Below are 57,671 nucleotides of genomic sequence, written 5' to 3'. Positions count from 1 at the left end.
GCGCTTGCCCGCAGGTGCAGTAACACCGGCGATGTAGGAAACGACAGGCTTGGTGACGTGGGCCTTGATGTAGGCCGCAGCTTCTTCTTCAGCCGAACCGCCGATCTCACCGATCATCACGATCGCTTCGGTCTTCGGGTCTTCCTGGAACAGCTTCAGGATGTCGATGAAGTTGGAGCCCGGGATCGGGTCACCGCCGATGCCGACGCAGGTCGACTGGCCGAAGCCGGCGTCGGTGGTCTGCTTCACAGCTTCGTAGGTCAGGGTGCCGGAACGCGAAACGATACCGACCTTGCCTGGCAAGTGGATGTGGCCTGGCATGATGCCGATCTTGCACTCGCCCGGGGTGATGACACCTGGGCAGTTAGGGCCGATCAGGGTCACGCCCAGCTCGTCGCACTTGACCTTGGCATCCAGCATGTCCAGGGTAGGAATGCCTTCGGTGATGCAGACGATCAGCTTGATGCCGCCAAAGGCAGCTTCCAGGATCGAGTCTTTGCAGAACGGAGCCGGTACGTAGATGACCGAAGCGTCAGCGCCGGTAGCTTCCACGGCTTCCTTGACGGTGTTGAACACCGGCAGGCCCAGGTGGGTGGTGCCACCCTTGCCTGGGGTTACGCCGCCGACCATCTTGGTGCCGTAGGCAATGGCCTGTTCGGAGTGGAAAGTACCCTGCGAGCCGGTGAAGCCCTGGCAGATGACTTTGGTATCTTTATTGATCAGGACGCTCATTACTTGCCCTCCGCAGCTTTGACAACTTGTTGAGCAGCGTCGGTCAGGCTGGTTGCCGCAATGATGTTCAAACCGCTTTCTGCCAGTACTTTAGCGCCCAGTTCGGCGTTGTTGCCTTCGAGGCGAACGACGACCGGAACTTTTACGCCGACTTCTTTCACCGCACCGATGATGCCTTCGGCAATCATGTCGCAGCGAACGATGCCGCCGAAGATGTTGACCAGAACGGCCGCGACATTGCTGTCGGACAGAATGATCTTGAACGCTTCGGTAACGCGCTCTTTGGTAGCACCGCCGCCAACGTCGAGGAAGTTGGCCGGCTTGCCGCCGTGCAGGTTGACGATGTCCATGGTACCCATGGCCAGGCCGGCACCGTTGACCATGCAGCCGATGTTGCCTTCAAGGGCAACGTAGTTCAGTTCGAACTTGGCAGCGTGGGCTTCACGGGCGTCGTCCTGCGACGGGTCGTGGAAGGTTTTCAGCTTCGGCTGACGGTACATGGCGTTGGCGTCGATGTTGATCTTGGCATCGAGGCAGTGCAGGTCGCCATCGGCCTTGATCACCAGCGGGTTCACTTCCAGCAGCGCCAGGTCATGATCCTTGAACAGCTTGGCCAGGCCAACGAAGATCTTGGCAAACTGTTGAACTTGCTTGCCTTCCAAGCCCAGCTGGAAAGCCAGCTCGCGACCCTGGAACGGCTGAGCGCCGACCAGTGGGTCGATGGTGGCCTTGAGGATTTTCTCAGGCGTTTCGTGAGCGACTTTCTCGATGTCCACGCCACCTTCGGTGGAAGCCATGAACACGATACGGCGGCTCGAACGATCGACTACAGCGCCCAGGTACAGCTCTTTGGCGATGTCAGTGCAGGATTCGACCAGAATCTTGGAGACGGGTTGACCGTTGGCATCGGTCTGGTAGGTGACCAGATTCTTGCCCAACCACTGTGCAGCGAACGCCTTGGCGTCTTCCTTGCTGCGAACCAGCTTTACGCCGCCCGCTTTACCGCGACCACCCGCGTGAACCTGGGCTTTTACAACCCACTCGTTCCCGCCGATCTTGTCGCAGGCTTCTGCAGCTTGCTCAGGGGTATCGACTGCGAAACCCTTGGAAACTGGCAGGCCGTACTCAGCGAACAGCTGCTTACCCTGATACTCGTGAAGATTCATGCTTTTTACCGTCTTCGTTAGGTACTGCGCTTCGGCGCTGCGCCATCAGTGGCGCCGCACCACCTGTGACCGTTGACCCCGGGTTTCCCGTGTGATCCGGTCCGGCGGACTTTCCGCGGTGAGTCATGCACGCAAGACTCACGACGGGCAGCCCGCCGTGGTTTCTTATAATTAACGCTTCTTACGGTTGGCCACGTGAATGGCGCCGCCATTCACCGCCAGCGCTGCTTCATGCAACGCTTCGGACAGGGTTGGATGGCTGAAGACCATCATGCCCAGATCCTCGGCACTGGTGCCGAATTCCATTGCGATTGCGCCCTGCTGCACCAGTTCGGCAGCCGATGGGCCAATCACGTGAACACCCAGAACGCGGTCGGTCTTGGCATCGGCGATGACCTTGACGAAACCACCGGTGTCGTTGGCAGCCATCGCACGGCCGCTGGCCGCGAACGGGAAGGTGCCCACGTTAACCTCAACGCCCTCGGCCTTCAAGGCCTGTTCGGTCTTGCCGACCCACGCGATTTCCGGGTGGGTGTAGATGACCGAAGGGATCAGGTCGTAGTTCATCTGGGCCTTGTGGCCCTTGATGCGCTCGACGACCATGATGCCCTCTTCCGAAGCCTTGTGGGCCAGCATCATGCCGCGTACCACGTCACCAATGGCGTACACGCCCGGAACGCTGGTGGCGCAGTAATCGTCGACGAAGATGTAGCCACGCTCGTCGATGGTCACGCCGCTGTCGGAAGCCAGCAGATCGGTAGTCACCGGGCGACGGCCGACTGCAACAATCAGCTTGTCGAAGGTGATCTTCTGCTCGCCTTCGGCGTTGGTGTAGGTCACTTCGACTTCATTGCCGTTGACTTTCGAGCCGGTGACGCGAGCGCCCAGCTTGATGTCCAGGCCTTGCTTGGTCAGGGTCTTCTGGGCTTCTTTCGACACGGCGGTGTCGGCAGCCATCAGGAAGGTGTCCAGGGCTTCAAGGACGGTCACTTCAGCACCCAGGCGAGCCCATACCGAGCCCAGCTCCAGGCCGATCACGCCTGCACCGATAACGCCCAGGCGCTTCGGTACGGCCTGGAATTCCAGGGCGCCGGTGGAGTCGACGATGACGTTCTGGTCGACCGGGGCCGGCGGAATGTCGATCGGGCGCGAGCCGGAAGCCAGGATCACGTTCTCGGCTTCGATGACTTCGGTGGTGCCGTCAGCCTTGGTGACTTCGACTTTCTTGCCGGCCAGCAGCTTGCCGTGGCCCTGGATCGAAGTGACGCCGTTGGCCTTGAACAGGGTGGCAACGCCACCGGTCAGGTTCTTGACGATACCGGCCTTGCGGCCAACCATCGCGGCGACGTCCATCTTCACTTCGCCAGTGGAGATACCGTGGACGTTGAAGCTCTCTTTGGCTTCCTTGTACTTCCAGGAGCTGTCCAACAGCGCCTTGGAAGGAATGCAACCTACGTTCAGGCAGGTGCCGCCCAGGGCCAGTTTGCCCTCGGCGTCGGTGTACTTCTCGATACAGGCAGTCTTCAGACCAAGTTGGGCAGCCTTGATGGCAGCCACATAGCCGCCTGGGCCTGCACCGATTACCACTACGTCGAATTTCTGGGTCATAAAAGATTCCTTATCAGCTACAAGCTACAAGCCGCGAACCGCGCGGCCTGGCTTCTTGCGAAGCCAGGCCCGGCACGGTACGCAGCCAGAGGGTTAGATGTCCAGCAGCAGGCGGGACGGATCTTCCAGCAGGTTCTTGATAGTGACCAGGAAGGTTACCGCTTCCTTGCCGTCGATCAGGCGGTGATCGTACGACAGCGCCAGGTACATCATCGGGCGAATCACCACCTGGCCATTGATGGCCATCGGGCGCTGGATGATGTTGTGCATGCCGAGAATGGCGGCCTGCGGCGGGTTGACGATCGGGGTCGACATCATCGAACCGAAGGTGCCACCGTTGGTGATGGTGAAGGTACCACCGGTCATCTCTTCGATGGACAGTTTGCCGTCACGGGCCTTCTTGCCGAAGGTAGCGATGCCGTTCTCGATTTCAGCCAGGCTCATCGACTCGGCGTTACGCAGCACCGGCACCACCAGGCCACGGTCGCTGGACACGGCAACACCGACGTCGGCGAAGCCGTGGTAGACGATGTCGTTGCCGTCGATCGAGGCGTTGACAGCCGGGAAGCGTTTCAGCGCTTCGGTAGCAGCCTTGACGAAGAACGACATGAAGCCCAGGCGCACGCCATTGTGGGTCTTCTCGAACAGGTCCTTGTACTTCGAACGCAGGGCCATGACTTCGGTCATGTCCACTTCGTTGAAGGTGGTCAGCATCGCCATGTTCGACTGGGCTTCGACCAGGCGCTCGGCGATCTTGGCACGCAGGCGGGTCATCGGCACACGCTTCTCGGTACGGTCGCCAGCGGAGACGACAACCGGGGCAGCGGCAGCAGCGGCAGGCTTGGCAGCCGGGGCAGCGGCTGGTGCCGACTTCTTGTTGGCAACAGCAGCAACCACGTCTTCCTTGGTGACGCGACCGCCTTTACCGGTGCCTGCCACAGTAGCCAGGTCGATGCCGTTTTCTTCAGCCAGCTTGCGTGCGGCCGGGGCAGCGATCGGGTCTTCTTCGCCGGCGTCAGCGCTAGCAGCGGCCGGAGCAGCTGCAGGCGCGGCGGCCGCGGCAGGCGCAGCGGCAGCACCGCCCTCAACGATCGAACCCAGCAATTCGTCGGACAGGACCGTGTCGCCCTCGCCCTTGACGATGTCGCCCAGCACGCCATCGGCAGTAGCCAGTACTTCCAGGACAACCTTGTCAGTCTCGATGTCGACGATCAGCTCGTCACGCTTGACGGCTTCGCCCGGCTTCTTGTGCCAGGTGGCAACGGTGCCATCGGCAACCGATTCCGGGAAGGTTGGGGCTTTGATCTCGATAGCCATTATCTGTGTTTCCTTAAATTCGGTTTCAGGTGCGCGAAGGCGTTAGACAGTGAAGGCGTCTTGCAGCAGTTTTTCCTGCTGTTCGGCGTGCTTCGAAGCGTAACCACAGGCTGGCGCGGCAGAAGCATCGCGACCGGCGTATTCCAGGACCAGTGCCTTGTTGTGGCGGCCCAGGATACGGCGCATGTGGTGCTGGCTGCTGTACCAGGCGCCCTGGTTCATCGGCTCTTCCTGACACCAGACCGCATGCTTGAGGTTGGTGTAAGGGGCGAGGATTTCGACCAGATCGTCCTCAGGGAACGGATACAGCTGCTCGATACGCAGGATGGCAATGTCTTCGCGGCCTTCGGCACGGCGTTTTTCCAGCAGGTCGTAGTAGACCTTGCCGCTGCACAGCACCAGACGCTCGACCTTGGCCGGATCGATTGCGTCGATTTCCGGGATCACGGTCTGGAACGAGCCTTCTGCCAGGTCTTCCAGGGTCGAAATGGCCAGCTTGTGGCGCAGCAGCGACTTCGGCGTCAGGACGACCAGCGGCTTGCGCAGCGGGCGAATGACCTGGCGACGCAGCAGGTGGTAAATCTGTGCCGGCGTCGTCGGTACGCAGACCTGGATGTTGTGCTCGGCGCACAGCTGCAGGTAACGCTCCAGACGCGCGGAGGAGTGCTCCGGCCCCTGCCCTTCATAGCCGTGTGGCAGCAGCATGGTCAGGCCACACAGACGGCCCCACTTGTGCTCACCACTGGTGATGAACTGGTCGATCACCACTTGCGCACCGTTGGCGAAGTCGCCGAACTGGGCTTCCCAGATCACCAGCGCGTTCGGCATGGTGGTGGAGTAGCCGTATTCGAAGGCCAGTACCGCCTCCTCGGACAGGAACGAATCGTACAGATCGAAACGTGGCTGGCCTGGGAACAGGTTCTGCAACGGAATGTAGGTGCTGGCGTCCTTCTGGTTGTGCAGCACCGCGTGACGGTGCGAGAAGGTGCCACGGCCGATGTCCTGGCCGGTCATGCGGATCGGGTGACCTTCGAACTGCAGGGTGGCGTAAGCCATGGTCTCTGCATAACCCCAGTTGATCGGCAAGCCACCGGCCTGCATCTTCTGACGGTCTTCGTAGATCTTCGACACCTGACGCTGGACCACGAAACCTTCCGGCAGCTCGAGCAGCTTGGCCGACAGATCCTGCAGGGTCTTGAGGTCGAAGCGGGTGTCGTGACGCGCGGTCCAGGCATGGCCCAGGTAGGGACGCCAGTCGACGAACAGCTCGCGGTTCGGCTCCTTGACCAGGCTCTTCACCACGTGCAGGCCATTGTCCAGCGCATTGCGGTACTCGTCGATCTTGGCCTGAGCGCGCTCGGCGTCGATGCGACCGGCCTGGATCAGCTGCTCGGCATACAGCTCACGGGTAGTGCGCTGCTTGCTGATTTGCTGGTACATCAGCGGCTGGGTGCCGTTAGGCTCGTCAGCCTCGTTGTGGCCACGGCGACGGTAGCAGACCAGGTCGATGACCACGTCACGCTTGAACTGCATGCGGTAGTCGATGGCCAGCTGGGTGACGAACAGCACGGCTTCCGGGTCATCGCCGTTCACGTGCAGGATCGGTGCCTGGATCATCTTGGCAACGTCGGTCGCGTACTCGGTGGAGCGCGCATCCAGCGGGTTGCTGATGGTGAAACCAACCTGGTTGTTGATCACGATGTGCACGGTACCGCCGGTCTTGAAACCGCGGGTCTGCGACATCTGGAAGGTTTCCATGACCACGCCCTGGCCAGCGAACGCAGCGTCGCCGTGGATCGAGATCGGCACCACCTTGTCGCCAACGGTGTCGTTGCGGCGGTCCTGACGGGCGCGCACCGAACCCTCGACCACCGGCGAAACGATTTCCAGGTGGGACGGGTTGAACGCCATGGCCAGGTGCACTTCGCCACCCGGGGTCATCACGTTCGAGGAGAAGCCCTGGTGATACTTCACGTCACCGGAGCCCAGCTCGTTCATCTTCTTGCCTTCGAACTCGTCGAACAGCTCGCGCGGGTTCTTGCCGAAGGTGTTCACCAGCACGTTCAGGCGGCCACGGTGGGCCATGCCGATCACGACCTCCTTGGCGCCGTAAGAGCCGGAACGCTGGATCATTTCATCCAGCATCGGAATCAGGCTCTCGCCGCCTTCAAGGCCGAAACGCTTGGTGCCCGGGTACTTGGTGCCCAGGTACTTTTCCAGGCCCTCACCGGCGGTTACGCGCTCGAGCAGGTGGGCCTGCACGTCAGCGGAATACTCCGGACGGCCGCGCACGCTTTCCAGCCGCTGCTGGAACCAGCTGCGCTGCTCGGAATCGACGATGTGGGTGAATTCGGCGCCAATGGTGCGACAATATGTCTTCTGGAGTGCATCGAAGATGTCGCGTAGGCTCGCCTCCTCTTTGCCGATGAACAGGTCGCCGGCACGGAAGGTCGTATCAAGATCGGCATTGGTCAAGCCGTAGTGATTGATCGACAGGTCTACGGGCGCAGGGCGCTGCCACAACCCCAACGGGTCGAGCTTGGCAGCCTGATGGCCGCGCATACGATAGGCCTGGATCAGTCGCAGAACTTCAACCTGCTTCTTCTCGTGTTCACTGCTCACGCTCCCGGCGGAAACCGGTTGGGCGCGGCGCTGGTTCTTTGCCAGCAGTACGAAATGGTCGCGGATTGTCGAGTGCGATACATCAGTAGCGGTGCTGCCGTCGGCTGGCAACTTCTGGAAGTAAGTGCGCCACTCTTCTGGCACAGCGTTAGGGTCGTGCAGGTAGAGCTCGTAGAGCTCTTCCACATATGCAGCGTTACCACCTGAAAGGTGGGCGCTATCCCACATGCGCTGCATCACGCTTTCTTGCATGCTTGGTCACCCTCGATTAGGGGACTGATCGGCGAGAGCCACAGCAAACCTGGAAAAGTCCGAAAACAGCGACTGAACCACGCCACCTGGATCCTGCTGATTTTCCGGGTACCAGCCCGGAAAGCCCCTGCTGGTCTCATATCTTCATAGGTAATGAACGCGGGCTTTGTGGGCCCTTGTTCGGGTTTTACCTCAGTGCGGGCTCACCACCCGCACCTCGGCTTACTGCAGGTACAACGCTTTGTATCAGGTGCCGCTTTGCAGCAGCATGTTACGTACGTGACCGATTGCCTTGGTCGGGTTCAGACCTTTCGGGCAAACGTTTACGCAGTTCATGATCCCGCGGCAGCGGAATACGCTGAACGGGTCATCCAGGGACGCCAGGCGCTCCTGAGTCTTGGTATCGCGGCTGTCGGCAAGGAAGCGGTAGGCTTGCAGTAAGGCTGCCGGGCCCAGGAACTTGTCCGGGTTCCACCAGAACGACGGGCAGGAAGTCGAGCAGCAAGCGCACAGGATGCACTCGTACAGGCCGTCCAGCTTGTCACGGTCTTCCGGCGACTGCAGGCGCTCGATGGCCGGGGCCGGAGTGTCGTTCTGCAGGAACGGCTTCACCTTCTCGTACTGCTTGTAGAAGATGCTCATATCGACCACCAGGTCACGAATGACCGGCAGGCCTGGCAGAGGACGCAGAACCAGCTTGCCGCCCTTCACCACCGCCGACAGCGGGGTGATGCAGGCCAGGCCGTTCTTGCCGTTCATGTTCATGCCATCGGAACCGCAAACGCCTTCACGGCAGGAGCGACGGTACGAGAAACCCTCGTCCTTTTCCTTGATCAGTGCCAATACATCCAGCACCATCAGGTCCTTGCCGCCGGTATCGACGTCGAACGACTCCATTTTTGGCGCCGAGTCGGTGTCCGGGTTGTAACGATAAACTTCGACTTTCAACATAGCAGCCACCCTTAGTAAGTCCGGACTTTTGGTTCGAAGGCTGGAACAGTCTTCGGCGCAAAGTTGACGCCGCGCTTGGCAACGCGCTTCTCACCCGGGTAGTACAGGGTGTGGCACAGCCAGTTTTCGTCGTCACGGTCTTCGAAGTCTTCACGGGCGTGAGCGCCGCGGGACTCTTTACGGGCTTCCGCCGCGATGGCGGTAGCTTCGGCAACTTCCAGCAGGTTCTGCAGCTCCAGCGCTTCGATACGCGCGGTGTTGAAGGCCTGGGACTTGTCGTTGATCTTGACGTTGGCGATACGGTCACGCAGACCGGCCAATTGCTCGATACCCTTCTGCATGTATTCGCCAGTACGGAATACACCGAAGTAGTTCTGCATGCAGCTCTGCAGCTCACGCTTCAGGCTGGCAACGTCTTCACCGCTGGTACGCTCGTTGAGCTTGTTCAGGCGGTTCAGGGCAACATCGACGTCGGTGTCGCTGGCGTCGCGGTATTCCACGCCTTCGCTCAGCGCCTTCTCCAGGTGCAGGCCGGCAGCACGGCCGAACACCACCAGGTCGAGCAGCGAGTTGCCGCCCAGGCGGTTGGCACCGTGAACCGATACGCACGCCACTTCACCTACGGCGAACAGGCCCGGGATGATGTGATCCTGGCCGTCGGCGTCCATGGTGATGGCCTGGCCATGAATGTTGGTGGCAACGCCGCCCATCATGTAGTGGCAGGTCGGCACGACCGGCACCGGTGCGACCACAGGGTCAACGTGGGCGAAGGTCTTGGACAGCTCGCAGATACCTGGCAGGCGGCTGTGCAGCACTTCCTCGCCCAGGTGGTCCAGCTTCAGCAGTACGTGGTCCTTGTTCGGGCCCACGCCGTTGCCGGCGATGATTTCCTTGACCATGGAACGAGCAACCACGTCGCGGCCGGCCAGGTCTTTGGCGTTCGGCGCGTAACGCTCCATGAAGCGCTCGCCGTGGGCGTTGATCAGGTAGCCACCTTCACCGCGGCAACCCTCGGTGACCAGTACACCGGCGCCGGCGATACCGGTCGGGTGGAACTGCCACATTTCGATGTCCTGCACCGGCACGCCTGCACGCAGGGCCATGCCGATACCGTCACCGGTGTTGATCAGGGCGTTGGTGGTGGACGCATAGATACGGCCCGCACCGCCAGTGGCCAGCACGGTTGCCTTGGACTTGATGTACAGGGTTTCGCCAGTTTCGATGCAGATGGCGATCACACCCACGAATGCGCCGTCCTGGTTTTTCACCAGGTCAACTGCATAGTACTCGTTGAGGAATGTGGTACCCGCTTTCAGGTTGCCCTGGTACAGGGTGTGCAGCAGCGCGTGACCGGTACGGTCGGAAGCGGCACAGGTACGGGCGGCCTGGCCACCTTTACCGAAGTCCTTGGACTGACCACCGAACGGGCGCTGGTAGATGCGACCGGTTTCGGTGCGCGAGAACGGCAGACCCATGTGGTCCAGTTCGAAGACCGCAGCCGGGCCTTCCTGACACATGTATTCGATAGCGTCCTGGTCACCGATGTAGTCGGAACCCTTGACGGTATCGTACATGTGCCAGCGCCAGTCGTCGTTCGGGTCGGCCGAAGCGATGGCGCAGGTGATGCCGCCCTGGGCGGATACGGTGTGCGAACGGGTCGGGAAGACCTTGGTGACTACGGCAGTCTTGTGGCCGCCTTGAGCCAGTTGCAGCGCTGCGCGCATGCCGGCGCCGCCGCCACCGATGATGATGGCGTCGAAGGAAATGGTTGGAATGCTAGCCATGGATCAGATACCCCAGAGAATCTGCACACCCCAGACGAAGTAAGCGAACATCGCAACGCCGCATACCGCCTGGAACAGGAAACGAATCGCAGTTGCCGACTTGCCGAACGACATAGGCGTCAGGTAGTCGGTTGCAATGGTCCACATGCCGACCCAGGCGTGAGCGCCCAGGGCAACGAGGGCCAGCAGACTGAAGATCCGCATCGCGTTGTTGGAGAACAGACCATGCCACTGGGTGTAGTCGATGCCTGGGTGGGCGACCACGTAGCCGATCAGGAAGAGGAAGTAAGCCGCGAGAACGACCGCAGAAACGCGCTGCGCCATCCAGTCATAGAGGCCCGAACGCGACAGGTTCGTGACATTGGTTACCATACCCAAACTCCCACCAGAACGATCAGCACCACGGAGATGACGATCACGATTTTCGAGCCCAGCTTGCCGCCTTCCAGCGTCTCACCGATACCCATGTCCATGATCAGGTGACGAACACCTGCCACGAGGTGATAAAGCAGGGCGGACAGCAGACCCCAGGTCACGAACTTGGCCAGCGGGCTGGTCAGACACGCCTTCACCTCACCGAAGCCTTCCTCGGAACCCAGCGACTTGCCCAGTGCATAAAGCATGATGGCAAGGCCGATGAACAGGATGACGCCGGAGATACGGTGCAGGATGGACGTGTACGCAGTGACAGGGAGCTTGATGGTCCTTAGGTCTAGGTTTACAGGTCGTTGGCTTTTCACGGCTTTTTTCACACTGAAGAGCCCCTAGCGAATCAGGGCAAAGTTGTTGGTAAGTGTACTGGTCAGGTACCCACCACCCAGGGAACGGCGACCCCCAGCAGTTCGGGCTTGCAAGCCCCTGGCGGTCGGGTGCCGAGTATAGACAGTTAGGCTGCTTATGACAACGTGACGGGGTAGCCCAAATAGCGCATTGCCTTTAATGAACAAAAGGCGTAAATGGGCGAGAATTTCGGGAAAAATCAGGCTTGAATGCCTGATTCAACAAGCCTTTAGGCAAATTGACATCTGAATTTATCCCTCTATAGTGGTGCGGGCCCTGCGTGGGGGGTCTGTCTGATGATTTCAAGCATTAATAGGAGGCCACATGGCTGACAAAAAAGCGCAGTTGGTCATCGAGGGCGCTGCCCCCGTCGAGCTGCCCATTTTAACCGGCACCGTTGGTCCTGATGTAATCGACGTCCGCGGGTTAGGGGCCACTGGTCACTTCACCTTCGACCCAGGTTTCATGGCGACTGCCTCGTGCGAGTCGAAGATCACCTATATTGACGGCGACAAAGGTATCCTGCTGCACCGCGGCTACCCGATCGAGCAACTCGCCGAACAGTCCGACTACCTCGAAACCTGCTACCTGCTGCTCAATGGCGAACTGCCGAATGCCGAGCAGAAGGCCCAGTTCGTCAGCACCGTCAAGAACCACACCATGGTTCACGAGCAGCTGAAGTCCTTCTTCAACGGCTTCCGTCGCGACGCTCACCCGATGGCGGTGATGTGCGGCGTAGTCGGCGCCCTGTCGGCGTTCTATCACGACTCCCTGGACATCAATAACCCGCAACACCGCGAAATTTCCGCGGTGCGCCTGGTCGCCAAGATGCCGACCCTGGCTGCGATGGTTTACAAGTACTCCATGGGCCAGCCGATGATGTACCCGCGCAACGACCTGTCGTACGCGGAAAACTTCCTGCACATGATGTTCAACACCCCGTGCGAGATCAAACCGATCAGCCCGGTGCTGGCCAAGGCAATGGACCGGATCTTCATCCTCCATGCCGACCACGAGCAGAACGCCTCCACCTCCACCGTTCGCCTGGCAGGCTCGTCGGGTGCCAACCCGTTCGCTTGTATCGCCGCCGGTATCGCCGCACTGTGGGGCCCGGCCCACGGCGGTGCGAACGAAGCCGTACTGACCATGCTGGATGAAATCGGCGATGTCTCGAACATCGACAAATTCATCGCCAAGGCCAAGGACAAGAACGACCCGTTCAAGCTGATGGGCTTCGGTCACCGCGTGTACAAGAACCGCGACCCGCGCGCCACCGTGATGAAGCAGACCTGCGACGAAGTCCTGCGCGAGCTGGGCATCAAGAACGACCCGCAGCTGGAACTGGCCATGCGCCTGGAAGAGATCGCCCTGACCGATCCTTACTTCATCGAGCGCTCGCTGTACCCGAACGTCGACTTCTACTCGGGGATCATCCTCAAGGCGATCGGCATTCCGACCAGCATGTTCACCGTGATCTTCGCCCTGGCACGTACCGTGGGCTGGATCTCGCACTGGAAAGAAATGCTCTCCAGCCCGTACAAGATCGGCCGTCCGCGCCAGCTGTACACCGGCGAGCAGAAGCGCGACATCGTTGCTCTGAAAGACCGCAAGTAAGCTGCAGTAGCCGAACGCAAGAAGGCTGCCCTCGGGCAGCCTTTTTTATTTGTCCTGTGCCGGCCTCTTCGCGGGCTTGCCCGCTCCCACAGGTACTGCACAGATCTCGAGGGCTGCGCTGTACCTGTAGCGGGCAAGCCCGCGAAGAGGCCGGCACAGACACCACAAAACCTCAGTTTTTCTCCGCCCGCTCGCGCAGCCCTTTCAGGGTATTGAACGGCGCATCCACCACGAACTTGTTGGCCACCATCGCCGGCACGCTACCACCTGGCTCGGTGTGCACCTGGTAGGTCACTTCAGTGCTGTCACCCTTGGGCACCAGCTTCCAGAAGCCTTCGACTTTTGCCACCCGAACAAAACCCTTCTCTTCCGGCAGGTAAATCGGCTCTTCTTTCAGGTTACGGGTCAGGCTGCCATCCGCCTCCTTGACGGTCGTAATGTGCAGCACGGAATCACGCGGCGTCACCGGCCATGGCGTATTGAACTGGGTATAGGTCCAGCTCTGGTCACCTTCGTGCTTGAGCAGCTTCTGCGACTTGCATTCGTGAATCCAGGCACAGGCCCCGGACACGTCCTCCTGCAGCGCCTCGACCCTGGCCAGCGGCGCCTTGATCACGGTCACACCGCGATAGGCCTTGTACTTGGACCCGACCACCTCACTGAGGGACACCTTGATGCCCTCCTCGTCCTTGGCCACTTGCCAGTTTTCAGCCCAGGCCACAGGCGACAGCAGAACACCCACACCAAACAGCAGTGCAATACGCTTGAACGATCTCATCATGTTTATCCTTGTTGTCGAAGATCCAGCCTGTCACGCCGCCGTCATCTGCTCCCACCAGCCAAGAATCCTGATTGCCTCGTCACGATCACTGCCGCACACCTCGACATCTGCCTTGAAACCACCGCACACCGCCGGCCGCTCAGGCTTGCCGAACAGGTCGCAAAGGTTGGCGGCAGTCAGGTGCAGACAGCGCTCACCCGCCGGCTTGCCATTGGGCATTCGCGGCATCGCAGAGGTGATGGACGGGGCGATGCAGCAGGCACCACAGCCCTCACGGCATTGCATGGCTATTCACCAAAATCAGGACTCCCTGGAACAAAACGGGACGAACGTCCCTGGATAGTAACCGCTCAAACAGTCGTTTGAAATTGCTGTCACGATGAAATCTGCTGTGACCCGGCAGTCAGTTCCCGCCTATTGGCGATACTCAAAATCAATGGCAGCGCCCTCCACGTCATGACGGCTGTCATTGCGCAGTTGCAGCTGCATTTCGTTGTTGATCAGCCGGCCATTGAGCTGGAACGGACTGTCATTGGTCTCTGGCTTTTCTGTGAACATGGGCGGCAACAAAGGTTTGCGCCGCTGGATTGGCGAAGGCGTGCCCACATCCGGCTCAAGTTTGTCGACCATATCAACGGGCAGGCTGAGGTCCAGCTTTGTCTTGGGCAAGGGCTTGGCAACCGCTTTGCTGACCGGCTTGTGTGCAGGCTTGGCTGTCGCCTTTTTTGACACTTGCTTACCCTGAGCTGCCTGAGCCTGGCTTGCCGGTTGCGCAGCCAAGGCAGGGACGACCGGGCAGCAGAACGGCAGAAGGCACACGATCAGAACAAAGCAGCGCGAAGCGTTCATGGCAAATGGACAGACTGGCAGGAAAAATGCCTATGCTCCCTGTTCCACAGGCGGCTTGCAAGCCTTACAACAGCGTGACCGCAGTCTCCCTGCACAACTGCTGCGCCAGCAAACCGAGCGTAATCACAGCCCGCTCGGCCTCTTTATTCCAAGGTATGCCGCAATTGAGTCGGACACAGTGGTTGAACTGCTCTGTGTTACTGAATATCAGGCCTGGTGCAATGCTGATGCCCTGCTCCAGCGCGCGCACATGCAGCTCTTGGGTATTGACCCGACCCGGCAAGCTCACCCAGAGGATGAAGCCGCCTGTCGGCCGGGTCATCTGGGTACCCTCGGGGAAGTGCTGCTGCACTGCCAGCTGATAGGCACTGAGGTTCTTGCGATATTCCTGGCGTATGTAGCGCAGATGCCGGTCGTAGCCGCCATTTTCCAGGTAGGCTGCCACGCCCATCTGCGTCACGCTACAGGCCGAGTGGGTGGTAAACGTCTGCAGGCGCTGAATCTCGTCCTGGTAACGCCCGGCGATCATCCAGCCCACCCGCACGCCAGGGGACAGGGTCTTGGAGAAGCTCGAGCAGTAGATCACCCGGTCCAGCCGGTCGAACGCCTTCAGCGCCTTGGTCTTGCCCTGCTCGAACATCAGCTCACCGTAGATGTCATCCTCGATGATCTGGATATCGAAGTCCGAGGCCAGGCGCAGCAATTGCTTTTGGCGCTCTTCGGGAACGGTGCCGCCCAGCGGGTTGCTCAAGCGCGCAGTGAGCACCAGCGCCTTGATCGACCATTGGTTAGCCGCCAGTTGCAAGGCTTCGAGGCTGATACCGGTGGACGGGTCACTGGGGATTTCGATCACCTTCAAACCCAGCAGGTCAGCCAGCTGCAGCAAGCCGTAATAGGTCGGTGACTCGGCGGCGATCAGGTCACCTGGGCGGGTCAGCACCCGCAGCGACATCTGCAGGGCATCGACACACCCATGGGTCACGATCACTTCGCGCGGATCAACCAGCACGCCGGCATCGCGCATGCGTATGGCGATCTGTCGGCGCAGCGGCTCGAAACCGGGGCTGAACATGTAACTGAAGGCGCGCGGGCTATGGAAGCGCGTCACCTTGGCGATTTGCTGATGCAGGGCGCGCACTGGCAGGTAGTCGACATGCGGCACAGCAGCACCAAACGGGAACACACCATCGCGGCGCGCCTCAGTCAGCACCTGCTGGATGATGCTGGCGCGCGTGACCAGGCCCGGGCGCTCCACCCGAGCGATGTCCGGTGTTTGCGCGGTCAAGGCAGGGGTCTGGTGCACGTAATAGCCAGACTGCGGCCGCGCCCGGATAAGCCCTTGGTCCTCGAGATTGGCATAGGCCTGCAACACCGTGGCATGGCTGACATTGAGCTGGGCGCTCATCTTGCGCACGGAGGGTACCCGCTCGCCTGGCTGGTAGACACCGCGACGGATATCGTCGGCCAGTTGCTGGGCGATACGCTGGTACAGCAGCAGGTTGGTCATGTCGACATGCTCGTTGTTCTTGTACGGGGCACTGACGGTAGAGGATACCGTAACAGTTGCAAAGTGTACTGGGACAGATTGCAACGTAGTCGACAATACAACAGCGTGACAGCTATCGAAACGATTAAACCGACATAAAACGGGCCGCAAAGCGGCCCATTTCTACAAGACTCAGCGCGCCGGTGCGAGCCGACCCTTGTCATCGGAGAATACGATCTCCACCCGACGGTTCTGCGCCCTGCCCCGCTCCGAAGCATTGGCCTCGATCGGGTACTGGTCGCCATAGCCTTCAACCTGCAGGCGCTTTTCGTCGATGCCCAGGTCCACAAGCATGTCGGCCACGGACTGCGCCCGGTCGCGCGACAGCTTGAGATTCTCCTCGCCCGCGCCAGTACTGTCGGTATAGCCCTCGATACGCACTACCCGGCGCGGGTTGAGCTGCAGGAACTGCACCAGCTTGAGCACAGTCCGGCTGGCCGAGTTCTTCAGGTCGGCACTACCGGTATCGAACAGCACATCGCCCAAGGTCATCACCAAGCCACGGTCGGCCTGCTCCGAAGCCAACGCGGCAATCTGCGACTCGACCCACTTGCCCTGCTGCTGCACGCTGGCCAGTTTGGCCTCACGCAAGGCCAGCTGCAGGCGCTGGCGCTCCAGGTCGAGCTTGGCCTGGCGCTCCTGGTTCAGCGCAAGCTTGGCATGCTCGCGGGCAATCTCGCTGTAGCGCTGGCTAAGGTAAGCATAATGCCGCACATCGGAACCGGTGCCGATGTAACTGGACAGGCGCTCGGCGCGAGCCAGCGACTCACCCGCCCGAATCACGTCACGCGGCGCGCTGCGCAGCACATCGGAATCATCTTTGACCCCCTGGAAGGCGACGGTGGCCTCATCCAGCGCGGCACTGCTGCGCTGGCTGGCGCAACCTTGCAAACCTGCCGTCAGTGCCAACAATGCCAGTGCAGCCAAAGGCGTACGACGGATCATGGCTGCACCTCCAGTTGCTTGCGCAAGCGCTTGACCCGCGACTGCAGCACCTGCAGCTGCTCTTCGCTCTTCTGGTTCAGCACCTGGGCCTCGGCCAGGCGCGCATCCAGCTCGGCTTGCTCAGCGCGCATGCGCGCATCGCGGTAGTCCTGGGTAAGCATGTTGGCCTTGGCGCGGGCCAGCTTGTCTTCAGCCAGTTTCAGCGTTTCGACCTGCTCAGTGGCGCCGACGGCCTTGGCCTGGTCCAGTGCCTGTTCGGAAATGCGCATCTGCTCGTCAGGGGCCGGATCATTGGCGCAGCCAGCCAGGCCGAGCACGGCCAGGGCAAGGATTAGTGGTTGGGTTCTCACGCAATCTTCCTAGTGTTTGGGGGCGTCCGCCGGTACCTGCAACTGCGCTTTCCAGCGCTCGACATTACGTTGCAGCACAGCTTCGGATGCACCAGAGATCGGCAATTCTGTCAGTTTTTTTGCCAATTGCCCACGCAACCAGCTGTCATTGCACGCCGAGTTGTGCGACAGCGCCAGGTAAAGGCCTGGCCTGTCCACCGGCAAGCCGCGGGCTATCAGGTCATTGCTCATGCCCAGGCTCTGGGCCATGGCCATACCGGAGTAACGGCCAGCCAGCACATAGTCGACCTGGCCGAGTACCAGTTTCTGGAACGCCTGGGTCAGGTTCTGCGCCGGCACCAGCTTGAGCTGGGCTCTGGCGAACGCGGTAAAGGCCGGGGTCAGACGCGCACGCTCGGACAAACTGCCCTGGTACCTGGCCAGGTCGGCCGGGCCATCAAAGGTCACCGCTGCATCATGGCGGGTCCACACCAGGTACTCATTGAGCTGCAACGGCGGATGGATGTAGTCCAGCGCGGTCAGTTGCTCCACCTCCAAAGGGGTGTCGAGCAGCAGGTCCATGCGCCCACTGCGCACCTCTTCCAGCGCCTGATCACGGCGACCGGCACTCAGCACCTCGACCTTCACACCCAGTTCGTCAGCCACCTGGCGCAACAGGTCGACGTTGGCGCCTATCAGGTGCCCGGGGTCTTTCGGGTCTTGCCACGAATAGGGCGGCGCATCAGGACTACCGGTCGCCACCAGGCGCTCGCATTTGCCTGCTGCCATAGCCAGTGATGGTAGCAACAGCGCCACGCACGCCAGCACCCTGCCCGTTCCGCGCAACGTCATGCCTTACTCCTCAACCCATAAAAAAACCCGACCCTCAAAGCGAGGGCCGGGTTCTTTATAAGTGAAGCAGGCGGATCAGACCAGCTTTTCCAGCTCCGGAACCGCTTCGAACAGGTCAGCGACCAGGCCGTAGTCGGCCACCTGGAAGATCGGCGCTTCTTCGTCCTTGTTGATCGCCACGATCACTTTGGAGTCTTTCATGCCGGCCAGGTGCTGGATCGCGCCGGAGATACCAACGGCGATGTACAGCTGTGGCGCAACGATCTTGCCGGTCTGGCCAACCTGCATGTCGTTCGGCACGAAGCCTGCATCGACTGCGGCGCGCGAAGCACCGACAGCGGCGCCGAGCTTATCGGCCAGGCTGTACAGGTGTTTGAAGTTGTCACCGTTGCCCATGCCACGGCCGCCGGAAACGACGATTTTGGCAGCGGTCAGCTCTGGGCGGTCGGACTTGGCCAGCTCTTCGCCAACGAAAGCCGAAATACCGGCGTTGTGCGCAGCGCCAACAGCCTCGACGGCAGCCGAACCACCTTCGGCGGCCACGGCGTCGAAGCCGGTGGTACGCACGGTGATCACCTTGATGGCCGCGCTCGATTGCACGGTGGCAATGGCGTTACCCGCGTAGATCGGGCGCTTGAAGGTGTCGGCGGACTCGACCGAGATGATCTCGGAGATCTGGTCCACGTCCAGCAGCGCGGCAACGCGCGGCAGGATGTTCTTGCCATTGGTGGTAGCCGGGGCCAGCACGTGGCTGTAACCCTTGGCCAGCTCGACGATCAGCGGCGCGACGTTTTCCGGCAGGACGTGGGCGTAGGCGGCGTTATCAGCCACCAGCACCTTGGCAACACCAGAGATTTTGGCAGCGGCTTCAGCAACGCCGCCGACGTTCTGGCCTGCGACCAGCACGTGCACATCACCACCGATCTTGGCGGCTGCGGCGACAGTGTTCAGGGTGGCCGGGGCTACGGCACCGTTCTCGTATTCAGCGACAACCAGGATAGTCATTTAGATTACCTTCGCTTCGTTCTTCAGCTTCTCGACCAGTTCGGCCACCGACTTGACCTTGATACCCGCGCTGCGGGCAGCAGGCGCTTCGACTTTAAGGGTCTTGTTGGTGGAGGCGAGGGAAACGCCCAGTGCGTCTGGAGTAACAGTCTCCAGCGGCTTCTTCTTGGCCTTCATGATGTTCGGCAGCGACGCGTAGCGTGGCTCGTTCAGGCGCAGGTCGGTGGTGACGATCGCGGGCAGGTTCAGCGCAACGGTCTGCAGGCCGCCATCGATTTCACGGGTGACATTCAGCTTATCGCCAGCAACTTCGACCTTGGAGGCAAAGGTACCCTGGGCGAAGCCAGTCAGCGCGGCCAGCATCTGGCCGGTCTGGTTGTTGTCACTGTCGATGGCCTGCTTGCCGAGGATGACCAGCTGCGGCTGCTCCTTGTCGACAACGGCCTTCAGCGCCTTGGCCACGGCCAGGGAGTTCAGTTCGTCAGCGGCTTCTACCAGGATGGCACGGTCGGCACCCAGGGCCAGGGCAGTACGCAGTTGCTCCTGGGCAGTGGTCGGGCCGACGGAAACGACGACGATCTCGGTCGCAACGCCTTTTTCCTTCAGGCGCACGGCTTCTTCGACGGCGATTTCGCAGAAGGGGTTCATGGACATCTTGACGTTAGCAAGGTCGACGCCGGAGTTGTCCGCTTTGACGCGAACCTTGACGTTGTAGTCGACCACTCGTTTGACAGCTACAAGAACCTTCATGGATTCCTCGTTACTCTCCGGTGAATAGATAGTCGCCTGGGGCAGAGCCCTGCGATGCGCGTGGGTACAAGGGCACCTCTAAAAACGTATCGGGAGGCAGCAATTTCACAGTGACCAAACAGTCTTGTCCGGACTCTTGCGACAAATCCTCACGGGTCATTTCCTGTCGTGGCGTGTAAACTCCACTACAAACCGGCCTAAGCCCGCAAAACCCTGCTCCACACCTGGTCTTTAGAGGTGTACCTGCGCCCGGCTGCTAGCCTACGGCGAACGTAAAACCGCTCGTATCTTGACCGTAACACCCATTCCGGTCAATACGGCAAATCGGTCACCCTCCAGCCGCGTTCCTGTGATTTTACTGGCCTGCGGCAAATTCAAACAAACGTTTGTATTGGACCCGCCAAGTGGTGTAGATATAATGCGCGGCCAAGAGAAAACGGTGTAGTCCGTCATTTGCCCAGCTACAGTTCCGCCGTTGCGTAGAACCGCTGCGAATGCCCCGCACCCATAAGACAAAGCAACAGCACGAGCCTTGATGAGTAGGAGAGAACCAGTGGAACGCGAATACATGGAATTCGACGTGGTCATCGTCGGCGCCGGCCCGGCGGGCCTGTCCGCCGCCTGCCGCCTGAAGCAGAAGGCCGCCGAAGCCGGTAGCGAAATCAGCGTCTGCGTGGTGGAGAAAGGCTCTGAAGTCGGCGCCCACATCCTCTCTGGCGCAGTGTTCGAGCCCCGCGCCCTGAACGAGCTGTTCCCCGACTGGAAAGCGCTCGGCGCACCGCTGAACACCGAAGTGAAGCGCGACGACATCTACGTGCTCAAGGATGCCGGCAGCGCGACCAAGGTGCCTGACCTGTTCGTGCCCAAGACCATGCACAACCATGGCAACTACATCATCTCGCTGGGCAACCTGTGCCGCTGGCTGGCCCAGCAGGCCGAGAACCTCGGTGTGGAGATCTACCCGGGCTTCGCCGCCCAGGAAGCGCTGTTCGACGACAACGGCGTGGTCCGCGGCATCGTCACCGGCGACCTCGGTGTCGACCGTGAAGGCAACCCCAAGGATGGCCTGTACACCCCGGGCATGGAACTGCGCGCCAAGTACACCCTGTTCGCCGAAGGCTGCCGTGGCCACATCGGCAAGCAGCTGATCAAGCGCTTCAACCTCGACAGCGAGTCCGACGTCCAGCACTACGGCATCGGCCTGAAGGAAATCTGGGAAATCGACCCGGCCAAGCACGAACAGGGCCTGGTGGTGCACACCGCCGGCTGGCCGCTGGACGTGGTGGCCAAGGAAAACACCGGTGGCTCGTTCCTTTATCACCTGGAAAACAACCAGGTGGTGGTCGGCCTGATCGTCGACCTGTCCTACGCCAACCCCTACCTGTCGCCGTTCGACGAATTCCAGCGCCTCAAGCACCACCCGGTGATCAGCCAGTACCTCGAAGGCGGCAAGCGCATCAGCTACGGCGCCCGCGCCTTGGCCAAGGGCGGCATCAACTCGCTGCCGAAAATGGTCTTCAATGGTGGCGCGCTGATCGGTTGCGACCTGGGCACCATGAACGTGGCCAAGATCAAGGGCAGCCATACCGCGATGAAGTCCGGCATGCTCGCCGCCGAAGCAGTGGCCGACGCATTGATTGCCGGTAGCGAAGGCGGCGATCAATTGAACAGCTATGTCAGCGCCTTCAAGGCCAGCTGGCTGTACGAAGAACTGTTCGCCAGCCGCAACTTCGGCCCGGCCATGCACAAGTTCGGCCCGCTGCTGGGCGCGGCGTTCAACTATGTCGACCAGAACTGGTTCGGTGGCAAGCTGCCGTTCACCCTGCACGACACCAAGCCGGACTATGCCTGCCTCAAGCTGGCCGCCGACTCGAAAAAGATCGACTACCCGAAACCGGACGGCAAGCTCAGCTTCGACAAGCTCAGCTCGGTATTCCTCTCCAGCACCAACCACGAAGAGGAGCAACCCTGCCACCTGAAGCTGACCGATCCGAGCATACCGATCGCCAGCAACCTGCCGCTGTACGACGAGCCTGCCCAGCGCTACTGCCCGGCAGGCGTGTACGAAGTGGTCACCCAGGAAGACGGCAACAAGCGTTTCCAGATCAACGCGCAGAACTGCGTGCACTGCAAGACCTGCGACATCAAGGACCCGGCCCAGAACATCACCTGGGTCACCCCTGAAGGCGCTGGCGGGCCGAACTACCCGAACATGTAAGTAAGGCCCCTGCCCTTGCGGCAACAAAAAGCCCCCGGTTCTCATGAGCCGGGGGCTTTTTGTTGGCTGCCATTATCAGGCAGTACGCACTTCCTCAAAGAGTTCTGGATGGCGATCCAGCAGCTTGAGCAGTTTCACCAACGCCACTGGCGGGGTGGTCTTGCCGTTTTCATAACGGGAGAACGCATTGACCCCACCACCGAAGATTTCCCCCGCTTCACGCTGGTCGAGGTCGAACTTTCTGCGTATGGAGGCAATAAAGGAAGGATCCACAACATTTGCGTTGACCTGGCGCTCGAATGCCGTCATCAAGTGACTGACGCGCATGGCTTCATCATGACTCAGTACGCATTCACCACATGCAGAGCAGTAATCGCCACTTACCTCCGGGATCACTGTCATCTCGCCTTTGTAGCTATAGGGCATGCCCTGAATGTCAGGTGCAAGCTCCGAGCCGCCGCATATTGGACATCTCATGGTTACAACTCCTTGAAAGACACGATGAGCACGTCGTCTACCACGGACAATTTCAAATAAACGTACCCAATTGCTGTAAGCGGGCGATACACATCCTGCCAAACCTGGTGGTCAATATGGCTGGTCATGCTCTTGTAGAAATCAGTGCGCTTTAAGCTGGTGATCACCTCAAGCATGCCCGGAAAATCCATTCCCAGCGCCTTGGCGCCTTTCAATGCAGCACCCGTAGGACGGATTCGCCTTGCCGCAGCCAGGGCTTTTACCCGCTCCAGCGGGCAATGAGGCATTCTCTTTTCCATGAGAAATTAACCTTCCAGGTTAAATTTGGCTAATAGGTTATTCCAATAGCCCCCACCTGGAAGTCTGCCCCAATGCCCCGCAGCCGTTACCGGCTCATTTGTCGCCGCACATGACCGGCATCGGCTCCGCCGCAAACACCAATGGCTCACGGCGCCCGAAATACAAGGCTGTCAGCAGCCCCACCGCGCCCATGATCAGACAAAACCCGACACACACCCACGGGCTCCACGGCATCAGCGCAATCAGTGCCAGCGGCGTGGTACTGGCCCACACTGCGTAGGCCACGTTGTAGGTGAAGGAAATGCCCGATACGCGGATCTGCGCCGGGAACAGCCCCACCATCACCGAGGGCACCACCCCCACCACGCCGCAGCTCAACCCCGCCAGCGCATAGGCCAGCCAGGTCATGCCCCACTGCCCCACCAGGCTGGCGTACAACGCGCCGATACCCAGCGGCAGCAACAGGCTATACAGCATCAGCGCGCGCCAGGCACCCACACGGTCGACCAGCAGCCCGGCCAGCACGCAGCCAATGTTGAGGAAGACGATGCCCACACTGCTGAGGGCGAAGGTATGCCCGGCAGTCATGCCGAAGCGCTGCTGCATCACCGTCGGCGTGATCACCACCAGCACCACCACCGCCGAGGTCAGCACACAGGTCAGCAACGCGGCAGGGATCAACGCCCGGCGGTGCTCGCCCAGCACTCGCCTCAGCGGAAACGTCACAGGTTGCTCCTGGCGAGCGCGCAGGGCGAGGAACACCGGTGTTTCACTGAGCCAGCGGCGCAGCCACACACCAATCACACCGAACACCCCACCCAACAGGAACGGGTAGCGCCAGGCGTAATCGAGGATTTCCTGCGGGGTGAACAGTTGGGCCAGCAAGGTTGCGGTCAGCGCCCCCAGCAGGTAGCCGAAGGTCAGCCCGGCCTGCAGAAAGCCCAGGGCATAGCCGCGCCGCCCGTTTGGCGCGTGCTCGGCAACGAACGTCCAGGCGCTTGGCACTTCACCGCCTACGGCAGCCCCCTGGAGGATACGCAAGGCCAACAGGATCAGCGGGGCGGCATAGCCGATGTCGGCATAGGTCGGCATCACACCGATCAGCAGACACGGCAGGGCCATCATCAGGATGCTCAGGCTGAATACCTGCTTGCGCCCCAGATGGTCGGCGAAGTGCGCCATCAGGATGCCGCCCAGCGGCCGCGCCAGATAGCCGGTGACGAAGATTCCGAAGCTTTGCAGCAGGCGCAGCCATTCGGGCATCTCGGGCGGGAAGAACAGCTGGCTGAGGGTCAGCGCGAAGAACACGAAAATGATGAAGTCGTAGATTTCCAGCGCGCCGCCCAGCGCCGCCAGGCCCAGGGTCCGATGGTCGCCACGGCTGAACCGGGGCGGGCGAGCGGTATCGATGGCAGTCATGGCAGGGTCCGCAGATCGGCAAAGGGCAAGAGCATAACAAATAGCTGCCCGATTGCCCCACCGGCAGCACCGCTAGCGGTTGAACACCGTATGCGCGAAGTTGGCTCGCGGCCGTGGCCGCGCGGTACTGGCTGGCAGCGTGCCCGGCAGCGGTAGCTTGCCGACCACCATCGGGGCGTCGATGATTGCCATGAACGTCTCCAGCGCCTCGTTATCGGGCGCCTGAGGCAGGCTCAGGCTGACCGCCTGGCGCTCGGTCTGCGGCACTGCTGGCACTTTCAACTGGCTGGAATGGTAAAGCAGGGCATGCTGGATTTGTGTGCTGACGCGGCAGAAGCGTTCCAGATCTACGCCACAATGGCTGGCCAACTCGATATTGCCCAGCAACAGGTGAAAGGGCTGCAAGGCGCACTGCACCAGGCGCTGCAGTTCCTCGAAGCTATCCACGGGGGCTATCCGGTAATAGCCCAGGCCATTGAGCAACCGCTCCAGTTGCAGGCGCTGGCACGGGTGTGCATCGGCGATGAGGATGCGCAGGGTCTTGTTTGCCATGGTCGGACCTGGGCCATTAGGTAATGGGCACGCTCCATGACCATACTGCGCCGGTAACGGCTATTGCCAGGGCCATGCCTGGCAGCGGTCTTCTTTGATAGAAGTCGGGAAAGCCGCATAAATCAAGTGATTGACTGACGGAATTTGCATTTGCCTTTAACCTGGCAATCAGGATTCCCATTGCCGCATGCGCACCCGGCAGTGCTTCATGGCATTGACGATGTGCTTTTCCACCAGGCTGCGCGAGATGCCCAGCCGATCGGCGATCTGCTGATGGGACAGCCCCTCGATTTTACGCAACAGAAAACTGTCACGGCAGGGCCTGCTCAACTCATCAAGGGCCTTTTGCATCAGTGCCAGGCGCTGGTCCAACTGCAGGTCATGCTGCAATTCAGAGCTATGCAGCCGACTATCGGCATCCAGGGCATCGAGCGGCTCGGCCTGGCGCACCAACTGACGCCGGTGCCGATCGACAACCAGGTTCAGCGCGGTGCGATACAAGAACGCACGCGGATGCTCGATCTGTTCGCTGCCGGTACGCTCCAGGACCCGCAGATAAGCATCGTGAGCGACGTCCTCCGCCGCCTGACGGCTACCCAAGCGTGCAGACAGAAAGCTCACCAGTTCACGATAGTAATGTTCCACGAGGGTACCTGAGGGCGTCCTGCCGGCCCTTGATCAGCAGCTTGGGGACTGAGTGATATCAGTGTGGAATACTACAAATTATAATTATTCTCAGCAACACACCGGCGCGTACTATCCTGGCTAAATCTGCCTTGCCAGCCTTCGTCTAACTGTGACCTCCCTGCGCACCGTGATTGGCTGCGCGTGGCCTTTATCCCTGGCTGGAAGTCCGCATGAGACGCTCAACCCACACTCGCCGTCGCCTCCTCCTCGGCGGCCTGGGCCTGCTTGGCCTTGGCAGCCTGCTGGCCTGGACATCCCTGCCGTTCGGCGCGCAGCCGGTCAGTACCGTTGCCGTCACCCGCGCCGACATCGAGAGCAGCGTAACAGCGCTGGGCACGCTGCAGCCGCGGCGCTACGTCGACGTCGGTGCACAAGCCTCCGGGCAGATCCGCAACCTGCACGTCGAGGTCGGTGATCAAGTCCACAAAGGGCAGTTGCTGGTCGAGATCGACCCCTCCACGCAGCAGGCCAAGCTCGATGCCGGGCGCTTCTCGATCGATAATCTCAAGGCGCAGCTGGCAGAGCAGCGCGCCCAGCTCAAACTCGCCCAACAGCAGCTCAAGCGCCAGCGCGACCTGGCAGCGGTCGGCGCCACACGCGAAGAAGACCTGCAAACGGCCGAAGCCCAGCTCAACGTGACCCAGGCACGCATCGACATGTACCAGGCACAGATCCGCCAGGCCAACGCCAGCTTGCGCAGCGACGAAGCCGAACTGGGCTACACACGCATCTTCGCCCCTATGGACGGCACGGTAGTGGCAGTGGATGCCCGTGAAGGCCAGACCCTCAACGCCCAGCAACAAACGCCGCTGATCCTGCGCATCGCCAAGCTGTCCCCCATGACCGTCTGGGCCCAGGTCTCGGAGGCCGATATCGGCAAGATCCAGCCTGGCATGACCGCCTACTTCACCACCTTGGCCGGCGGCAAGCGCCGCTGGACCAGCACCGTGCGCCAGGTGCTGCCCATTCCGCCCAAGCCACTGGACCAGACCAGCCAGGGCGGCGGCAGCCCAGCCAGCGCCACCGCCGGCGCCACCGGCAGCCAAGTCGTGCAATACACCGTGCTGCTGGACGTGGACAACCCCGATGGCGCCCTCATGGCAGAGATGACCACCCAGGTGTTTTTCGTCGTCGGCCAGGCCAGCCAGGTGCTTAGTGCCCCGTTGGCCGCACTGGACGATAGCGACAGCGAAGGACTACGCCTGGCCCAGGTTTTCGGCCGCGACGGCAAGGTCGAACAGCGCAAGGTGCGCACCGGTCTGAGCGACCGCTTGCGGGTGCAGATCCTCGATGGCCTCAGTGAAGGTGATCGACTGGTCATCGGCGCTCCTGCCGCCAGCGGAGGTTGAATGGCCACGCCCCTGATCGAGCTCTGTGACATCCGTAAAGCGTACGGCGGTGTCGACACCCCCAGGGTAGAAGTCCTGCGCGGCATCAGCCTGCGCGTGCATGCCGGCGAATTCGTCGCCATCGTCGGCGCCTCCGGCTCCGGCAAGTCGACCCTGATGAATATCCTCGGCTGCCTCGATCGCCCAAGTGCCGGCAGCTACCGCTTCGCCGGCAAGGACGTTGCCGAGCTGGACAGCGACGAACTGGCCTGGCTGCGCCGCGAGGCCTTCGGGTTCGTGTTCCAGGGCTACCACCTGATCCCCTCCGGCTCAGCCCAGGAAAACGTCGAGATGCCAGCCATCTATGCCGGTACCCCAGCCGCCGAACGCCAGGCCCGCGCCAGCGCCCTGCTCGGCCGCCTGGGCCTGGCCAGCCGCACCGCCAACCGTCCGCATCAATTATCCGGTGGCCAGCAGCAGCGGGTCTCGATTGCCCGGGCGTTGATGAACGGTGGCCACATCATCCTGGCCGACGAACCGACCGGCGCCCTCGACAGCCATAGCGGCGCCGAGGTGATGGCGCTGCTCGACGAGCTGGCCAGCCAGGGCCATGTAATCATCCTCATCACCCACGACCGCGAAGTGGCTGCCCGGGCGCACCGGGTTATCGAGATTCGCGACGGCCTGGTGATCAGTGACTCTGCCGCCGACCAGCCGCCCGCCCATGCCCACAAAGGCATACAGGCAGAAGAACTGCGCCAGCGCCTGGACCGTGGCGCAACCCAGCACGGTGCCTGGAAAGGTGAACTGCTCGAATCGCTGCAGGCGGCATGGCGAGTGATGTGGATCAACCGCTTCCGCACGGCACTGACCCTGCTCGGAATCATCATCGGAGTCGCATCGGTGGTGGTGATGTTGGCTGTCGGTGAAGGCAGCAAACGCCAGGTAATGGCACAGATGGCCGCCTTCGGCTCCAACATCCTATACCTCAATGGCAGCCCCCCGACCCTGCGCGAACCGGCTGGGCGCATCACCCTGGACGATGTTGCGGCGATCGGTGAGCTGCCGCAGGTCAAACACATCATGCCTGTGCTCGGCGAAAAGATGATGGTCCGCCACGGCAACAACAGCCAGCAATTCTACGTGGGCGGCAACAACACCTTTTTCCCGGAGATTTTCAACTGGCCGGCCGTTGAAGGCAGCTTTTTCACCGAGACTGACGAGGCCAGTAGCGCAGCGGTGGCTGTGATCGGCCAGAAAGTCCGGGAAAAGATGCTTGCCCCTGGCAGCAACCCTATCGGCCAGTACCTGCTGATCGGCAATGTACCGTTCCAAGTGGTCGGCATCCTTGCCGGCAAAGGCGCCAGCTCTGGCGACCAGGACAGCGACGGGCGCATCGTGGTGCCATTTTCGGCAGCGGCCATCCGCCTGTTCGGCCACCGCGACCCGGACTATATCGCCATTGCCGCGCGCGACTCAGGCCAGGTCAAGGACACCGAAGCGGCCATCGACCGCCTGCTGCGCCAGCGCCACCAGGGCAAACACGATTTCGAGCTGACCAACGATGCCGCCCTGATCCAGGCCGAGGCGCGCACGCAGAACAGCCTGTCGTTGATGCTCGGGGCCATTGCCGCCATCTCGCTGCTGGTCGGCGGTATCGGGGTGATGAACATCATGCTCATGACCGTGCGCGAGCGCACCCGTGAAATCGGTATCCGCATGGCCACCGGCGCCCGCCAGCGCGACATCCTCCGGCAGTTCCTGAGCGAGGCGATCATGCTGTCGATGGTTGGCGGCCTGACCGGCATCGCCCTGGCCCTGGTGGTCGGCGCCAGCCTTACCCTGGCCGACATTGCCGTGGCGTTCGCCCTGCCTGCCATTGTTGGCGCATTTGCCTGCGCCGTCATCACTGGGGTGGTGTTTGGCTTCATGCCAGCACGCAAGGCTGCACGCCTTGACCCGGTCAAAGCCCTTACCAGCGAATAGCCCATGACATTGCCACGCCACCTTTGCCTGCTGCCCCTGAGCTTGTCACTCCTCGCCTGCTCCACGCCAACGCCACCAACTATGGGCATCGCCCCGCCCGCCGATTGGCAAAGCCCTACTGCGAGCAAGGCACAGGCACTGCCTGATCAACGCTGGTGGCAGGCCTTCGCCAGCCCAGAGCTTGACCAGTTGATCGAGATTGCCCGAAACAACAGCCACGACCTGGCCGCGGCTGCAGCCCGGGTACGCCAGGCCCAGGCGCGGGCAGTAATCGCCGGCGCGCCGCTGCTGCCTGAGGTGCAGTTCGGCCTGGATGCCAGCCGCCAGCGCCTGCTTCGCGGCGAGGGCAACGATCAGCTCGATGCCAGCAGCAGTGAGCGCACCAGCACCTCGTTCGATGCCAACCTCAGCGCCAGCTACGAAATCGATTTCTGGGGCGGCCTGCGCAGTGCCCGCGACAGCGCCTTGCGCAGCCTCGACGCCAGCCGCTTGGACCGCCAGACCGTGAAGCTGACCCTGTTCGGCAGCGTCGCCGACACTTACCTGCAAAGCCTGGCTCTCAAAGAACAGCTGCGTATAGCCCAACTCAACCTGCGCAACGCCCAAGCGGTGCTGAGCCTGGTCGAAGCCCGCCAGCAGTCCGGCTCCAGCACCCAACTCGAGCTGGCCCAGCAGCGCAGCCTGGTGGCCGCTCAGCAACGCCAACTGCCGCTACTTGAGCAGCAGTGGCAAGACACCCAGGTCACCCTGGCAACGCTACTGGGGCTACCGGTGCAACAACTGCCGACCAGTACCGCAGCGTTCGCTGACCTGCGCTGGCCTCGCATCGCCAGTGGCGTGCCCAGCGAGCTGCTGGCGCGTCGCCCCGACATTGCAGCCGCCGAGGCGCGCCTGGCCGCGGCCAGCGCCAATGTGCAGGTCGCCAGGGCAGCCCTGTTGCCCAAACTCACGCTGGGCGTGGAATTCGGCAGCGGCGCCAGCACCTTCGCGCAGATTTTCGACAGCCCCTACTACACCCTGACCAGTGGCCTGGTCGCCCCGGTGTTCAACCGAGGCCGTCTGCGCGCCGCGCAGCAACTGGCCGAGGCCGAACAGGAAGAGTTGCTGGAGGCTTACCGCACCAGCATCCTGGCCGCTTTCGCCGATGTAGAAAAAGCACTGAACGCCACCCAAGGGGTGGACCGTCAACGCCAGTGGCAGGATCAGGAAGTTGAACAATCACGCATCGCCTTCCAGCTGGCCGAACGCCGCTACCGCGCCGGCGCCGAGACCTTGCTGACCGTGCTCGACACCCAGCGCAGCCTGTACCAGGCCCAGGACCAGCAGGCCCGCCTGCAGCTAAGCCAACTGCAGGCCAGCGTGGCCCTTTACAAAGCCTTGGGCGGTGGCTGGCAAGCGGATAGCCCGACGCGCTAGGGCGCCAGGCTATCCTGGTGTTCACGACCGCTGCCTGACCTTCAGGTGGCGAGCATACCAGGGGCGGCGCGGCACTTTGCCTACCAGCCCGTCAAAGCGCTCCTCGTCGCTGTAAATCAGACGCAAGGCCAGCTTCATGGTTTCCGGGTCCATCTCCACGCTACGCCCTGGGCGCAGCCCCGGCACGTTACTGCAGCCGTGGGTGTCCGGCCCCAGCCAAGGGTCGGCGACCTCCACCCAGCGCCCCGGCGCGAACCATGGCACGCCATTGACCTCAAGGCGCGTGACTGCGCCAGGGTGGAATCGTTCATGGGCGCGGAACCAGTCCTCGACACGGTCGTCGATCCAGCCATGGAAGCGCCAGAACACAGGGTTGACGTGGGAAGAGAACGGGTCCCCGAGAAAGTCGTTCTGCGCGCCATACCAGCGCGCCGCGAAATCATCCGGCGTGCGCGCCATCGGCACCGGCATGCCGTTGCTCGGGTCACGTGGGACTGAGGCCCAGCGCATGTGCAGCCAGTCGTGCAAGCCCAGTTCAAGCTCCGAGCCGAACTGCCCCAACGTCAGCCGGGACAGGTACTGGGGGTCGCTGTAACGCGACTCCCACACCTCGAAATTGCCATGAAAGGTTTCGGCGCTTTTGATATCGCGCACCCACTGGGTGTACTCGTCATCATCGTAAGCCAACCAGGTTGGTGGCAAGGCGTTGCCGTCATGATTATCGAAGTAACGCGCGAAACCCAGGCGATCGCGCTCAAGGTCAGGCTGTGGCAAGGGGAAGCGCGGCCATGACGGCAGGTCCTGGATGGCCCGTGCAGCGCCGAGCATGTGCCGGTGCATGAACAGGAAGTCTTCACCCGAGCCGTTGCGGTCCTTGTGCCGGCCACGGGCATCGCGTTCACGGTCACGCGGCCCCGGCTGCCAGCCCAGGCCACGCAAGGCGTTGCGCTTGTCCTTGTCGAGCTTGTGCCATTTGTCACGGGAGGCATGCCACAGCTGGTGGAACAGGCGATGCTCCGGCGCGATCAGCCAATCGATCATCGCCGGCGACAAGGCGGTGCGTTCGCGGGCTTCGGGAAAGGTCTGCTTGTGGGCCAGGAAGCGATTGTCCTGCTCGGGCATGGCCAATGGCCGCTCAAGGTCGAGGATGCTCCCATTGAGGGTGGCCGGCCCCGCATTGCCAAATACCCCCCACACTTCATCCAGCACGAGATGGCACTCGTAGCGCGGCATGCGGCCGCCATCGGCACTGTCGAACAAGCGCCAGCGCAACCGCCCCGGCTTGTCGGCAGGCAAGTCGCCGAGCACCCGATAACGTGGCTCGCCACTGCTGCGCAAGCGCTCGGCGGTATCGAGGTAACCGCGAATGCTGCGGCCCTTCTGCGCAACATCGATGAACAATTCCAGCGTCTCGCCCTGCAGGCCCGGCAAGCTGGCCTGCGCCCCCTTGAACGACCAGCGCCAGATGCCGCGCAAGGTGTCGCCCAGTTGCTGGGTCGCCGTGTCGGCCAATTCCACGACCGCCTCGCCGGGGGTTTCCGGGAATTCCTCTCGGGTGAGCTGACGCTGGACATACAGCGCCCCCGGCACCGTAACGCCCGCCAGTGCCACGCCCGCGATGAAGCCTCTCCGAGAAATCGTCATTGAACTACCTGTGCCAGTCGTTGTGGCCGCTTAGCACGGCCCATCGAAGGCTAGAACGTTGAGCTGGCAAGAAAATTTAACCGCCCTGGCGGCGCGCCGGAGACAGGAGGGCCGGTTAAATTTCTGCCGCGTGCACTCGTTCCCTCCAGGTAGCAATGGCCCCAGGCCCGAACCTCTGCGGTGAACCTACTGAGACCGAAATGACGACAGCACGCTGGAAAAAAGCCTTGTATATCAGCCTGGCCGCCACCTTGACCGTCGGTGCCGGAGCGGCTGCCTGGTACCACTTCGACAAGGACGGCTACCCCATAGAGGTCGTGCGCCAGGCCAATGATCTGCAAGAGCGGATCATTTCGTTCGACAGCCATCTCACCCTGCCGCTGGACTTCGGCACCGAAGGCCGCGAAGCTGACAAGGATGGCCCGGGCCAGTTCGACCTGGCCAAAGCCGCGCGCGGGCGACTGTCCGGCGCTGCCCTGACCGTCTTCGCTTGGCCCGAGTCCTGGACCGGCGACAACGGCCCGCACCACCCCACCGACGGTTTCGTCGATGCCGGGCGGCATGCCCAGGAAGTGCGCTACAACGCCATCAGCGCCATGGTGCGAGACTTCCCCAACCAGGTCGGTGTCGCCTATACCCCCGACGACATGCGGCGCCTGCACGGGGAAGGCAAATTCGCGGTGTTCATCAGCATGCTCAACGCCTATGCCCTGGGCGACGACCTCAGCCAGCTGGACACCTGGGCTGCCCGTGGTGTGCGCATGTTCGGCTTCAACTACATCGGCAACAACAACTGGGCCGACTCCTCACGCCCACTGCCATTCTTCAATGACACCCCAGATGCCCTCGGCGGTTTGTCTGCCATCGGCCGCCAGGCGGTGCAACGGCTCAATGACCTGGGCGTGATCATCGACGTTTCGCAGATGTCGACCCAGGCCCTGACCCAGGTGGTCGAACTCAGCCGTGCGCCAGTGGTGGCCTCGCATTCGGCCCCCAGGGCCGCCGTTGACATTCCACGCAACCTCACTGACAAGGAAATGCAACTGATCAAGGGCACCGGCGGGGTCATCCAGATCGTTGCCTTCGGCACCTACATCAAGCCGCTGTCCCAGAAGTCGCAAGAGCGCCTGAACAGCCTGCGCGCCGAGTACGGTCTGCCGCCCCTGGTCAACCAGGCCAATGCCTTGATGCCGGGCGACCCGATCATCGCCGGCTGGCCCGAGCAGAAAGTCGGCCAGTACGCCGAAGCGCTGTACGCGATCCTTGAGGAAGAACCCCAGGCAACGCTGAAGGATTACGGCGACGTCATCGACTACGCAGTACGCAAGGTCGGCATCGACCACGTCGGCATTGCCTCGGACTTCAACGAGGGCGGCGGCATCGCCGGCTGGAACGATGCCAGCCAGGCGCGCAACGTCACCGCCGAGCTGATCAGCCGCGGCTACAGCGAAGCCGATATTGCCAAGCTATGGGGTGGCAACTTCCTACGGGTCTGGGGCCAAGTGCAAAACGCTGCACGCCCGACCGCCACCTCTTCCCGTTGAGCTGCGAGCCGCCCATGAACGACCGTCGTACTTTCCTCAAGCAGGCCAGCCTACTTGCAGCCGGGCTGCCCTTGGCCGGCCAACTGCTGGGCAGCGCCCAGGCGGCGCCGCGCACGCCTCCGGCCACGGATGCCTGGAGCGGTTTTCGCCAACTGTTCGAGCTCGACCCCCACTACGCGCACTTCGCCAACTTCCTCATCACCTCGCACCCGCGCCCCGTGCGCGAAGCGATCGAAAGCCTTCGCGCACAACTTGACCAGCACCCGGCACGCTGCGTCGAGTGGGACACCCAGAGCGAGTGGAAGCACGAAGCCGAGGTGCGTGAATGGGCAGGCCGCTATCTTGAAGTCAAGCCACGCCAGATCGCCCTCACCGGCAGCACCACCGAAGGCCTCGGGATGATCTACGGCGGCCTGCGCCTGAACCCGCAGCAAGAAATCCTGACCACCGAACACGAGCATTACTCCACCCGCAACATCCTCGCCTATCGCAGCCAGCGTGACGGCACCCAGGTGCGCAAGCTGCGCCTGTTCGACGACCCGGCCAAGGTCTCCGACGACCAGGTACTAAGCACCATTGCTGCCGCCATCAAGCCGCAAACCCGTGTGCTGGGCATGACCTGGGTGCATTCAGGCAGTGGCGTGAAACTGCCCGTCGGGCAGATCGGCGCCCTGGTCCACGAGGCCAACCGCAACCGTGACGAAAACGACCGCATCCTCTACGTGATCGATGGCGTGCACGGCTTCGGCGTCGAAGACATGCGCTTCGCCGACCTGCAGTGTGACTACTTCATCGCCGGCACCCACAAGTGGATGTTCGGCCCACGAGGCACCGGGATCATCTGCGCCGCCTCCACCGAGCTCAAGCACCTTACGCCCACCTTCGCCACCTTCTCGGAGAATGAGGATTTTGCCACCACCATGACCCCAGGTGGCTACCACGCCTTCGAGCATCGCTGGGCGTTGGGCAAGGCATTCGAGCTGCATCTGCAGCACGGCAAGGCGGCGATCCAGGCACGCATCCATGGCCTCAACGACTACCTCAAGGAGCGCCTCGCGCAGCACCGCGCCATCGAACTGGTGACGCCGCGCAGCCCTAACCATTCAGCGGGCTTCACCTTCTTCCGGGTCAAGGGCCAGGACGTCGAGGCCATAGCAGCGCACCTGAACAGCCAGCGCATCGTGGTCGATGCGGTCGATCGCGATGTCGGGCCGGTCGTGCGTACCGCGCCTGGCCTGTTGAACACCGAAGCCGAGATCGACCGCCTGGTCGATGTCCTGGGCCAACGCCTGCGCGCCTGATTTTTCTTAGCCAACAGCTGACGGAATCTACTTCATGTCCGATGATGCACGCCTCATCTCATCCCCCCGGTTCACGCCTCGCTTGCGCCACTTGTGCTGCCTGGCCGTGCTTGGTCTGGGCGCCGCCAGTGCGCAGGCCGCCAGCCAGCCCACCCCAGGCGAAGTCTTCCGCGACTGCAAGGCGGCCTGCCCGGAAATGGTGGTGCTGCCCGCCGGCAGCTTCGTGATGGGTACGCCCGAGGATGAGCCCGGGCGCGAGGGCGATGAGGGTCCACAGCACACCGTGACCTTTGCCAAACCATTCGCCATCAGCCGCTACCATGTCACCGCAGGCGAACTGGATGCCTATATCCGCGAGAGCGGGGTAAAGATCGCCGACGGCGACACCCGCCCGGGGCGCTTCTGCGCCGCCAGCAAGCCAACCTACAAACAGGGCCCGCGCCAGCCTGCCGTGTGCGTGAGCTGGTTCGATGTCGAGCAGTACGCCAAGTGGCTGTCGAAAAAAACCGGCCACACCTACCGCATGATCAGCGAAGCCGAGCGCGAATATGCCGCGCGCGCCGGTTCAACCGGCCCGTTCCCCTTCCCCTTCGATAACGGCGACGCCTCCACGTACAGCATCGCCCAGCACGCCAACACCTACGGCCCCACCGACGGTTACTCGTACACCGCCCCGGTCGGCAGCTACCCGGCCAACGCCTTCGGTGTCTACGACATGCACGGCAACGTGTATGAGTGGACGGCCGACTGCTGGCACGACGGCTACGACGGTGCGCCGAGCGATGGCAGCGTCTGGTCCGGCGGCGACTGCAGCGTGCGAGTGATGCGTGGTAACGACTGGGGCGAAGCCCCGGTGTTCTCGCGCTCCGGCAACCGCAACAACCGCGCCCCCGATGTGCGCGGCGATTTCCTCGGCTTCCGGGTCGCTCGCGAACTCTGATGGCCCCTAACCACGCGTGATTCGGGAGACACCCATGACCAGTAAACCACGTGGCGCCGTCAGCGAACTGTTCGGCCTGCTCAAACCCTTCTGGCCCCTGGTGACGGTTTCGATCATCCTGGGCATGGTCGGTGGCCTCAGTGTCACCGCCCTGCTGGCGACCATCAACTCGGCCCTGCACAGCGACACCGGCCTGACTCAAGGCGTGGTCCTGGGTTTTGCCGGGCTGTGCCTGCTGGCGCTGTTCAGCTCGATCTGCTCGGACATGGGCACCAACTGGGTCGGCCAGCACATCATCGCGCGCCTGCGCCGTGAGCTGGGCGAGAAGGTGCTGGCAGCGCCGATCGACCAGATCGAACGCTACCGCAGCCACCGTCTCATCCCAGTGCTGACCCATGACGTCGACACCATCAGCGACTTCGCCTTCGTCTTCGCGCCCCTGGCCGTTTCGCTCACCGTCACCGTGGGCTGCCTGGGCTATCTGGCGCACCTGTCGATACCGATGTTCCTGGTGATCCTGGTGGCCATCGGCATCGGCTCGGTCATGCAGTTCGTTGCCCGCTCGTGGGGTGTGCGCGGCTTCGAAAGCGCCCGAGAAGCCGAGGATGAACTGCAAAAGCACTACAGCGCGATCGCCGAAGGTGCCAAGGAACTGCGCATTCACCGCCCACGCCGCAAACGCATGTTCCAGCACGGCATCCAGGACACCGCCAACCGTATTTGCGCCACCCAGGTACGCTCGATCAACACCTTCGTAATCGCCAAGACCCTGGGGTCGATGCTGTTCTTCGTGGTCATCGCCGTGGCCCTGGCCATGCAGTCGCTGTGGCCCACAGGCGACAAGAGCGTCACCAGCGGTTTCGTGCTGGTGCTGCTGTACATGAAAGGCCCGCTGGAACACCTGATCAGCACCCTGCCGATCATCAGCAAGGCCCAGATCGCCTTCCGCCGCATCGCCGAACTGTCACGCCAGTTCTCATCGCCCGAGCCGCACTTGCTGCTGGATGACACCCGCGCCGCCGACAAGGGCCTGCACACCCTGCAGCTGCAGGACGTCAGCTACACCTTCCCCCGTGTGGAAGGCAGTGAGCCGTTTCATCTGGGTCCGGTGAACCTGAGCATCAAGCAAGGCGACATCGTGTTCATTGTCGGCGAAAACGGTTGCGGAAAGACCACCCTTATCAAGCTGCTGCTCGGCCTATACGCACCTCAGCAAGGCACGATCAGCCTCGACGGCAAGCCGGTGACGGCCGAAAACCGTGACGACTACCGGCAGCTGTTCACCACCATCTTCGCCGACTACTACCTGTTCGACGATGTCATCCAGGGTGACCGGCCAGTACCTGCCGACGCCAGTCGCTACCTGGAGCGCCTGGAGATCGCTCACAAGGTCAGCATCCGTGACGGCGTGTTCAGCACCACCGACCTGTCCACTGGCCAACGCAAGCGCCTGGCGCTAGTGAGCGCCTGGCTGGAGGAGCGCCCGGTGCTGGTGTTCGACGAATGGGCCGCCGACCAGGATCCGACGTTCCGGCGCATTTTCTACACAGAGCTGCTGCCGGACCTCAAGCGCCTGGGCAAGACCATCATCGTGATCAGCCACGACGACCGCTACTTCGACGTCGCCGACCAGCTCATCCACATGGCGGCAGGCAAGGTCCAACAGGAGAACCGCGTCGCAGATTGCATTTAATTTTTCCGGTTTTGGCCGATGAGTGCGTCCCAATCAATAACAAGAATTAATACTATTAACATCTGACACTCAAGGGCTTTGAAAAAATGCCAACACAACGTCTTCGCCCCCACGCTCTGGCGCTGGTCATTCGCCGCTCGTTGCGCCTTGCAGCGCCAATGGCCGTCGGCCTGGCGGGCCTGCCGGCCATCGCCCAGGCCCAACAGGTCCAGTTCAACGTGCCGGCCCAGCCGCTGGCCAGCGCCTTGTTGGCCTTCGGCTCGCAATCGAACCTGCAGGTGCTCTATAGCCCACAGGACGTGGAAGGCAAGCGCAGCAGCGCACTGACCGGTGCGATGGAGCCCGCCGCGGCCCTGTCGCGGCTGCTGCAGGGTACCGGTGTGAGCTATCAGATCCAAGGCAACCAAGTCACCATCCACACCCGGGAGGGGGGCGCTGCGGTGGAACTTGGGGCAACCAACATCGATGGTAAGGGTTTGGGGCAAACCACCGAGAACACCGGTTCCTATACCACTGGCAGCATGCAGACCGCGACCAAACTGCCACTGACCCTGCGCGAAACCCCGCAGGCCGTCACCGTCATCACCCGCCAGCGCATGGACGACCAGTCGATGCGTAGCCTCGACGACGTGGTCCAGGCCACTCCTGGTCTGCGCATGTCGGCGGCGCGCCCGGCCAACAGCGAGTACTTTTCCCGCGGCTTTCCCATCAACAACCTGATGTTCGATGGCTTGCCCACCACCTACAACGCCGACTGGGTCGCCGCGGCCGACATGGCGCCCTACGACCGCGTCGAGATCGTGCGAGGCGCCACCGGCATGATGCAAGGTGCCGGCAACCCGTCGGCAGCCATCAACATGGTGCGCAAACGCCCTACCAAGGATTTCCAGGGCAGCGTCACCGGCTCGGCCGGCAGCTGGGACAATTACCGCGGCGAGCTCGATCTCAGCGGCCCCCTGAATGACAACGGCAGCGTCCGTGGCCGCTTCGTCGGCGCCTACAACGACAAGGACAGCTACCAGGATTACGCCGGTCGCGAACGCGGCCTGTTCTACGGCATCACCGAGTTCGACCTGACGGACGACACCACACTGACCGTGGGCGCGTCGAACCAGAACGACAACAACAACATCAACTGGGGTGGCCTGCCGGTCAATCGCGATGGCAGCCATGTGGGCTACTCGCGCTCGCGCAATATGGGCTACGACTGGAGCTACCAGGACATCGATAACACTACGGTGTTCGCCGAGGTCGATCACCGCTTCGACAACGACTGGCGCCTGCACCTGGCAGCGTCCAAGAACTGGTCGGACTTCGCCATGCAAGGTGCCGTGTTCGAGCGCACCGGTTCGGCAACCAACGAGGGGTTCCGCCAGCGCGTGTTCAACCAGCGCCGCGACTACGACCAGTCGACCTACGACGTCTATGCCAATGGCCCGTTCCAGCTGTTCGACCGCCAGCATGAACTGGTGGTGGGCGCCAGCAAGCGCGAAGTCAAGACCAGCGCCCACGGCGGCACCGTGTTCATCCCGGTCGACAGCCTCTTCAGCGTCAACCCCAGTGGCATCGACAAGCCGAATGTCGATGATATCTACAACCTGAGCGAGCACGTCGAGCAGGAAGGGGCGTACGTCACCACCCGCCTGAACATCGCCGACCCGCTGAAGGTCATCCTGGGTGCACGCCTGGACTGGTACGACAACAAGTCGGTGTACAGCGAAATCAACGACGGCTACTACACCAACAGCGATTACAAGGTCACCCGCAACGTCACCCGCTACGCCGGGGTGATCTACGACCTGGACGACCACCACTCGGTCTACGCCAGCTACACCGATATCTTCATGCCGCAATCGGAACTGGCGCGTGACCGCTCCATCATCCGCCCGATCGAAGGCAAGAACTATGAGATCGGCATCAAGGGCGAGTACTTCGACGGCGCACTCAACGCCAGCGCAGCGATCTTCCAGATCGACCAGGAAAACCGCGCCGCGGAAGCTTCTAACCAGGAAGGTTGCGTCGACATCACCTGCTACGAAGCCTCGGGCAAGGTACGCACCCACGGTATCGACCTGGAGTTGATGGGCGCACTGACCCCCAACTGGCAAGTCGGCGCCGGCTACACCTACTCGCAAACCAAGTACCGCAAGGATGCCGACAAGAACAAGGAAGGCACCAAGTTCGACACCGACCTGCCAGAACACCTGTTCAAGCTGAGCACCACCTACACCTTGCCGGGCGAGCTGAACCAGTGGCGCGTGGGCGGTAACGTGTATGGCCAGAGCAGCATCTTCAACAAAGGCAGCAACAGCTTCGGCAACTACCACATCGATCAGGGTGCATACGCGGTAGTGGGCCTGATGGTCGGCTACAAGGTCAACAAGAACCTCGACACCCGCCTGAACCTCAACAACGTATTCGACAAGAAGTACTACCAGGGCATTGCCAGCAACAACTCCTGGAGCCCGTACGATGTGTATGGTGACCCACGCAACTTCACCATCACCGCCAAGTACAGCTTCTGATCGCCTGACGTTGAACGCAAAAAACCGCACCCAGGTGCGGTTTTTTCATGGAGGCCTGAAAGGCTCCCTTACAGATGCTGCTGCAATGCCTCGACCACCATCGCCAGGCCTTCATCGGCCTCCTCGATGATCGAACCCATACGCATGAAGTCATGGGTCACTCCCGGGATCACCGCAAGCTGCACCGCCACCCCGGCTTGCTCCAAGTGCCGTGCATAAGCGACACCCTGGTCATGCAGCGGGTCGCACTCGGCAATCAGCATCAGTGCAGGTGCACTGTTGCTGGCGACGCTGCCCAGCAACGGTGAGAAACGCGGGTCGTGACGGTCTGCCGGCACCGTGGCGTATTGCTGGTAGAACCACTCCAGGGTCTGTGCTTCAAGCAGGTAACCGCTGCCGTAGCGCTGCACCGAAGGCCGCCGGCAACTGGCATCGGTCACCGGGTAGATCATTACCTGCAGGCGCGGTGCCGGCAGCTCGCGCTGCGCAGCCAACTGGTTGGCCAGAATGGTAGCCAGGCTACCACCGACACTGTCGCCCACCACCGCCAGTCGCTGCGCATCGATGCCCAGCGCCTCGGCCTGCTCGACCAACCAGCGCCAGGCATCCAGGGCATCGTCACTGGCTGTTGGGAAACGCCACTGCGGCGCCAGCCGGTAGCCCACGGTAATCACCGGCAGCCCGGCATCCTGCGCCAGGTTCCAGCACAGCGTGTCATGCGAATCGAGGCTGCCCACCACGTAGCCGCCGCCATGCAGGTACAGCAGCGCCGCGCCGGCCAGTGCAGGGTCGGCCTGCGGCGGGCGGTACAAGCGCACCGGCAAGGTATGGCCATCGCGGGTGGTCAACGAAAGGTCGCTGATGCAGTCCGGTTCGTCGGCCTTGCCCGCAATCAGCGCCGAGGACTCTTCGAACTGGCGCCGCGCCTCGTCCGCCGACAGGGCATGCATGGGCAGCACCTTGCCGGCGCTGCGTCCGGCCTCCACCAGTTGCAGGTAGGCCGCCAGGTCAGGGTTCAGGGACATCGTTCGATTCTCCAGAGGGGCCGCGCTGGCGGCCCCGAAAGCTCATTAAAGTTCAATGACGCAGGCGTGCGTGAGGTTGGGTTCGAGCAGCGCTTGTACGTCGTCGAGCAGGGTGGCCTCATGCGGCACCTGGAAGTGCCCACAGGCCAACAGCCGCGCAGTGTCCAGGGCCTGGCCAAGCTGCGCGGCCAAGGCTTCGCGCTCATCGTCACGGCCCGCTACCCACCAACTGTGCGGTACCACCTGCACGGACTGGCACGTGTGCAGCTCACGCGACAGGCGCTTGAGGCTGCGCGCAGTGATGAACACCTGGGTCAGTTCATCGACGCCCAACCCCGTCGCCCCCTGCCTGTTGCCCAGTGCCTGCGTGATCAGCGCCCGCGCACTCCCCTCGCCTTCCGGCAGCGCCACATCACGCTGCACGGGCTGCGCCGAGGGTACGGTGGCCTGCAACAGCTCGTTCAAATCGTCCAGCCAATGATCGACCTGCAGGTGGGTTTGCGTGCTGGGCACGAAGCTGTCCAGCAGCGCGAGCAACTCCACGCGCTCACCCTGCCCTTCCAGCACCGCCGCCATCAGTGACGCCAAGGTGCCGCCGAGCGACCAGCCCAGCAAGCGGTACGGGCCATGCGGCTGCTGTTCACGCAGGCAGGCAACGTAGTCGCTGGCCATGCTCTGCAGCGACGCTGCCTGCCAGGCACCGTCGAGCAGCTGCCGGGCCTGGATGCCGATGACCTGGCAGCGTCCATTCAAGCGCCTGGCCAGCGGTTCGTAATCGAACACCGTGCCAAACCCGGCATGCACGCAGAACAACGGTGCCTGGCCAGCCACAGGGGCGTTGAGCGACAACAGCGGGCTGTGCTTGCCCGCCACGGCGGTCAGCTCGGCGATGGTCGACTTCTGGATCAGGTCACGCAGGCGCAGGGTAAAGCCGATTTTTTTCAGCCCACGGGCCTTGGCCACCACCTGCATGCTGAGGATCGAATCGCCGCCCAGCTCGAAGAAGTTGTCGGTGATACCGACCTGCTCAACCTTGAGCACGTCCTGCCAGATGCGCGCGATGGCCAGCTCCAGTTCGTTGCGCGGTGCCACATGTTCACGCAACGTCTGCATCGCAGGCAGCGCGTTGCGATCGAGCTTGCCGTTGGGGCTAAGCGGCATCCGCTCCAAAACCATCAGCTGCGCCGGCACCATGTACTCGGGCAGTTCTTGCTTGAGCCGTTCGCGCAATTGCTCGGCAATGCCTTGAGCGTGTCCCTCGGCCAGGGTCACATAGCCGAACAGCTGTTTGCCGCTGGGGCCGTCGCGCACCACCACCGCCGCCTGGCGTACCGGCTCCATGTCGGCCAGGCGCGCCTCGATTTCGCCCAGTTCGATGCGGAAACCGCGAACCTTGACCTGATTGTCCAGGCGCCCGAGGTAATCGAAGGTGCCGTCCTCCCGCTGGCGCACCAGGTCACCGGTGCGGTACAGGCGCCCACCCGGGTTGCCTGGGTCGGCGACAAAGCGTTCGGCGGTCAGCCCCGGGCGGTTCAGGTAGCCGCGGGCCACGCCGGTACCGCCCAGGTAGAGTTCTCCCGCCACACCGGGCGGCAGTGGGTTCAGGTCAACGTCCATGACATAGGCGCTACGCTGCCCAACCAACGTACCTATTGGCGCATAGACCGCGCCGCAAGGCTGCTGTGGCGCGGCTTTCCAGATCATCGGGGTAACCACGGTTTCGGTCGGCCCATAGCCATTGATGATGTACTGCGGCTGCAAGTAGGCATGCGCCTGTTCATAGCTGGCCTGCGGCACCGCATCACCGCCGAAGCAATAGATGCGCATCGGCGGTGGGTTGCCGTGCTCGCGCACCTGCTCGATCAATTGCTGCAAGTACACCGGCGGGAACGCTGCGACGCTCACGCCATGGCGATGCAGTGCCTGGCAGGTCTGCTCCGGGGTCCACAGCTCATCGCCGCGCAGCAGCACACTGCCGCCGTGGGTCAATGCGGTGAGCCAACGCTCGTGGGCGCCGTCAAAGGCAAACGACATGAACAACAGTTCGCAGTCGTCGGGGGTCATCTCATAGCGCTCACCAATGGCCTGGCAGTGCATCGCCAGCGCGTCATGGCTGACCACCACGCCTTTGGGCTTGCCGGTGGAGCCGGAGGTGTAGATGACGTAGGCCAGGTTCTCACCCTGTAGCGTTACGTGGGGCGCATGGCCTGGCCACTGCGCGGGGTCGAAACTGTCCAGGTTCAAGGCATGCACGTTGGCCAATTTCGGCAGGCTCGCCAGGGCCGCGGTCTGCGACACCAGCAGCGCGACGCCGGAGTCTTCCATCAGGTAACTCAGGCGCTCGGCGGGGTACGCCGTGTCGATCGGCACATAGGCTGCGCCAGCCTTGAGCACCGCCAGCAGGGCGACGATCATCTGTGGGGTACGTTGCAAGGCGACGCCCACCCGCACTTCAGGACCCACGCCTTCGGCAATCAGAGCATGTGCCAAGCAATTGGCGGCGCGGTCGAGTTCGGCGAAGCTCAGGGTTTGCCCATCGACCTTGACCGCCACGGCATCACCTTGCTGCTGCGCCCATTGCGCGATGCGCTCGTGGACCAGCAGCGGCGCCTGTTGCGCTGGAGGCGTCAGCGCACGCAGGGGCGCGCCGGGCAGCAGCCCGAGGTTGCCCAGGCGCGCCTGGCCGTCCAACGACAGCGCCTGTAGCAGCGCCTCCATGTTGGCGCGGATGCCCGCCACCGCTTCCTCGCTGAAGCACTGGCGCAGGTACATGTACTCGATGATCAACTGGTCTTCGACGATGACCATCAGGTCCATCGGGAAGTCGGTCAGGCCAGAGCCACCGACATCGCCGAATTGCAGGCTGTCGTCCTTCCACTCGCGCAGGGTGCGGTCCAGAGGCTGGTTCTCGAACACGATGATGCTGTCGAACAGTGGTTGGCCACTGCGCCCGGCCCAGCGCTGGATTTCGCCCAGTGCGGTGTACTCGTGGTCACGCAGCTCCAGGTTGATACGCTGCAACTGTTGCAGCCACTGCCCGACCTGCGCCTGCGGGTCGACCTCATGAATCACCGGCAGGGTGTTGATGAACAGGCCCAGCATGCTCTGCACACCCGGCAAGGCGGCCGGGCGCCCCGCCACCGTGGCGCCAAAGCTGACACTGCGCTGGCCGCTGTAACGGCTGAGCAGCAACAACCAGGCGCCCTGCACCAAGGTGTTGAGGGTGATGCGCTGGGATTGTGCGAAGGCCTTGAACGTCTCGGTCTGCGCGACACTGAAACGGCTGTAGAGGGCCTGGTGGCCACTGCCGCGCTCGCCACTGGCGAAGGCATCGGCCAGGTAGGTCGGCTCTTGCAGGCTGGCCAGCTGCTGCTTCCAGAACGTTTCGCTGTGGCGCGGATCCTGCTGGCGCAGCCAGCCGATGTAGTTGCGGTAAGGCACCACGCTATCGAGCGTCTGCCCCGAATAGCAGGCCAGGACTTCGCCCATCAACTGCGACGTACTCCAGCCATCAAGCAAGATATGGTGGTAGGTCCAGATCAGTTGATGGCGCTGATCGTCCAGGCGCACCAGCAGCATGCGCTGCAGCGGCGGCCTGGCCAGGTCGAAGCCGCGTTCACGCTCTTCATTGGCCAGCGCCTCCAGCGCCTGCACGCAATCGCCACGACCGCGCCAGTCCAGCTCACGCAATGGCAGTGGCAACTGCCCCATCACGTACTGCAATGGCTCATCCAGGTCTTGCCAGAGGAAGCCGGTGCGCAATACGTCGTGGCGCGCCACCACCGTTTCCCAGGCTTGGCGCAGGCGCTCGGCCACCAGGCCCTGTACCGGTACGCTCAACTGGTTGATGTACAGCTGGTCTTCAGGGCGGCCGTTGAGGCTCAGGAACAGCATGCCCTGCTGCATGGGCGACAGGCTGTAAAGGCCATCGACCCCAGCATGCTCCAGGGGCAATGCCTGCACCTGTTGCTCAGTCAGGCTGTGCAGGGCAACCGACGGCTGCTCGACGATCTGCCATTGGCCTACTCGATCCGCCAGCTGCTCAATGGTCTGCAACAGAAACAGGTCGCGCGGGGCAATGTCCAGCCCCAGTTGCCGGGCCTGGCTGACCACCTGGATGGCGATGATCGAATCGCCTCCCAGGGCAAAGAAGTTGTCCTGCATACCGACTTGGGGCAGGTTCAGCACCGTCTCCCAGATCGACGCCAGTTGCTGCTCCAGCACCGTGCGCGGAGCGACATACACCTGCCTGGCGGCGTTGAAATCCGGTGCCGGCAAGAGGTTGCGCGCCAACTTGCCGTTGGCGGTGACCGGCAAGTTGGCGAGCAGCATCAGGTGCGCCGGCACCATGTAATCGGGCAAGCCCTGACCGAGGAAATGCGCCAGTTGCTCACGCAGTTGCTGGCCCGCCTCGCTGCCCGGCTCGGCCTGCTCGGCAGCCATTGGCACCACATAGCCCACCAGTTGCTTGCCGCTCGGGCCGTCCTGGGCCAGCACCACTGCCTCGCGCACTTGGGCGTGCTCGGCCAGTCGTGCTTCGATCTCACCCAGCTCGATACGCAGGCCGCGAATTTTTACCTGGTGGTCGATACGCCCGGCGTAGTCAATCACACCGTTCGGGCGATAGCGCGCCAGGTCGCCAGTGCGGTACAGACGACCGCCCTGCTCATCGAACGGATCGGGCACGAAGCGTTCAGCCGTCAGTGCCGGGCGACCGTGGTAGCCCCGCGCCAGGCCAATGCCGGCCAGGTACAGCTCCCCATTGACGCCACGCGCAGCGGGCAGCAGGTCGGGTTCGAGGATGTGCGTGCGCAGGTTGTCGATCGGTTGGCCGATCGGCACGCTGAAGCCCTGCTTGTCGCCGCAGGTCCAGTGGGTCACGTCGATGGCGGCCTCGGTCGGACCGTACAGGTTGTACAACCCGGCATGAGGCAGGCGCTCGCGGCACTGTTGGGCCAATACGGCCGGCAGCGCTTCGCCACTGCACACCACGCGGCGGACGCTGCGGCACTGCTCGACCTCGGCGCTGGCCATGAAGGCCTGCAGCATCGAAGGCACGAAGTGCAGGGTACTGACCTGGTGGTCGATGATGGTCTGGCACAGGCGCTGCGGGTCGCGGTGATCGCCGGGCAAGGCCACGGCCAGGCGCGCGCCGGTCATCAGCGGCCAGAAGAACTCCCACACCGACACATCGAAGCTGAACGGGGTTTTCTGCAGCACCGTGTCGCTGGCATCCAGGCCATAGGCGCCTTGCATCCACTGCAGCCGGTTGAGCAGCGCCTCGTGGGTGTTGCCCGCGCCCTTGGGCCGCCCGGTGGAACCGGAGGTGTAGATCACATAGGCCAGGTTGGCGAGGTGAACGTCCACCTCAGGGGCGGTGTCCGCATAGCCGGCCAGCCACTGCGCGCCCTGGTCCAGGCACAGGATACGTACCGCTGCCGGCACCGGCAGGCGCTCGGCCAATGCTTGTTGGCTGAGCAGCAGGCCGATGCCGCTGTCCTCGATCATGTAGGCCAGGCGGTCGCTCGGGTAATCCGGGTCCAGCGGCACATAGGCGCCCCCGGCCTTGAGCACGGCCATCAGGCCTATCACCAGTTCCAGGCTTCTTTCCACCGCCACGCCGACCAGCACTTCCGGGCCGACACCCTGCTCACGCAGTTTGTTCGCCAGGCGGTTGGCACGCTGATCCAGTTCGGCGTAGCTAAGGGTGGCATCGGCGAAAATCAACGCCGGCGCCTGCGGATGACGCTGGGCCTGATCCTCGAACAATTGATGCACCAGGCGCGCCTGCGGGTAGGCTACTGCGGTCGCGTTCCAGTCATGCAGCATGCACTGCTGCTCGAGATCATCCAGCATCGGCAGTTGCGCGACCACTTGGTTGGCGTCGCGACTGATGGCCTGGAGCAGATTGCGCCAGTGCCGGGCCATTTGCTCGATGGTCTGGCGGTCGTACAGTTCGGTGGCGAAGGTAAAGGCTGCCGTCATGCCGTCAGCGCGCTCGGCGGTATCCAGCGCCAGGTCGAACTGGGTGCTGTGCACCTGCCAGTCGACGGCCTCGATCTGCAGCCCAGGCACTTCCCGTGGCCCGCCTTTGGCCTCGGCCTGGTGGTTGAACATCACCTGGAACAGCGGGTTTTGGTTGAGGCTGCGGTCCGGTTTCAAGGCGGCGACCAACTGCTCGAACGGCAGGTCCTGATGGGCCTGGGCATCCAGCGCGGTCTGGCGCACCTGGCGCAGCAGCTCGACGAAACGCAGGCGCAGGTGAAACTCGGCCTTGTGCACCTGGGTATTGACGAAGAAACCCACCACCCCTTCGGTTTCGCCGCGCGGGCGATTGGCCACCGGCACGCCCACGCGGATGTCAGGCTGAGTCGAGTAACGATGCAGCAGGGTCTGGAAGCTGGCCAGCAGCAACATGAACAGGGTGACGCCCTGGGCCTGGGCCTGCCGCCTGAGTGCCTGCACCAGCGGCGCGTCCAGCGCCAGGCTCAACTGGCCGCCAGCGCGGCTTGGCTGCGCCGGGCGCGGGTAGTCGGTCGGCAATTCCAGCACCGGCTGTTCACCGCCCAACTGTGCTTCCCAGTAGGCCAGCTGCCGCGCTTGCTCGCCCGCCTCCAGCCATTGGCGCTGCCAAGCCGCGTAGTCGGCGTATTGCACCGCCAGCGCGGGCAGTTCGACGGCCTGCCCATGACGATAGCCCTGGTACAGCGCCACGAGCTCGTTGACCAGCACCGCCATCGACCAGCCATCGGTGATGATGTGGTGCAGGTTCATCACCAGTACATGCGCCTGGGCCTCAAGGCGCAAAAGGTCAACGCGTATCAGTGGGCCGTTGACCAGGTCGAAGGGTTCACGGGCCAACTGCTCGACCGTGGCCTGCAATTCGACAGCATCAACATCCGCCTGGCGCAGGCATGCACCCTGCGCCTCGGGGGCGTGAATCACCTGGCGCGCTTCGCCGTCGACCTGGACGAAGGTGGTGCGCAGGCTTTCGTGGCGTGCCACCAAGGCCTGGAAGGCCTGCTTGAGCGCCGCCACATCCAGCGACCCGCGCAAGTGCAGGGCCGACGCGATGTTGTAGGCGGCGCTGTGCGGCTCCAGTTGCCACAGTACCCATTGACGTTGCTGGGCATACGACAGCGCCAGGGGCTCTCCCCGTGGCACCACAGCGATGGCCGGCAGCTGCGCACCCGTCGTGGCAGCCGCCACCCGCTCGGCGAACCCCGCCAGGTCCTGGGCCTCGAAGACACTGCGCAGCGGCACTTCCAGCGCCAGTTGCTGGCGCACGCGGCTTATCATCTGCGACGCCAGCAAGGAATGGCCACCCAGTTCGAAGAAGCTGTCGCTCAAGCCAACCTGCCCGACCTTCAGCACATCGGCCCAGATCGCCGCCAGCGCTTGCTGCAGCGGGCTGCTCGGCGCCTGGTACTGGCGCTGGGCGGCGGCAAGGTCAGGCGCCGGCAGCGCCTTGCGGTCGAGCTTGCCGTTGGGGGTCAGCGGCATGCGTGGAATGAACACCAGGTGGGTCGGCACCATGTAGTCCGGCATCGACTTCAATGCGTGGGCCTTGAGTGCCTGGCGCAGGGTTTCCTGAACCTCAGCATCAGCCTGCAGCAGGCTGGCATCGTACGGCACGATATAGCCTGCCAGCTGCTTGCCCAGCGGCCCGTCGACGTCGATCACGGCCACTTCGCGCACCGCACCGAAGCCCTGCAGGCTGGCCTCGATCTCGCCCAACTCGATGCGGAAACCGCGAATCTTCAACTGGTGGTCGATGCGCCCCATGTACTCCAGCACGCCATCGTCGCGGTATCGCACCAGGTCGCCGGTGCGATACAGCCGGCCGTGGCCGTGCGGGTTGGGGATGAAGCGCTCGGCGGTCAGCCCTGGGCGCTTCAGGTAACCGCGCGCCAGGCCATCGCCGCCAATGAACAGTTCGCCGCTCACGCCCACCGGCACCGCGTCGAACTGGGCGTCGAGGACGTGGAAAGTGGTATTGCCGATCGGCTTGCCCAACCACACCTGGCGGCTGTCGGTGACCTTTTCGATACCCGACCAGATGGTGGTTTCGGTCGGTCCGTAGAGGTTCCAAACATGCCCTGCCTGGTCGATCAGGCGCTGGGCCAGCTCGCTGCTCAAGGCCTCGCCGCCGCTGATCACCCGCTTGCCACGCAGGGCCTGGGGCGGGGCATTGTCCAGCAGCATGCGCCAGGTCGAGGGTGTCGCCTGGATCACGCTCACCGCCTGTTGCTCGATCACCCGCAGCAAGGCGAAGGGGTCTTTGTTCTGCTGGTCGGCCAGCAGCACCACGCTGGCCCCATGCAGCAACGGAAGGTACAGCTCCAGGCCGGCGATATCGAAGGACAGAGAGGTCAGCGCCAGTACCCGGTCGCTGGCCGCGATACCCGGTTGGCCGGCCATGCTGGTGAGGAAGTTGACCAGGGCACCGTGGCGCACCGTGACGCCTTTGGGCCTGCCGGTGGAACCTGAGGTGTAGATGACATAGGCGGGATGATCGGCATCGACGTCAAGCGGCAAGTCTTCTGCGGCAGCCGAGGCGTAGCACGCGGTATCAGTGTCCAGGCACAGGCTGGCGACCGTGGCCGGCACCTGCAGCCTCTCCAGCACAGCCTGCTCGGTCAGCAGCAACGCCAGGCCGCTGTCCTCGATCATGTAGGCCAGGCGCTCGGCCGGGTAGTCCGGGTCGAGCGGCACGTAAGCGCCCCCTGCCTTGAAGATCGCCAGCAGGCCCACCAGCATGCGCGGCCCGCGCGGCATCGCCACACCCACCAGCACTTCAGGGCCGACGCCACGCTCGCGCAGGGCGTGGGCCAACTGGTTGGCCTGGCGGTTGAGTTCGGTGTAGCTCAAGGTCTGCTCACCAAAACGCAGCGCCACGGCATCGGGCGTGCGACACACCTGCTGTTCGAACAGGCGATAGACGCCGAGCTTGGTGGGATAGGCCATCTGCGTCTGATTCCACTGGCCGAGAATGCGCTCGCGCTCGTCGTGCTCCAGCAACGCCAGCTCAAGCACACGCTTGCGCGGGTCCTGGCAGGCCTGAATCAGCAGGTTACGCCAGTGCCGCGCCATCTGTTCGATGCGCGAGACATCGAAGAGGTCAGTGGCATAGGTCAATGACGCGAACAGTCCATCGGCGTGCTCACGGGTGTCCAAAGTCAGGTCGAACTGAGTGGTGCGGCTGTCCCACTCCAGCCCACGCACCTGCAAGCCACTGAGCTGGGCATGGGCGTTGTTGGCAGCTTGCGCCTGGTGGTTGAACATCACCTGGAACAGCGGACTGTGGCTCATGCTGCGCTCCGGTTGCAGCGCCTCCACCAGCTGTTCGAACGGTAAGTCCTGGTGCGCCTGGGCCTGCAACGCGGTTTCCTTGACCTGTTGCAGCACATCGATGAAGCGGCTGTGCAGCGCGAAGTCGGCCTTGAGTACCTGGGTGTTGACGAAGAAACCGATCAAACCTTGCACTTCACTGCGGTTACGGTTGGCGATCGGTACGCCCACGCGCACCTGGGGTTGGCCGCTGTAGCGGTGCAGCAAGGTCTGGAACGATGCCAGCAACAGCATGAACAAGGTAACACCCTGGGCATTGGCCAACGCCTTGAGCGAATGCAGCAACACGGCATCGATCTCGATGCCCACCCGCGCACCGCGCCCGCTGGGCGCCACCGGCCGGGGGCGATTGGTCGGCAGGCTGAGCACCGGTTGCTCCCCGCCGAGGGTGTCCTTCCAGTAAGCCAGCTGCCGCGCCTGCTCACCCGCTTCCATCCAGTTGCGCTGCCAGATGGCATAGTCGGCGTATTGCACCGGCAGGGCCGGCAGATTCGGTGCCTGCCCCTGGCTGAGGCTTTCGTAGTACTGTACCAAATCGTTGATCAAGATCGGCATCGACCAGCCGTCAGCGGCAATATGGTGCACGGTCAACACCAGCACGTGGTCGTCTTCGCCAAGCGGCAGCAGGTTCAGCCGCAAAAGCGGCCCCTGTTCAAGATCGAACGGTTTGGCGATGCACGCCTCGACGTGCTCGCGCAAGGCGTCGCTGGTCGCGCTCATGCCGCTGAGCGGCTCTATGAGCAACTCGAACGGCATCTGCGGGTGGATGATCTGCACCACGCGGTCGCTGTCTTGGCGCAACGTGGTACGCAGCACTTCGTGGCGCTGCATCAGCGCCTGGCAGGCACCGCGCAAGGCCTCGATATCCAGCCGCCCCTGCAGCTGCAGCGCCGCACCGATGTTGTAGGCACCGCTGGCGGGGTCCAACTGCCAGAGAAACCACTGCCGCTCCTGGGCGTAGGACACCGGGGTCGGGTCGGCCGGGTCGCGGGCGAAGATGCGCGTCACCCCGTAGAAGTTGACACCCTGCTGCTTGAGCAAGGCGGCCAGGGCCTTGCGCTCCCGGGACGACAGTGACTCCACGGAATCGAGCAATGCTTGCACTTGAACATCTCCTACCAGGGCACCGGTCTTTGCCTGCGGAACGTGCCAGCCCGCGACAGGCTCATGATGCTGCCGAACAAATGAAAGAGCCGGACGGCTGCCGGCTCTGGGTGTACTGAAGTTGACGAGCCGGGCCCGGTCATGCCGGGCCCGCAGAGCGCTACTGGGTCAACTCGTCGATCTCCTCTGCAGTAAGACGTTTCAAGGCGGCCAAGGATTTAGCCAACTCGTCCTGAATCGACGCGCCCTGCCCTTGCAACGCTGCGACGGCCTCGCTGAACGCTCCCAGGGTCGGGTGCTCGAACAACGATCGCAGGCTGACTTCGATGCCCAGTTCGCGGCCCACCCGCGCCACCACCTGCACCACCAGCAGCGAGTGCCCACCCAGCTCGAAGAAGTCATCGCCCAGACTGATGCGCTCGACGCCCAGCACGTCGCTCCAGACCTGCGCCAATTGCTGCTGCAACGACGTTTCCGGTGCCTGGTAGCGCTGCTGAGCGGTGCTCGCGTCCGGTGCCGGTAGTGCTTTGCGGTCGAGCTTGCCATTGGCAGTCAGCGGCAGGCTGTCGAGCCTCACCCACAGTGCCGGCACCATGTAGCCCGGAAGGCTGGCACGCAGATAGTCGGCCAGCACGCTGCGCATCTCGGCTGCGGCGACCGAGGCATCGCGGGCGACCCAATAGGCCACCAACTGCTTGCCACCGGCCACCTGCGCATCCACCACCACGGCGCTGTGCACGCCTTCATGGGCCAGCAGGCGCGATTCGATTTCGCCCAGTTCTATGCGGTAGCCGCGGATCTTCACCTGGAAGTCGGCGCGCCCCACATACTCCAGGGTCTGCCCATCGGCGCACACGTGCGCCAAGTCGCCACTGCGGTACAGGCGCTCACCCGGGCGGCTGGCGAACGGATCGGGGACAAAGCTCAATGCCGTGCGCACCGGATCCCCAAGGTAACCGCGCCCGACACCTACGCCGGCCACATGCAACTCGCCGGTGGCCCGGGCCGGCATCGGTTCGAGCAGGTCGTTGAGCACATGCAGGCGGTTGTGCTCGGTCGCGGTACCGATCGGCAGGTGCACTGAGCGTGCGTCATCACGCACCCGGTACAGCGCCACGTCGTCGGAACACTCCGCCGGGCCGTAGGCGTTGACCAGTTCAACCTGCGGGTAGCGCTCGCGCCAGCGGCGGGCCAGTGCCGGTGACATGGCTTCGCCGGTGGTGAGCAGGTAACGCAGGCGTGGCAATCGCCGGGCTGGCAGTTCCAGCATGGCCTGGATCATCGCCGGTACACATTCGAGGATGGTCACGCCCGTGGCCTCGACCTGTTGCAGCAGCGCCTGCGGATCCTGCGCCACGGCGTCGGGGAAGATTTCCACGCGGCAACCACACAGGGCCGCCGTCAGCAATTGCCAGACGCTGATATCAAAGCTCTGCGAGGCCGTCTGGGCGATCACGTCGCTGCCCCGCAGGCCCAAGTACGGTAGCTTGCTCAGCTGGTTGTTGAGCATGCCGGCCTGTTCGACCATGACGCCTTTAGGCACACCGGTCGAACCGGAAGTGAAGATCACGTAGGCCAGCAGCTTGGCGGCATTGATTGGCAGGTGCAGCATCTGTGCCGGCGCGGCGTGTGCCTGCACCTGCTCCCAGACCAACAGGGTCGGCGGCGCTTTGAGGCCTTCGAGCATCGCTTGGGCCAAGCCCAGGCAATGCTCGTCGCACACCAGCACCCGCGCCTGGCTCAAGCGCAGCACATCGGCCAATCGCGCCACCGGCAAGGACGGATCCAGCGAGAGATAACCGGCACCCGCCTGGAACACCCCGACCACCATGCCCAGCAACGACAGGTCGCGCTCACCGAGCACAGCGACCAGGTGGTCGACGCTCACACCATTGCCCTGCAGTACACCCGCCAGGCGTCGCGCTCGTTGATCGAGCTCGGCGTAGCTCCATTCACGCCCCTGGCAAGCGGCCGCAGGCAGTTGCCCGGCACGCTGCACAGTCGCGTCGAACAGCCGCGCATAGCCCTGCTCGTAGGCCTCGGGCAGCGCTGTCGGCACCTCCGGGGCGCTGCCAGGAAGGGCGGCGGCCACAGCATGGAAGTCCGCGTCCAGCTGCTCGCTCAAGGTCAGCAGCAAAGCCTGGAAGTCAGCCAGCAGCGCGCTGATGGTCGCGCTGTCGAACAGGCGTTGGTCATACGACAGGTGCAGGCCCAGCACTTCACCCGGGTACACCACCACGGTGATCGGGTAGTTGGTGTGCGTGCGCGAACTCCCGGCCTTGACCTTCATCGTCGAAGCCTGGGCGCCAACGCTGGACTCCACGGGCGCGTTCTCGAACACGAACAGGCTGTCGAACAGGGCCTGACCGCTACCGACCTCGCTACACGCCTGGATATCCACCAAAGGCAAGTGCTCGTGCTCGCGCAGGTTGAGGTTGTGGTCGAGCAGTGACTTGAGCCACGCCTTGGCCGTGACGCCGGCTTCGGCGCCCGGCAACCGGACCCGCAGCGGGATGCTGTTGATGAACAGCCCGACGGTGGCCTGCATCTCGGGGAACTCCACCGGCCGACCAGCCACGGTCACCCCGAACACCACGTCGCGCTCGCCGCTGTAGCGTTGCAGTAGAAGTGCCCAAGCGCCTTGCACCAGGGTGTTGACCGTCAACTGTGCCGCCTGGGCGCGCTGCGCCACCTGCGCGCTTTGCTCGCGGGTCAGGTACACCAGCTCATCGGCCACTGCTGCACGGTTGTGCTCGGCGCTGGCGCTGCGGTCGAACGGCAGCGCGGTCGGCCGCTCGAAACCTTGCAGCTCATTGCGCCAGAAACCACGCGAGGCCTCACGGTCCCAACGCTGCAGCAAGGCGATGAAGTCGCGGTAGCGCGGCGGCGTCGGTAGTTGTACCGGCACACCGGTGGTCAGGCTCTGGTAGACCTTGAAGAACTCATCAACCACGCCCATCCGACACCAGGCATCGAGCAGCACATGGTGGTTGCTGAAGACGAAGCCGAACTGGTCGGCGTCCAGCAGGATCAGGCGCAGGCGGAACGGCACTTCCTTGGCCATATCGAAGCCCTGGCGCAGCTCCGCTTCCAGTTCGGCCTGCAGGGCCTGTTCGTACTGATCATCAGCCAGGTGACGCCAGTCCAGCAGGCGCAACGCCGGCTCGGTGCGGCGATGGACGATCTGCACCATGCGCTCACCCAGGTCCCAGCAGAACGAGGTGCGCAGCACGTCATGACGCGCAATTACCGCTTTCCAGGCTTCACTGAACGCGCCGACATCAATGGCGTGGTCGACGCGGTAGCAATACTGCATCAGATAGATGCCCGAACCCGGTTCGAGCAGGGTGTGCATCAGCAGCCCTTCCTGCATCGGTGACAACGGATAGATGTCTTCGATATCGCGCGCGGCCACCGGCAGGCGATCCAGTTGCTCCTGGCTCAGCCCGGCCAGTGGGAAGTCGCTTGGCGTAATGCCTTGCGCCTCAGGTTCCACGCAGTGCTCGATGACCTCGCGCAACGCCTGCTGATACCGGCTGGCCAGTTGCTCGATGGTCGCCTCGTGGAACATGTCGCGGCTGTAGGTCCAGTCCAGGCGCAGCTCACCGTCGTACACTTGGCCATTGATGCTCAACCAGTTACCCAACGGCGAATCCTCGCCTTGGCTACGGCCGGCACTCTCGTTGGCGGGCACGAACAGCGCACCGCCCTGCTCGCTGAAGCTGCCATCGAACTGGCCGAGGTAGTTGAAGGTCACCCGTGGCTGCGGCAACGCAGCCAGGCGCTGGGCGAACGCGGCTTCGCCCAGGTAACGCAGCACGCCGTAACCGATACCTTTGGCCGGGACCTCGGCCAACTGCTGCTTGATGTGTTTGATGCTGGCCGCCACGCTTGGCAGCGGTGCCAGTTGCACCGGGAACAGACTGGTGAACCAGCCAACGGTGCGGCTCAGGTCGAGGTCGTCGAACAGGTCCTCGCGGCCGTGGCCTTCGAGCTGGATACTCACCGACGGTTGGCCGCTCCAGTCACACAAGGCGCGGGCCAACGCCGTCAACAGCAGGTCGTTGACCTGGGTGCGATACGCCGCTGGCGCGACCTTGAGCAGTTTGTGGGTCAAGGCTTTGTCCAGGCGGGTGGTGGCATGCGCCGCCTGGCGCAGGTTGCATTCGCCTTGCGGGTTATCGCAAGGCAGCTCGCCCGCGGGCTGATGCGCGGCCTGGAGCCAGTAATCACGTTCAGCCTGCAGGTTTTCGCTGCGCGCATAGTCATCAAGCTGTCGCGCCCATTGGCGCAGGGGTGCCGACCTGGACGGCAGGCTCACCGCCTGCCCTAGGCTAGCCTGCTGGTAGGCCGTCTGCAGGTCTTCGAACAGGATGCGCCAAGACACCCCATCCACCACCAGGTGATGCACCGCCAGCAACAGCCGTTGCTGACCATCGGCAAGTTCGAACAATGTCGCCCTGAACAGCTCGCCACGGGCCAGGTCAAGGCTGGCCTGCACCTCGTTGGCGGCGGTTTCGAGCGCTGCAAGGCTGTCCAGAGTGACTATCTGCAGGAGGGCCTGCACCGGTGTCGTGCGCGGTGCAGCATGCCATTTTCCGGCGTGCTCAGTGAACGCCAGGCGCAGCGCCTCATGTTCATTGACCAGCGCCAGCAGCGCCTTGTCCAATGCCTGCGCCTGCAATGTTTGCAGCGGCTTGAGCAGCACCGACTGGTTCCAGTGGTGGCGCTGGGCGATGGAGGTGTCGAAGAAGCGCGCCTGGATCGGCAGCAACGGCAGCGGGCCGTCTGCCTCGGGCTGAACCACAGCGGCTTGCGGCTTGTCCTGGATGACCTTGGCCACCTGGGCCAAGGCCGCGACGGTCTGTTTTTCGAACAGTTGCTTGGGGGTCAGCTTGATGCCCTGGCGCTTGGCGCGGGCGATGATCTGCAAACTGAGGATAGAGTCGCCACCGAGCTCGAAGAAGTTATCGGTGCTACCGACCTGTTCCAGCTTGAGCACATCGGCCCAGATCGCCGCCAGCTTTTCCTCGACCTCACCTACTGGGGCTACGTAAGCCTTGCCGGCCACTTCGGGCTTGGGCAAGGCACGCTTATCGAGCTTGCCGTTCGCGGTCAGCGGCAGCTGTTCGAGCAACACCAGGTGGGCCGGCACCATATAGTCCGGCAACTGGGCCTGCAGTTGCGTCAGCAATGCGCTGGCCGCCACGTCGGGTGCGGTCACGCAATAGCCCACAAGCTGCAGGCGTGCAGGGTCACTCTCCAGTGCCAGCGGCAGGACCACGCCTTCGAGCACACCCTCCAGCCCGCGCAGCACTTCACCGACTTCGCCCGGTTCGACGCGGTAACCACGGATCTTCACTTGATCATCGGTGCGGCCCAGGAATTCCACCTGGCCTTGCGCCAAGCGAGCCCGGTCGCCGGTACGGTAGACCCGCCTGCCATCGCCGTGTGGGTCCGGCACAAAGCGCTCGGCGGTCATGCCGGGGCGGCCGAGGTAGCCTTGAGCAACCCCCTGTCCGCCCAAGTACAGTTCACCGGCAACCCGCTCGCCCACCGGGTTCAGGCCACTGTCGAGCAGGTACACATGACTGTTGGCCAAGGGTTGCCCGACCGGCACGCAGCGCAGGTCCGGTTCGCTCGCGCCAACTTCATGGCTGAGAATGCCCACCGTGGTTTCGGTAGGGCCGTAGTGGTTGACCATGCGGCACAGCGGCTTGAGCTGGCGGACCTTTTCCACCAGCGACCCCGGGCTCGCTTCACCGCCGACGATCAACAGCTTGCGCGGCAGCACGCTGGCCGCATCGCTGGCCTGGAGCAAGGCTTGCAGGTGGCTGGGGACGATCTTCAGTACGTCGACCTGATGCTCCGCCATGTAGCTGGCGAAGGCGTCCGGATCGAAGGCATGCTCACGCGACATCAGGTGCAGCAGACGGCCGGATGCCAGCGCGCCGAACAGCACGGTGTGCCCCAGGTCCGCCGCCACGGTCGAGACCATCGCCATGCTGGCGTCGGCTGGCAACTGCAGGCGCTGCAGGATGCCCTGCACGTAGTTGGCCAGCATGCCGTGGGCAACGACCACGCCCTTGGGCTGGCCGGTGGAGCCGGAAGTGTAGATGACATAGGCCGGTTGGGCGGCGCAGACCTCGATGGCCAGCGGCGTCGTCGGGCACTGTCGCCAGGCGGCAGCATCGAAAGGCAATACCGGGCACGCGGCGAAACCATCGAGGGCAAGCTTGGGGTCGTGCACCATCAGCACGGCCTGACTGTCCGTCACC

At 63.0% G+C, this 57,671-nt stretch carries 37 protein-coding genes (1 of these 37 running past the window's edge); 10 read left to right on the top strand and 27 right to left on the bottom strand.

Annotated features, from left to right (window positions below; translation table 11 throughout):
- The 9 genes from sucD to sdhC all read right to left on the bottom strand — a co-directional run.
- A protein-coding gene (sucD, locus tag QYE47_RS12090; protein ID WP_003254203.1) for a succinate--CoA ligase subunit alpha crosses the window boundary here: on the bottom strand, positions 1 to 732 show its 5' portion. Its footprint begins 153 nt before the window's first position; 732 of the gene's 885 nt are visible here — the first part of the coding sequence; its start codon is at positions 730 to 732; the stop codon falls past the left edge of the window.
- Positions 732 to 1,898: an ADP-forming succinate--CoA ligase subunit beta gene (gene sucC, locus QYE47_RS12085; protein WP_003254205.1), complete on the bottom strand. Its 1,167-nt coding sequence runs from the start codon at positions 1,896 to 1,898 to the stop codon at positions 732 to 734. The genes sucD and sucC overlap by 1 nt, the downstream gene beginning before the upstream one ends.
- A 171-nt stretch (positions 1,899 to 2,069) precedes the next feature.
- Positions 2,070 to 3,506 (bottom strand): dihydrolipoyl dehydrogenase, encoded by a 1,437-nt coding sequence (gene lpdA, locus QYE47_RS12080; RefSeq protein ID WP_010954949.1) that lies wholly within the window; start codon positions 3,504 to 3,506, stop codon positions 2,070 to 2,072.
- Between the two features lie 93 nt (positions 3,507 to 3,599).
- Entirely contained in the window at positions 3,600 to 4,823 is a 1,224-nt protein-coding gene (gene odhB, locus QYE47_RS12075; RefSeq protein WP_014590270.1) for a 2-oxoglutarate dehydrogenase complex dihydrolipoyllysine-residue succinyltransferase, read from the bottom strand.
- A gap of 42 nt (positions 4,824 to 4,865) precedes the next feature.
- Positions 4,866 to 7,697 carry a 2-oxoglutarate dehydrogenase E1 component gene (locus tag QYE47_RS12070; RefSeq protein WP_010954951.1) on the bottom strand — a complete coding sequence of 944 codons (2,832 nt, stop codon included), beginning with the start codon at positions 7,695 to 7,697 and terminating at the stop codon, positions 4,866 to 4,868.
- Positions 7,698 to 7,943: 246 nt separating this feature from the next.
- Positions 7,944 to 8,648: a succinate dehydrogenase iron-sulfur subunit gene (locus tag QYE47_RS12065; RefSeq protein WP_003254212.1), complete on the bottom strand. Its 705-nt coding sequence runs from the start codon at positions 8,646 to 8,648 to the stop codon at positions 7,944 to 7,946.
- A gap of 11 nt (positions 8,649 to 8,659) precedes the next feature.
- Positions 8,660 to 10,432 (bottom strand): succinate dehydrogenase flavoprotein subunit, encoded by a 1,773-nt coding sequence (gene sdhA, locus QYE47_RS12060; RefSeq protein WP_003254213.1) that lies wholly within the window; start codon positions 10,430 to 10,432, stop codon positions 8,660 to 8,662.
- 3 nt (positions 10,433 to 10,435) lie between these two features.
- Positions 10,436 to 10,804, bottom strand: coding sequence for a succinate dehydrogenase, hydrophobic membrane anchor protein (sdhD, locus tag QYE47_RS12055; protein WP_003254214.1), 369 nt, complete (start codon positions 10,802 to 10,804; stop codon positions 10,436 to 10,438).
- The gene (gene sdhC / locus QYE47_RS12050) at positions 10,798 to 11,184 is read right to left on the bottom strand and encodes a succinate dehydrogenase, cytochrome b556 subunit (protein ID WP_008091902.1); all 387 of its coding nucleotides are present in this window, start codon (positions 11,182 to 11,184) and stop codon (positions 10,798 to 10,800) included. Before sdhC ends, sdhD begins: the two co-directional genes overlap by 7 nt.
- Positions 11,185 to 11,536: 352 nt before the next feature.
- Here sdhC and gltA point away from each other — a divergent pair, with 352 nt between their 5' ends.
- Complete coding sequence (gltA, locus tag QYE47_RS12045; RefSeq protein WP_003254218.1) at positions 11,537 to 12,826, top strand: citrate synthase; 1,290 nt, start codon at positions 11,537 to 11,539, stop codon at positions 12,824 to 12,826.
- Positions 12,827 to 12,998: 172 nt separating this feature from the next.
- Here the strand turns inward: gltA and QYE47_RS12040 are convergent, their stop codons facing one another.
- From QYE47_RS12040 to QYE47_RS12000, 9 genes are all read right to left on the bottom strand, one after another.
- Entirely contained in the window at positions 12,999 to 13,604 is a 606-nt protein-coding gene (locus QYE47_RS12040; protein WP_070383607.1) for an START domain-containing protein, read from the bottom strand.
- Positions 13,605 to 13,637: 33 nt separating this feature from the next.
- On the bottom strand, positions 13,638 to 13,892 hold the full coding sequence (locus tag QYE47_RS12035) for a YkgJ family cysteine cluster protein (protein WP_019437847.1): 255 nt from the start codon (positions 13,890 to 13,892) through the stop codon (positions 13,638 to 13,640).
- 129 nt (positions 13,893 to 14,021) lie between these two features.
- The gene (locus QYE47_RS12030) at positions 14,022 to 14,456 is read right to left on the bottom strand and encodes a hypothetical protein (protein ID WP_019437848.1); all 435 of its coding nucleotides are present in this window, start codon (positions 14,454 to 14,456) and stop codon (positions 14,022 to 14,024) included.
- Between the two features lie 64 nt (positions 14,457 to 14,520).
- Positions 14,521 to 15,963: a PLP-dependent aminotransferase family protein gene (locus tag QYE47_RS12025; RefSeq protein ID WP_003254223.1), complete on the bottom strand. Its 1,443-nt coding sequence runs from the start codon at positions 15,961 to 15,963 to the stop codon at positions 14,521 to 14,523.
- Between the two features lie 171 nt (positions 15,964 to 16,134).
- Positions 16,135 to 16,947, bottom strand: a complete 813-nt coding sequence (locus QYE47_RS12020; protein ID WP_010954955.1) for an OmpA family protein — start codon at positions 16,945 to 16,947, stop codon at positions 16,135 to 16,137.
- Complete coding sequence (locus QYE47_RS12015) at positions 16,944 to 17,297, bottom strand: DUF4398 domain-containing protein (RefSeq protein ID WP_003254227.1); 354 nt, start codon at positions 17,295 to 17,297, stop codon at positions 16,944 to 16,946. Before QYE47_RS12015 ends, QYE47_RS12020 begins: the two co-directional genes overlap by 4 nt.
- Positions 17,298 to 17,306: 9 nt before the next feature.
- Positions 17,307 to 18,128: an ABC transporter substrate-binding protein gene (locus QYE47_RS12010; protein WP_014590266.1), complete on the bottom strand. Its 822-nt coding sequence runs from the start codon at positions 18,126 to 18,128 to the stop codon at positions 17,307 to 17,309.
- 75 nt (positions 18,129 to 18,203) lie between these two features.
- Positions 18,204 to 19,133 (bottom strand): electron transfer flavoprotein subunit alpha/FixB family protein, encoded by a 930-nt coding sequence (locus QYE47_RS12005; RefSeq protein WP_003254230.1) that lies wholly within the window; start codon positions 19,131 to 19,133, stop codon positions 18,204 to 18,206.
- Positions 19,134 to 19,883: an electron transfer flavoprotein subunit beta/FixA family protein gene (locus QYE47_RS12000; protein ID WP_014590265.1), complete on the bottom strand. Its 750-nt coding sequence runs from the start codon at positions 19,881 to 19,883 to the stop codon at positions 19,134 to 19,136.
- A 535-nt stretch (positions 19,884 to 20,418) separates the two neighbouring features.
- Here QYE47_RS12000 and QYE47_RS11995 point away from each other — a divergent pair.
- The gene (locus QYE47_RS11995; protein WP_080557776.1) at positions 20,419 to 22,101 is read left to right on the top strand and encodes an electron transfer flavoprotein-ubiquinone oxidoreductase; all 1,683 of its coding nucleotides are present in this window, start codon (positions 20,419 to 20,421) and stop codon (positions 22,099 to 22,101) included.
- Between the two features lie 75 nt (positions 22,102 to 22,176).
- Here the strand turns inward: QYE47_RS11995 and QYE47_RS11990 are convergent, their stop codons facing one another.
- From QYE47_RS11990 to QYE47_RS11970, 5 genes are all read right to left on the bottom strand, one after another.
- Positions 22,177 to 22,578 carry a type II TA system antitoxin MqsA family protein gene (locus tag QYE47_RS11990; RefSeq protein ID WP_003254235.1) on the bottom strand — a complete coding sequence of 134 codons (402 nt, stop codon included), beginning with the start codon at positions 22,576 to 22,578 and terminating at the stop codon, positions 22,177 to 22,179.
- Between the two features lie 2 nt (positions 22,579 to 22,580).
- Positions 22,581 to 22,877, bottom strand: a complete 297-nt coding sequence (locus QYE47_RS11985) for a type II toxin-antitoxin system MqsR family toxin (protein ID WP_041166873.1) — start codon at positions 22,875 to 22,877, stop codon at positions 22,581 to 22,583.
- Between the two features lie 94 nt (positions 22,878 to 22,971).
- Positions 22,972 to 24,297 (bottom strand): MFS transporter, encoded by a 1,326-nt coding sequence (locus tag QYE47_RS11980; RefSeq protein WP_014590261.1) that lies wholly within the window; start codon positions 24,295 to 24,297, stop codon positions 22,972 to 22,974.
- A gap of 72 nt (positions 24,298 to 24,369) precedes the next feature.
- Positions 24,370 to 24,849, bottom strand: a complete 480-nt coding sequence (locus QYE47_RS11975) for a hypothetical protein (RefSeq protein ID WP_014590260.1) — start codon at positions 24,847 to 24,849, stop codon at positions 24,370 to 24,372.
- A gap of 168 nt (positions 24,850 to 25,017) precedes the next feature.
- The gene (locus QYE47_RS11970; RefSeq protein ID WP_014590259.1) at positions 25,018 to 25,494 is read right to left on the bottom strand and encodes a sigma-70 family RNA polymerase sigma factor; all 477 of its coding nucleotides are present in this window, start codon (positions 25,492 to 25,494) and stop codon (positions 25,018 to 25,020) included.
- A gap of 212 nt (positions 25,495 to 25,706) precedes the next feature.
- Between QYE47_RS11970 and QYE47_RS11965 the strand changes: the two genes are divergently transcribed.
- The 3 genes from QYE47_RS11965 to QYE47_RS11955 are packed head-to-tail and all read left to right on the top strand — an operon-like array spanning position 25,707 to position 30,266.
- Positions 25,707 to 26,885 carry an efflux RND transporter periplasmic adaptor subunit gene (locus QYE47_RS11965; protein ID WP_014590258.1) on the top strand — a complete coding sequence of 393 codons (1,179 nt, stop codon included), beginning with the start codon at positions 25,707 to 25,709 and terminating at the stop codon, positions 26,883 to 26,885.
- Positions 26,886 to 28,850 carry a MacB family efflux pump subunit gene (locus QYE47_RS11960; protein ID WP_010954965.1) on the top strand — a complete coding sequence of 655 codons (1,965 nt, stop codon included), beginning with the start codon at positions 26,886 to 26,888 and terminating at the stop codon, positions 28,848 to 28,850. It begins immediately after the preceding gene.
- Positions 28,851 to 28,853: 3 nt separating this feature from the next.
- Entirely contained in the window at positions 28,854 to 30,266 is a 1,413-nt protein-coding gene (locus QYE47_RS11955; RefSeq protein ID WP_019437858.1) for an efflux transporter outer membrane subunit, read from the top strand.
- A 21-nt stretch (positions 30,267 to 30,287) separates the two neighbouring features.
- Here the strand turns inward: QYE47_RS11955 and QYE47_RS11950 are convergent, their stop codons facing one another.
- The gene (locus QYE47_RS11950; protein ID WP_014590256.1) at positions 30,288 to 31,910 is read right to left on the bottom strand and encodes a twin-arginine translocation signal domain-containing protein; all 1,623 of its coding nucleotides are present in this window, start codon (positions 31,908 to 31,910) and stop codon (positions 30,288 to 30,290) included.
- 200 nt (positions 31,911 to 32,110) lie between these two features.
- On the opposite strand from QYE47_RS11950, the gene QYE47_RS11945 reads away from it, so the two are divergent.
- From QYE47_RS11945 to QYE47_RS11925, 5 genes are all read left to right on the top strand, one after another.
- Positions 32,111 to 33,454, top strand: a complete 1,344-nt coding sequence (locus QYE47_RS11945; RefSeq protein WP_014590255.1) for a dipeptidase — start codon at positions 32,111 to 32,113, stop codon at positions 33,452 to 33,454.
- A gap of 14 nt (positions 33,455 to 33,468) precedes the next feature.
- A complete protein-coding gene (locus QYE47_RS11940; protein ID WP_014590254.1) occupies positions 33,469 to 34,755 on the top strand; it encodes an aminotransferase class V-fold PLP-dependent enzyme in 1,287 nt (428 codons plus the stop codon).
- A 34-nt stretch (positions 34,756 to 34,789) separates the two neighbouring features.
- Positions 34,790 to 35,695 (top strand): formylglycine-generating enzyme family protein, encoded by a 906-nt coding sequence (locus QYE47_RS11935; RefSeq protein WP_014590253.1) that lies wholly within the window; start codon positions 34,790 to 34,792, stop codon positions 35,693 to 35,695.
- 34 nt (positions 35,696 to 35,729) lie between these two features.
- Positions 35,730 to 37,388, top strand: a complete 1,659-nt coding sequence (locus QYE47_RS11930; protein WP_019437862.1) for a cyclic peptide export ABC transporter — start codon at positions 35,730 to 35,732, stop codon at positions 37,386 to 37,388.
- An 86-nt stretch (positions 37,389 to 37,474) separates the two neighbouring features.
- Positions 37,475 to 39,913: a TonB-dependent siderophore receptor gene (locus QYE47_RS11925; protein ID WP_010954972.1), complete on the top strand. Its 2,439-nt coding sequence runs from the start codon at positions 37,475 to 37,477 to the stop codon at positions 39,911 to 39,913.
- 68 nt (positions 39,914 to 39,981) lie between these two features.
- Here QYE47_RS11925 and QYE47_RS11920 read toward each other — a convergent pair whose 3' ends face one another.
- From QYE47_RS11920 to QYE47_RS11910, 3 genes are all read right to left on the bottom strand, one after another.
- A complete protein-coding gene (locus QYE47_RS11920) occupies positions 39,982 to 40,938 on the bottom strand; it encodes an alpha/beta hydrolase (RefSeq protein WP_014590251.1) in 957 nt (318 codons plus the stop codon).
- 45 nt (positions 40,939 to 40,983) lie between these two features.
- Positions 40,984 to 51,393 carry a non-ribosomal peptide synthetase gene (locus QYE47_RS11915; RefSeq protein WP_301158974.1) on the bottom strand — a complete coding sequence of 3,470 codons (10,410 nt, stop codon included), beginning with the start codon at positions 51,391 to 51,393 and terminating at the stop codon, positions 40,984 to 40,986.
- A 160-nt stretch (positions 51,394 to 51,553) separates the two neighbouring features.
- A complete protein-coding gene (locus tag QYE47_RS11910; RefSeq protein WP_301158990.1) occupies positions 51,554 to 57,646 on the bottom strand; it encodes a non-ribosomal peptide synthetase in 6,093 nt (2,030 codons plus the stop codon).
- Positions 57,647 to 57,671 lie beyond the last annotated feature (25 nt).

This window comes from Pseudomonas sp. 2,4-D, assembly GCF_030418155.1.
Lineage (GTDB): Bacteria > Pseudomonadota > Gammaproteobacteria > Pseudomonadales > Pseudomonadaceae > Aquipseudomonas > Aquipseudomonas alloputida.
This window is presented reverse-complemented; position numbering and strand designations above follow the sequence as displayed.

Bases quoted from the DNA above. Each gene is read 5' to 3' on its own strand.
- lpdA (WP_010954949.1), bottom strand. From the start codon at position 3,506: ATGACCCAGAAATTCGACGTAGTGGTAATCGGTGCAGGCCCAGGCGGC.
- QYE47_RS12000 (WP_014590265.1), bottom strand. From the start codon at position 19,883: ATGAAGGTTCTTGTAGCTGTCAAACGAGTGGTCGACTACAACGTCAAG.
- QYE47_RS11950 (WP_014590256.1), bottom strand. From the start codon at position 31,910: ATGACGATTTCTCGGAGAGGCTTCATCGCGGGCGTGGCACTGGCGGGC.
- QYE47_RS11940 (WP_014590254.1), top strand. From the start codon at position 33,469: ATGAACGACCGTCGTACTTTCCTCAAGCAGGCCAGCCTACTTGCAGCC.
- QYE47_RS12030 (WP_019437848.1), bottom strand. From the start codon at position 14,456: ATGAACGCTTCGCGCTGCTTTGTTCTGATCGTGTGCCTTCTGCCGTTC.
- QYE47_RS11980 (WP_014590261.1), bottom strand. From the start codon at position 24,297: ATGACTGCCATCGATACCGCTCGCCCGCCCCGGTTCAGCCGTGGCGAC.
- QYE47_RS12005 (WP_003254230.1), bottom strand. From the start codon at position 19,133: ATGACTATCCTGGTTGTCGCTGAATACGAGAACGGTGCCGTAGCCCCG.
- QYE47_RS12070 (WP_010954951.1), bottom strand. From the start codon at position 7,697: ATGCAAGAAAGCGTGATGCAGCGCATGTGGGATAGCGCCCACCTTTCA.
- sucC (WP_003254205.1), bottom strand. From the start codon at position 1,898: ATGAATCTTCACGAGTATCAGGGTAAGCAGCTGTTCGCTGAGTACGGC.
- QYE47_RS12035 (WP_019437847.1), bottom strand. From the start codon at position 13,892: ATGCAATGCCGTGAGGGCTGTGGTGCCTGCTGCATCGCCCCGTCCATC.
- QYE47_RS12065 (WP_003254212.1), bottom strand. From the start codon at position 8,648: ATGTTGAAAGTCGAAGTTTATCGTTACAACCCGGACACCGACTCGGCG.
- QYE47_RS11925 (WP_010954972.1), top strand. From the start codon at position 37,475: ATGCCAACACAACGTCTTCGCCCCCACGCTCTGGCGCTGGTCATTCGC.
- QYE47_RS11910 (WP_301158990.1), bottom strand. From the start codon at position 57,646: ATGGTGCACGACCCCAAGCTTGCCCTCGATGGTTTCGCCGCGTGCCCG.
- QYE47_RS11920 (WP_014590251.1), bottom strand. From the start codon at position 40,938: ATGTCCCTGAACCCTGACCTGGCGGCCTACCTGCAACTGGTGGAGGCC.
- QYE47_RS11990 (WP_003254235.1), bottom strand. From the start codon at position 22,578: ATGAGATGTCCAATATGCGGCGGCTCGGAGCTTGCACCTGACATTCAG.
- QYE47_RS12010 (WP_014590266.1), bottom strand. From the start codon at position 18,128: ATGACGTTGCGCGGAACGGGCAGGGTGCTGGCGTGCGTGGCGCTGTTG.
- QYE47_RS11995 (WP_080557776.1), top strand. From the start codon at position 20,419: ATGAGTAGGAGAGAACCAGTGGAACGCGAATACATGGAATTCGACGTG.
- odhB (WP_014590270.1), bottom strand. From the start codon at position 4,823: ATGGCTATCGAGATCAAAGCCCCAACCTTCCCGGAATCGGTTGCCGAT.
- gltA (WP_003254218.1), top strand. From the start codon at position 11,537: ATGGCTGACAAAAAAGCGCAGTTGGTCATCGAGGGCGCTGCCCCCGTC.
- QYE47_RS11945 (WP_014590255.1), top strand. From the start codon at position 32,111: ATGACGACAGCACGCTGGAAAAAAGCCTTGTATATCAGCCTGGCCGCC.
- QYE47_RS11955 (WP_019437858.1), top strand. From the start codon at position 28,854: ATGACATTGCCACGCCACCTTTGCCTGCTGCCCCTGAGCTTGTCACTC.
- sdhA (WP_003254213.1), bottom strand. From the start codon at position 10,432: ATGGCTAGCATTCCAACCATTTCCTTCGACGCCATCATCATCGGTGGC.
- QYE47_RS11965 (WP_014590258.1), top strand. From the start codon at position 25,707: ATGAGACGCTCAACCCACACTCGCCGTCGCCTCCTCCTCGGCGGCCTG.
- QYE47_RS12040 (WP_070383607.1), bottom strand. From the start codon at position 13,604: ATGAGATCGTTCAAGCGTATTGCACTGCTGTTTGGTGTGGGTGTTCTG.
- QYE47_RS11985 (WP_041166873.1), bottom strand. From the start codon at position 22,877: ATGGAAAAGAGAATGCCTCATTGCCCGCTGGAGCGGGTAAAAGCCCTG.
- QYE47_RS11975 (WP_014590260.1), bottom strand. From the start codon at position 24,849: ATGGCAAACAAGACCCTGCGCATCCTCATCGCCGATGCACACCCGTGC.
- QYE47_RS12025 (WP_003254223.1), bottom strand. From the start codon at position 15,963: ATGACCAACCTGCTGCTGTACCAGCGTATCGCCCAGCAACTGGCCGAC.
- QYE47_RS11935 (WP_014590253.1), top strand. From the start codon at position 34,790: ATGTCCGATGATGCACGCCTCATCTCATCCCCCCGGTTCACGCCTCGC.
- QYE47_RS12020 (WP_010954955.1), bottom strand. From the start codon at position 16,947: ATGATCCGTCGTACGCCTTTGGCTGCACTGGCATTGTTGGCACTGACG.
- sdhD (WP_003254214.1), bottom strand. From the start codon at position 10,804: ATGGTAACCAATGTCACGAACCTGTCGCGTTCGGGCCTCTATGACTGG.
- QYE47_RS11930 (WP_019437862.1), top strand. From the start codon at position 35,730: ATGACCAGTAAACCACGTGGCGCCGTCAGCGAACTGTTCGGCCTGCTC.
- QYE47_RS11960 (WP_010954965.1), top strand. From the start codon at position 26,886: ATGGCCACGCCCCTGATCGAGCTCTGTGACATCCGTAAAGCGTACGGC.